Genomic DNA, 57671 nt, shown 5'->3' on the forward strand with positions numbered 1-57671 from the left:
TTAAAATCAAATATTTTTTTGATAGTGTCCTGTGAGTGCCCACACAGATTGTCTGATAAATTGTTAAAGAGCGTTGCGACTGAATCTTTCGATTTTTGAACCGGATTCCGTGAATCACGGTCGTTGTCGCGAGGTGTCGTATAATACGTTTTTTATTTAGAAAGTCAAGCGTTTATTTTCAACTTTTTCTTTCTCACCTCTGTTATCACTGGGTTATGAAGCTTTCTTCTAACCGGTTTGTCGTGACAACGGATGCGCATTATAGGGAGTCGAAAAATTCTCGCAAGTGTTTTTTTGATTTATTTTACCAAGCGATGATTTATTAAACAAAAAACATAAAATAACTACATTTTGTTGAAATTACGACCTACAAACTATCAAATTCAGTTGCGAATTCGGCTACCTTTTCCCAATTAGTATATTCAACTTCTGTTTTTGGGTCGGTTGGGCCATCTGTCATTTTCATAATTAGGCGGATCATCATTCTATCAAACCATGTATAACGAGGGTAAAACAGTGCTCCGGCAAAAACAGATTTCAATGTTGGCTTCCAAGGGCACGCTTCTAAAAACTTCCGCGTATATGCGTTAGTTTCTACTGTATTCTTACCTTCTTTTCTTGCCGTCAAATTTACAGCAAAAAAACCTGTTTTCATTGAGTTCAATTGATTTTGATGGGAGGTCACAAAACGTTGTAGTTTTTTATTGAAATGCCCATAACGAATGGATGCTCCTACCAATACTTTATCGTAACCTGATAAATTAAGCTGTTGGTCAGTATTTAAATCACGAATATCGCATTCACGACCTGAATTCCTCAGTTGTTCTGCTATTTTTAAAATAATTTTTTTAGTTTGCCCATCCGTACTGGAATGTAAAAGTAAATAGCTCATTATTGTTCCTAGATTATTATCATTTCTATATAGGTAATATTATTTATTAGTTGCGCTCGACTATTCACGCCAAAAAGTGGGAGTCAGTAACACTAATAAAGTGAAAACCTCTAAGCGCCCAAATAACATAGTCACCACTAGAATCCATTTCCCAGTTGGATTCATTGATGTGAAGTTATCTGCGACAGTCCCAAGACCTGGTCCCAAGTTATTGAGTGTGGTCGCTATTGCTGAGAACGCAGAAAACTCATCAACACCTGTTGCGATCAGCAATAATAAGCTAACAACAAAAACAAGTGCATAGGCAGAAAAGAACCCCCAAACGGCTTCAATTATTCTTTCTGGTAATGCTCTTTGCCCCAGTTTGATTGTGTAGACTGCATTAGGATGAACTAAGCGTTTTAACTCACGCGAACCTTGTAAGAAAAGTAACAAGATACGAATAACTTTTAACCCACCACCTGTCGAGCCTGCACACCCCCCAACAAATGCAGCACATAATAGAAGCATTGGTAAGAAAAGAGGCCATCCCGAAAAGCTATCCGTTGTAAAACCAGCCGTCGTTGCCATTGAAACAACTTGGAAGAAGGCTTGGTCAAGCGTTTGACCAAAACTACTATAAACAGAATGAAACATAAGCACTAAAGTACAAATGACCACTAAGACAAATTGGAAACTTATGAACATTCTAAATTCAGGATCGCGCCAATAAATTCCCAAACTACGTCCGGTTAATACAGCAAAGTGCAAACCGAAGTTACAACCAGAGATAATCAGGAAAATACCAATAATAGTGTTAATCGCAGGGCTGTTGAAATAACCAATACTGGCATCATGAGTTGAAAACCCACCGATAGCAATGGTTGAAAAGCTGTGAGAAATGGCATCAAAAACATCCATTCCGGCTATCCATAAAGCCACCGCACAAGCAATTGTGAGTAGTACATATATAAGCCATAATGTTTTTGCCGTCTCTGCAATACGAGGGCGCATTTTATTGTCTTTCAAAGGACCCGGCATTTCTGCGCGGTATAGCTGCATTCCCCCAACGCCCAAAAGCGGTAAGATTGCAACAGCGAGTACAATTATCCCCATCCCCCCAAGCCATTGAAGCATTTGCCGATAAAACAAAATAGCTTTGGGCAAGGAATCAAGCCCTGTTAGCGTTGTCGCACCAGTTGTAGTCAAGCCTGAAAACGATTCAAAAAAAGCATCAGTTACCGAAAGATTGGGTCTTTCCGAAAAAATAAACGGCAATGCCCCAACGCTTCCCAGCACAGTCCAAAATAAAACAACAATAAGAAAACCTTCTTTTGCTTTAAGTTCGTGCCGGCTATTACGGGTTGGTAGCCACAAAAAAAGGCCAATTAGCAAAGCAGTGACAAAAGTCTGGCTAAAAGCTCGCCCTGCACCATCTCGATAAATTAGCGCAACAATACCAGGAATAACCATGGTAAAAGAAAAGATGATGACAAGCAGCCCGACTATACGGGTTATTGCACGAAAATGCATTCGGCAGGTTCCTTGATAAAACTGTTTACTATTCCGATTCTGGCGTGAGCGTTAAGGCTCCACGACTTACATCGCGTAATTTATCATTGACCTCCTGCTCAAGAGTAGCAGGAATTGCAATTTGTAAAGAGACAGTTTCATTATAATCACTGTGCAAAACCGTGCCATTCACTTGAACAAGCAGTTGTTCAATTGCATTAATCAATGAATAGTCACACTCTAAGTTAAAGATTTTTTGTGGTACTTTTGTCTTTGTGGGTAATATTTTTAATGCTTGCTGGGCACCATTTCCATAGGCTTTAACGAGCCCCCCCGTCCCTAGCTTTATTCCACCAAAATAACGCACGACGACACAGGTAACCTCCCCTAGGTTGCTACCTAATAGTTGCGCCATAATGGGCTTTCCTGCTGTTCCTGTCGGTTCCCCGTCATCAGAGAACCCTAACTTTTGTGAATCATCAGGCCGGCCAGCAACAAATGCCCAGCAATGGTGCCGGGCATCTGGGTATTGAGTTTTAATTGATTGAATATAATCTTTTGCCGCTTCAATACCATCTGTATGAGCTAAATACGTAATAAATTGGCTTTTTTTGATCTCTTCTGTAAAAGAAATAGTTTCAGCCGGTATTAAATAAGGTTTCATTAACGTAAATGTAAGTCTCGAGTCATATTTTCAATACGATTTGCGTGGATCACAATATTATCTTCAATACGAATACCACCGTAAGGTTTGAAGAACTCGATTTTATCCCAATTAAAGTGCTGGCTAAACTCCCCATTTCTCCATTCAGATAATAGAGATTCAATGAAGTAGAGCCCAGGCTCGATAGTTAACACCATTTTAGGTTCTAAAACACGAGTACAACGCAAGAATGGATACATTTTAGGAGCCGCGAGATATGTACCACTGTCATCTTGCATAAAACCAGCAGCATCATGGACTTGTAAACCAAGCGGATGTCCTAAACCGTGAGGCAAAAATGGCGTTGTTAAACCACTTTCCACCATTGACTCTTCACTAATACCTTTAATAATATCATGTTTAGTCAGTATCTTAGCAATTCTATGATGCATATCTACATGATAGTCTGTGTAGCGTACACCCGCCTTGATTGTATCAATTAAAGCGAGCTGTTCCGTATTGACATCCGCAACTAATTCAGCAAATTCATCTTTCCCTTTTGCAGCATAAGTTCTCGTAATATCAGCAGCATAACCGTTATATTCAGCACCTGCATCAATAAGAAAGCTGCGTAATTCGTTCGGTACCGTTTGCTGTAGTTTAGTGTAATGCAATACAGCTGCATTTTCATTCAGTGCAACAATGTTACCATAAGGGACATTGGTATCTCGATGCCCGGTTGATTGTAAATAACTGATATTAATATCAAACTCACTCATTCCTGCGCGAAATGCTTCAAGAGCAGCGAGGTGCCCATTTACAGCCATTTTTTGCGCTTCACGCATGCAGTAAAGTTCATAATCTGTTTTATAAGAACGATGATAATGATAGTAATCTAAAACAGGTTTGGGATTGATATTATGTAGCGAAATCCCTAATGACTCAGCCCTTGCAGTTGCAGAACCAATATAAGCCACATTTTCTTTCGGTAGACTTGCTAGGAAGGTTTTAATGTCATCTGCATTTTTTAAATGGATTAACTCAATATCTTTGGTCCAAAAACTGTTCGGCAGTGGTTCAACACTATGCCAATAATCAACAGGTGAATAAAACCATAGCTTAGGCTTATTTACGCCATCAACTAATAACCATGAGTGTGGAACATCAGTGACAGGTACCCACGCTTTGAAATGAGGATTAACTTTAAAAGGATAGTCGCTATCGTCAAGAAAGATGCGTAGGGGTTCACCCGAATGAATCAATATGGCATCTAATTTGCTGCGCTGTAAAACTTGCTGAGTTCTGTTTTGTAACGTTTTAATGTGTTCAGCGTAGAGTGCAGTCAGTTTTTCCATTTCTTTCAACCTTTCAGCATTAATTAGAAAAATCAAGCTTACCACGTTCTGTTATTAACGGATATGCACTCTGTTGCAAACCATCATTAATTAATTGATATATAATACCTTTATCATTTAAATCATTAATTATTTCGCTTAATTGCTGTGACCAACCTTCCATTTTTGTTATTAAAAGTTTGCAATTAATTAACATTCTAGTCACACTCACCTCATCTGGTCGTACCAGATAACACTACCACGTAGAGGAGAGCAGAATGCTTTATCAAAGTGACACTATCTATATTCAATGGTTGAAACAAGGGATTGCAGAACTGGTTTTTAACTCACCAGGGCCAATTAATAAATTGGATACCCACACCGTTGCTTCACTTGATGAAGCCGTGTCTGTTCTTGAGCAACAAACCGAGCTGCAAGGTGTAATTTTCCGTTCTGATAAACCCGCTTTTATTGTTGGCGCTGATATCAAAGAATTTCTTTCACTCTTTGAAGCGTCAAAAGAAACACTAAGCGATTGGTTGCACTACGCTAATAGTATTTTTAATCGCATTGAAGACCTACCTGTTCCAACGATTTGTGCCATTAATGGCTATGCATTAGGTGGTGGCTGTGAATGCATTTTATCCACTGATTTTCGCATCGCTTCACCTGATGCTCGAATTGGGCTTCCTGAAACAAAACTTGGGATCATGCCTGGCTTTGGTGGGTCCGTTCGGCTTCCTCGATTAATTGGTTTGGATAGCGCATTAGAAATTATTACTGCGGGTAAAGATGTCGATGCCTCGCAAGCTTTAAAACTAGGCCTTGTTGACGCGGTTGTTAATACAGAAGCTCTCGCACAGTCAGCGCTGCAAGTCATTGAATCTGCAATTGCTGGGGCCTTCAATTGGCATAAAAAACGTCAACCTAAGCTTAGCCCTCTACAATTGAAACCTATTGAGCAAACGATGAGTTTCAATGTCGCTAAGGGGATGGTGTACAAGGTTGCAGGCAAACACTATCCAGCGCCTATGACTGCTGTAAATACGATTGAAAAGGCAGCAAATTGCACTCGTGATGAAGCCTTGAAGCATGAAACAGCTGCATTTGTTCCTCTAGCGCATAGTGATGTTGCACGTGCGTTAGTGAATATTTTTCTAAATGACCAACAAGTTAAGTCAAACATTAAAAAAATCGCACAACATGTTGATATTCCAACGCATGCTACCGTATTAGGTGCAGGGATTATGGGCGGAGGCATTGCATATCAATCTGCCAGTAAAGGCGTACCTGTCTTAATGAAGGATATTAATGTTAAGTCATTAGACTTAGGAATTGAAGAAGCACAAAAGCTATTAAATAATCAATTTGAGCGTGGAAAAATCACCGCAGCGAAAATGGCGGCAACCTTATCATCTATTCATCCCTCATTATCTTACAACGGGGTGGAAAATAGCCAAATCGTCGTTGAAGCCGTTGTTGAGAACCCGAAAGTCAAAGCCGCTGTATTATCTGAAGTTGAGTCCTTAGTAACAAGTGAAACTATACTGGCTTCAAATACATCAACTATTCCAATTTCAACCCTCGCAAAATCACTAAAACGCCCAGAAAATTTCTGCGGTATGCACTTTTTTAACCCAGTGCATCGGATGCCATTAGTTGAAATTATCCGAGGAGAACAAACTTCTGATAACACTGTTGCCAAGGTTGTTGCCTACGCCAATAAAATGGGGAAAACCCCTATTGTTGTCAATGACTGCCCTGGCTTCTTTGTTAACCGGGTACTTTTTCCTTATTTTGCGGGCTTTAACTTACTGCTACAAGATGGAGCTGACTTTAGAGAAATAGACAAAGTCATGGAAAAAGAGTTTGGCTGGCCAATGGGGCCTGCTTATCTTCTTGATGTTGTTGGTATTGATACTGCTTTTCATGCAGAGCAAGTTATGGCTCAAGGTTTTCCTGAACGAATGGGGAAAAAAGGCAAAAATGCCATCGATGTGATGTATGAACAACAACGCTTTGGTCAAAAGAATGGCCAAGGGTTTTATCAATATGAAAAAGATAAAAAAGGGAAACCGAAAAAAATTAATGACCCTAGGACTGATGAATTACTTGCTACTATTTGCCCAACAAAGCGCACTTTCACCAAAGAAGAAATTATTGCTCGAATGATGGCTCCTATGATTAACGAAGTTGTTCGTTGCTTAGAAGAAGGTATTATTCAGAGCCCTTCAGATGCAGATATTGCTTTAGTTTATGGTTTAGGCTTTCCACCATTCAGAGGAGGGGTGTTCTGCTATTTAGATACCTTAGGCAGCCAGTCTTACTTAAAAACGACGGAATCTTTACAGCATTTAAGTCCTCTATATCATGCGCCTAATGGCTTAAAAGAAAAAGCGGCTACCAATGCAAGATATTACCCACAGCCACCTGTAGTGGCGATTGATGTCAAAAAAGTTGCGAGAGGTTAATTTTATGGAAAATGTCGTCATTATTGATGGAATACGTACACCAATGGGCCGTTCAAAAGGTGGGGTATTTCGCCATGTTAGAGCTGAAGACCTTTCTGCACACCTCATGAATGCGATTTTTGAACGTAATCCAAACGCAAGTAACAAAGAATTGGATGACATCATCTGGGGTTGTGTTCAGCAAACACTGGAGCAAGGGTTTAATATTGCTAAAAACGCAGCATTACTCACGGATATACTTCATACGGTTCCTGCCGTTACAGTAAATCGCCTTTGTGGTTCATCAATGCAAGCAATACATGATGCGAGCCGGTTAATTATGACGGGTGATGCAAAATCAGTACTCATTGGTGGAGTGGAGCATATGGGTCACGTACCAATGACTCATGGTATAGATTTCAACCCTAAACTGACTTTACGAGTTGCTAAAGCCGCAGGCGCTATGGGACTGACCGCTGAAATGCTGGCCAAAATGTATAAAATTAGCCGAGAAGAGCAAGATGCATTTGCATTAAGGTCTCACCAGCTTGCAGCCCTAGCAACGGAAAAAGGGAAGTTCAATAACGAGATCGTTCCAATTAATGGCCATGATGCCACAGGTAACCTCATTTCAGTAAATTATGATGAAGTGATTCGCTTTGATGCAAGCTTGCAAGGTTTAGCGGCTCTTCGCCCTGCCTTCGACCCTGTTAGTGGGACGGTGACCGCAGGTAATTCATCTGCTCTATCTGACGGTGCGTCTGCGATGTTACTGACCAGCGAAAGTTATGCCACTCAGCAAGGAATTAAACCACGAGCTAAAATACGCGCAATGGCCGTTGTTGGCTGTGACCCATCAATCATGGGATTTGGGCCTGTGCCAGCAAGTGAGCTCGCTTTAAAGCGAGCAGGACTAACTTTAAATGATATTGATATTATTGAATTAAATGAAGCTTTTGCGGCACAATCTATTGCATGTCTAAAAGGCTTGAAGCTATCAGAAAACCAATTAGATGATAAAGTAAATCTCAGCGGAGGGGCTATTGCACTTGGCCACCCTTTGGGATGCTCAGGAGCAAGAATTTCAACAGCTTTACTTAATCATTTAGAACAAAACGATAAACAGTTTGGTTTAGCCACTATGTGTATCGGGTTCGGCCAAGGTATAGCCACCATTATCGAACGAGTTTAACAATTTATTTTTAGTTTTCGCAAACATTGTATTTTGTCGATGTTCCCGCCTAGTCAGGGGCGGGTTTTTTTTGCCTCTTTCTAGCCAAATATCCACAACAAGTTTAATCCTCATAGTTCGGGTTGTAGGTAGGCGACAAATGAATGAGACCCTACGAGCATACAAAAGTATGTGACTAGGGCGAATGAATGAAGCCAACACCCCTACAATTCGAACTAGGACGGGTTAAATGAATTCATAAGCATCACCGAATAACTGCTCCGGTTTACCTCCGCGCTCATTACAAAACCGTTCTCTAGCTATTTTCGCCATTTCAAAACGGCCTGCAATATAGATATCATGGCCTGATAAGTCACCGAAATCTTCTAGCACTGCACTCAGAACCGTTCCTGTTCTGCCTCGCCATAGTTCATCTGGTTGCTCTACAACTGGTGTGATCTTTAAATTAGGATAGTTTTCACTAAGGGCCTGTAATTCGCCAAGATCGTATAAGTGTTCCAATTGACGACCACCCCAATAGAAAGTGATATCACGATTCGGGTTTTCAGCTAAAGCCGCAAGCAATACTGAGTGGGTATAGGAAAAACCTGTCCCACCAGCAATTAAGATCATGGCATTACTGCTATTTTCTCGAAACCAAGCTTTACCATGTGGGATGTCGATATCAATACGTTTTTGATCCAAAATTCTATCCATTACTGCCATTGCATATAGATTGATTTCAGAAGCACCGATATGTAACTCAATAGTTTCTTTATTGTGAGGAGTTGAAGCCATTGAAAATGGTCGTTTGTCACGCTCATCCATCACGACCATTAAATATTGGCCTGCTTTAAAATGAAAAGGACCATCTGGCAACAAAATCACCCGATAAACCGTATCCGTGATAGATTCAACAGATGTTACTTTACAGCTTAAAGTTGCCATGGTTTCCCTCTTATTTTTTGTCAAAAATATTTAATTGTTCCCAAATATCATCAATGCGAGATTTAACGCTCTCTGTCATTACGATAGGACGCCCCCATTCACGATCTGTCTCACCCGGCCATTTATTGGTGGCATCAAGCCCCATTTTTGAACCCAGCCCAGACACAGGGGAAGCGAAGTCGAGATAATCTATTGGTGTGTTTTCCATCATCACGGTGTCACGGGCAGGATCCATCCGAGTTGTAATTGCCCAGATAACATCTTTCCAGTCCCGTGCATTAATATCGTCATCACAAACAATAACAAACTTAGTGTACATGAATTGGCGCAGGTATGACCAGACTCCCATCATGACTCTTTTAGCATGTCCTGCATATTGTTTTTTCATTGTTACGACGGCAAGACGATACGAGCACCCTTCAGGAGGAAGATAAAAATCAACAATTTCAGGAAATTGTTTTTGAAGAATGGGAACAAGGACTTCGTTTAACGCTTCCCCTAATACTGCGGGCTCATCTGGTGGCCTTCCCGTATAAGTTGAATGATAAATTGCATCACGACGCTGAGTCACATGAGTCACAGTAAATACCGGGAAACTGTCTATTTCATTATAATAACCGGTATGGTCACCATAAGGACCTTCGGGAGCCATTTCACCTGGCTCAATATACCCTTCTAAAATAATTTCAGCGCCAGCGGGAACTTCAAGGTCATTCGATATGCATTTAACAACCTCGGTTTTATTACCACGTAATAACCCCGCAAAAGCATATTCTGACAATGTGTCAGGGACTGGTGTTACCGCGCCTAAAATGGTTGCTGGGTCTGCACCCAGGGCGACTGCAACAGGAAATTTTTCACCGGGATGCGCTTGGCACCATTCTTGAAAATCCAGAGCGCCACCGCGATGAGACAACCAACGCATAATAACTTTGTTTTTTCCAAGAACTTGCTGACGATAAATACCTAAGTTTTGCCTTTCTTTATGTGGGCCTTTAGTCACTGTCAGCCCCCATGTAATTAAAGGAGCGGCATCTTCAGGCCAACAATGCATAACTGGGATTTTTGTAAGGTCAACGTCTTCACCGGCCCAAATTTGTTCCTGGCAAGGCGCAGAGCTTAGCCGTTTTGCAGGCATATTTAGCACTTGCTTGAATTTTGGTAGTTTATCGAAAAGGTCACGAAAGCCTTTCGGAGGATCGGGCTCTTTCAGAAAAGCGAGTAATTTGCCTACATCATGTAATGCTTTTATGTCTTCTTGCCCCATCCCCATTGCAACACGTTTAGTTGTTCCGAAAAGATTACACAAGACTGGCATGTTATAGCCTTTGGGATTTTCAAATAATAGGGCCGGTCCCCCTGCTCTTAGTGTGCGATCTGCAATTTCAGTCATTTCCAAATAGGGGTCGACTTCCATTGTAATGCGTTTTAGCTCGCCTTGTTTCTCAAGTTGCGAGATGAAATCTCTAAGGTCACGGTATTTCATTATCTTCTTTTACTGTTACAGGGGGAGTCCCATTATAAGACGTCCGGCCAAGGTTACAAGTTGCTGTCTAAAGCACTTAAAAATCAATCTTTTTCTGGTTTAGTATACCATTTTACTGGCAATCAAAAGGGACTAATTTTTCTAATAGTAAAGTATCAAATTGTTCTGAGAATGTTTTATTATGCTGAAATAGTTTAAAACCTTCATCTTTTCCGCTGAAATAATGAAGTTCATTACCTTTAATTTGTAACCCACTTCCTTCCCTGAGCGCAACAACAACTTCATGAGGATTAATCACACAAAATTCTTGTAATCGTTCATCACGAGTTTCGCCCATATGACCAGAAATATGAGCATCAATATAATGAGGGTTAATTTGTAATGGAAATAGCCCCAGAGATGGCATAATTGCAGCATTACTAACAGGCATATCATTCGTAGTACGGATACTTGGAGTCGCTACATTGCATCCTGCACTCCAGCCGATATATGGCACACCACGCTCACGAACCGCACGTTGAATCGCAACTATCAACCCGTTCTCATGTAGGCATTTATTCAACCACCAAGTGTTACCACCACTCACAAGAATACATTCTGCCTGCTCAATCGCTTCCACAGGACTAGAAAAGTGCTCAATAGACGTAACTTTTATTCCCAACGCATCTGAAAGCTGTTCTGCTCTTTCGTCATGTGAACCGCGAAGAACTGCATACGGAACCAAAACTGCTGACTTTATGTTCTTACGAACAATCATTTCTTTGATTCGAGGTAAGGCGTAGCTGAGCCATACCGGGTTGCCTGGTAGCTTACCGTTACTCAACAAAAAGATATCCATTATGTCTCCTACTGATTTGGTTTTTGCATTACAGTTATCATAAGACTATATTCGGTTAATATAGACCTAAGCATATCAATAATATGGTTCTGTTCTTCATTAGTCACATTGTTATGTCGTAATTTGTTATCATAAACATAGTTTTGTCAGATGGAATTCAAAAAAATGGAAAAATGGTATTTGCTTTATTGCAAACGCGGCCAAATTGAACGGGCTATGGAGCATTTAAACCGACAGAATGTTGTTTGTATGACGCCCATGACTGAAATGGAAAAGGTGGTTAGAGGGAAAAGGGTGACAGTGCAAGAAGCCCTGTTTCCAAACTACTTATTTGTGAAATTTGATCATAATGAAATTCATACGACAACCATCCAATCAACAAGAGGGGTTAGCCATTTTATTCGTTTTGGCCAGTTTCCGACGGAAGTCCCCGAAGAAATTATTGAGCTATTACAACAAACCCCCGTTAGTTATTCCGTCGCACCAGATATACCAAAACATGGCGACCAAGTGACAATTACCGAAGGTATTTTCGCGGGAGTACAAGCTATTTTTGATGAGCCTAATGGAGAGTATCGTTCTATTCTTTTACTGAATATTTTAAATAAAAGTGTACCTAAAGTGGTTGATAATACGCAATTTAAAAAAAATACAGATTGAACGCTTTAAGCAATCAAAAGCCCTTCTTAAAGGGCTTTTCACCTTTTTGCATTGCAAATTAAAGATAATTTAATGCAAATCAAGACTCTTCTTTTTCTTCTTCCTCTGCCTCTTCTTGCCGGTTTCTACCTTTACCAACATAGAAATTGGATAGTAAAACTCCGAGCTCGAAAAGCAAATACATTGGAACAGCAAGCAAAGTTTGAGAGAGTACATCTGGCGGCGTTAAAAACATCCCAACGATAAATGCCCCAACTAAAATATAAGGACGTTTACGTTTCAGGGATTCCGGTGTAGTCACGCCTGTCCAACACAGTAAAATAATTGCAATAGGTACTTCAAATGCCGCACCAAAAGCCATGAATAATGTCATGACGAAACTAAGATATTTACTGATATCGGGAATAAAGTTAACGCTATCTGGGGTCGTTTTAACAAAGAAACCAAATGCGAGGGGAAAAACAACGAAGTAGGCAAATGCCATTCCCAAATAAAACAAGAAACTACTTGAAACAAGCAAAGGCAACATGAGTTTGCGTTCATGCTTGTATAAGGCAGGTGCAATAAAAGCCCAAATTTGATAGAGAATAACCGGTATCGATACAAAAACCGAAACCATCATTGTCAATTTAATTGGGGTAAAGAATGTTGACGCCACATCTGTCGCACTCATTTGCGAACCTACTGGTAGCTTATCAATCAAAGGGGCTGCTACCAGCCGATAGATATCATTTGAAAAATAAGCAAGCGCAGCAAAAACAATTAAAACTGTAATTAAACAGTTTAACAGCCGTTTGCGAAGTTCAATGAGGTGGCTAATAAGTGGTTGTGTATCATTTACAGCCATGTGTTATTTTTCACTTTCAGTTTGATTAGAGTTTTTTACTTTAGCATCGAGTGATTCTACTGTTTTCACGGCGACTGAATCTTCTGGCTTTTCATCCTCAACAACAGCCGCCATTTTAGCAGCATGCTCAGGGTTTGGATCAGACTCTTCAGGTGGCTGCTGAGTATTATCTTTCGCTTCCTTTACAGCACTATCGTAACTGTCAGTGATCTCTTTTGCTTTGTTTAACTCTGTTTCAATATCATTGGTTGTCGCTTGGTAATCGCTTTTAAGCGATTGTGCCGCTGTACGCAGTTCTTCCATTGACTGCTTAAGTTCAGGAGAAAGCGCTTCTAAATTAGCTTTTTCTTCCACCTTTTTCAGCGTTTCTTGCAGCTCCTGCAGCTTTAACTCTTGCGATAACTCGTTTTGTACATTTGCAGCCATAGAGCGCATCGCACGGATCCACCCAGCGACAGTTCTCACTGCCACTGGTAACCGCTCAGGGCCTAATACAACGAGACCAATAACTGCAATAAGCAACAGTTCACTAAAACCTATGTCAAACACGGTTTAACCCTGCTCTTTGTTTTTGCTCTCAACTGGGCTTTCTTTCTTTTCAGCAGCCTGTTGTTCAGTTATATTTTTAGGTGCGAAGTCAGCATCTTGCTTTTCTTGTTCTGCTTTTGCTTTTTCGTCATCGTTCATTGCTTTTTTAAAGCCTTTGAGTGACTCACCCAAATCTGAGCCTAAAGAACGCAATTTTTTGGTGCCGAAAATTAAAATAATAAGTAAGGCAATGATAATGAGCTGCCAAGGACTACCGAAAGCAGCCATTGCAATAGTTGATTCCATTGTTAATACCTCTATATAGTTTTGGGATCAATTGTTATTAGATCTATTATATACAACCAACACAAAATACGGAAATGTTCACAGCCTTATAAACTTGTCGCAAAACAAAGTTTACTTAATTTCCGCCGGTTTTACACCAACCAAACAACCAAGACAGTGCACCTGCCACCATAAATACAATTCCAAACGGTGTGAGATTAGAAATGAGGAATAGAGTCCCACAGAGAATAAATGTAGCACCGATACCTAAAAGGTACTGAGATTTACGCTGCTTATTACGCTGACTTTTCAGTTGTTGAGTTAGTTGATCGATATTTGATTGTAAGTACTTATGCTGCCGTAATGCACCATAAATTAAATCCGGTATTTCAGGCATTTTTTCTGCCCAATAAGGTGCTTTTTCTTTTAATGCCTGAGTAATTGCAGGTATCCCTACTTGGCTATGAACCCAGTCCTCTAGAAATGGTTTTGCGGTTTTCCAGAGATCAAGCTGTGGGTAAAGCTGCCGTCCTAGGCCTTCTACATACAATAATGTTTTTTGTAATAATACCAACTGTGGTTGAACTTCCATGTTGAAACGACGTGCTGTATTAAATAAATTCAATAATACTTGCCCAAACGAAATTTCAGCTAATGGTTTTTCAAAAATAGGCTCACATACGGTACGGATAGCAAACTCAAAGTCTTCCACATTTGTGTCTGAAGGAACCCAGCCGGAGTCAACGTGCAGTTCTGCTACCTTACGATAATCACGATTAAAAAAAGCAATGAAGTTTTCTGCCAAATAACGCTTATCTTCTTTGTTTAATGAGCCGACTATCCCACAGTCTATCCCTATGTATTTAGGGTCCTCTGGATGATCGTAACTAACAAAGATATTTCCTGGATGCATGTCAGCATGGAAAAAGCTGTCGCGGAAAACCTGTGTAAAGAAGACTTTAACACCACGCTCTGCCAGCAGTTTCATATTCGTTCCCTGCGCTTTAAGCGCAGTAATATCGGAAACTGGGATCCCGTAGATACGCTCCATCACCATCACGTTTTCACGGCAATAATCTGGATATACCTCTGGTATATACAGCATGGCGCTATTTTCAAAGTTACGACGAAGCTGAATGGCATTTGCCGATTCACGGAGCAAATTCAGCTCATCGATCAAGGTTTTTTCGTATTCACGCACGACTTCTTTGGGTCTTAATCGCCGCCCATCTGGCAGCAAAGGAACCCAATTTGCAATACGATACATTAACTTAATATCAGCTTTAATAATTGGCAGAATATCAGGGCGAATAACCTTGATGACAACATCTTTACCATTTTCTTTTAACGTTGCGGTATGCACCTGAGCAATAGACGCAGAAGCTAAAGCTTGTTCATCGAAGTCATCAAACCACTGTTCTAAAGGCCCTTCGAGAGATTCCTCAATATAGCCTCGTGCCAGTTTGCCATCAAAACTTGCCACTTTGTCTTGTAATAATGACAATTGATCTGCGATTGCAGGTGGGAAAAGATCTCGGCGAGTCGATAGCATTTGGCCAAATTTGATCCAAACTGGCCCGAGTTCTTGAAGGGCGAGACGAAGCCTTTCGCCCAATGTTTTGTCTTTATGCTTATTTTTAATCCAAAAGAAACCTAAGCGACCTATTCTTAATGGTAACGTTAGTTTAGTTTTGGGGATTAACTCATCTAATCCGTAAGAGAGAAAAACCCGAATAATGAAGTAAAGTCGTTTTATTTCACCGGGTGTCATTCTTCTCCTCCAACTGGCTTAAACGTAGCTCAAGTGCACTCATTGAATTTTCTACTTGCTCAACTTCATCACTAAAATGAGCAAGTTCAAGCTGGCTAGGCGCCATCTTCCATTCTTCAATTATTGCGTCTTTGATATACGTTTCTTGCCGTTTTACTAAATGAGATGCAAGACAAGCACCTTTATTCAAGAACTTGCTAAGACCTTCGGCTGCAACATCACCAATGTAAGGTGATAGATAATGAGCAGGATTCCAAATTGCTAAGTCAAGTAAAGAAGACCAGTGCTGTACAATTTGCATATCCCCTTCAATCACGATATCACCACGATTGATAAGTTGAGATAATTGCTGTTTGTCTTTCAATTTAACTAGCGTAAAGATGGATGTTTTAATGGTACAGTCCGCAGGCTCAACCCACTGGCTTAACACATCAACATGATTTTCAGCAAAAACGAGTGTTAACGTTTTATTCAGTTCTTTAAGTTCAATAGCCATAACCTTGCCGGCCAAGCGCATTCTAGCTGGCTGTAGAACTTTTTCTTTAAACAACATGTGGTTAAGAGTGGTTTCCATCAATGCTGTTATCAAAGAATACAAAACTGTATTTTGATTTTCGGTATGTGTTGATGGTGCTTCCATCTTAGAATTTAAACCCTTTATGCAATGCGACAATTCCACCTGTCATATTAGTGTACGTCACCTGTTCAAACCCTGCATTTTCCATCATACCTTTTAGTGTTTCTTGGTTTGGATGCATACGGATTGACTCGGCTAAATAGCGATAGCTATCGGGATCATTAACGATCGCCTGACCAATACGAGGGAGTATATGGAATGAATAGGCATCATAAGCTTTATTCAGTGGCTCAATAATTGGCTTAGAGAACTCTAACACCAATAAGCGCCCACCCGGCTTTAACACTCGGAACATAGAGCGTAGCGCTTTGTCTTTATCGGTGACATTACGCAAACCAAAAGAGATAGTAATGCAATCAAAATAGTTATCAGGGAATGGCAGTTCTTCTGCATTGGCTTGTACATAATTAACATTACCAACAATGCCTAGGTCACGTAATTTCTCACGCCCCATTTTTAGCATTGAATCATTAATATCTGCGAGTATGACCTCACCTTTTTCACCGACTAAACGTGAAAATTTAGCGGTTAAGTCACCCGTTCCACCTGCAAGGTCAAGTACTCGTTGATTACGACGTACCCCACTCGCTTCAATGGTAAAACGCTTCCAAATACGATGGATACCGAATGACATCAAATCATTCATTAAGTCATATTTTGATGCTACTGAGTGAAAAACATTCGCTACTAGGCCAGCTTTATCTTCTTTGCCGACAGTACGGAAACCGAAATCAATGGTTTCTTTAGTTGGTTCAGTCATTTCTCTTATGCCTGCTTATCATTCAAACTTTTGTAGGAAGTGTAACAGTCTTTGGGCCAAAACCCTATCAGAAGTCTAAGATTCCGCACAATTAGACGTATCTGATCGCTCAACCAATTGGGGCTGGATAGGTTGTTTAATTTCGACCCCAAGCTCTTTAAAACTTTCCGCCTGGCTAATTAAATTTCCACGCCCTTCGGCAAGGCGTTTCATTGCCGATAGGTAAGTATTATTTGCTTTATCAAGACTGGTGCCTAAAACCTGCATATCATCCACAAACAAGCGCAGCTTGTCATACATTTTCGCTGCTCTATTTGCTATCTCCTGGGCATTTTGCCCTTGGCGTTCATACCGCCAAATATTATTAATTGTCCTCACCGCCACTAACAATGTCGAAGGACAAACTAACATAATATTCTGTTTAATTCCTTCATCAAGTAACTCGGGAGCTTCTTTCAAAGCCAGTAAATACGCAGGTTCAATAGGGATAAACATTAAAACGTAATCTAATGAACGAATTCCCGGTAACTGATGGTAATCCTTGCGGCTTAGCATACGCATGTGATTGCGGATAGATGCCACATGGTTTTTTAACGCCTGTTGCTGTTCATGTGGCTCTTCGCTATTGAAGTACTGTTCATAGGAAACCAACGACATTTTGGCATCAACAACCACATCTTTCCCTTCAGGAAGATGGATAATCACATCCGGTTGATAACGGTTATTATAACTTGTATTGATGCTAACTTGGGTTTCAAACTCACTTCCTTCACGTAAACCTGAGACTTCGAGGATCCTGGTAAGAATAGTTTCCCCCCAGTTTCCTTGAATTTTGTTATCCCCTTTCAAGGCTCGTGTCAGGTTAACCGCTTCTTTGGTCATTTGATTATTGAGCTGCTGTAATTGCCGAATTTCATAGGCTAAAGTGTGGCGTTCTTTCGCTTCTTCACCAAAACTTTGCTGAACTTGCTGACGAAAACCTTCTAATTGCTCACGAAAAGGTGACAGCATCGCCAATAGGCTTTTTTGTTGTTGCTCTGATGCACGACGCTCATTTTGTTCAAAAATACGATTTGCTAAGTTTTCGAATTGTGCTGTCAGCCGTTGTTCGCTATTTTGTAAAATTCGCTGTTTTTCTTCGTTGGCTAGCTGGTTCTGTTCAAAACGGGTTATTACCTCACGAAGCTCAGCTTCTTGTTCTCGGTTAATATCCCTTTGAGTGCGCAATTCTTGATCTAGCCTGTCATACTCTTCTTTCCATTGCGCAAGGTGGATGTTTTTTTCGTCACTTGCAGCAAGTTGGCGGTTGAGTTGTTGTAGTTCCTGATCTTTTTGCGCAATTTTTTGGGCAATAGAGAACCAAGAGGCTAAACCACCAACTAAAACGCCACTCAACGCACCAATAACAGCATATAAAAGAGAGGTATCCACGGTTAAATCCTTACTTTACAAAGTCTAGTGTAAGGTAATGGGATACTGTATAAGTGTCCAGAGGTAATTTAGCCATCGAAGAAAATTTTGCGAAGCACTTCGCAAGCTTAGCCTATCCAACTTGCGAACCATTTCAGGCCGAGCGCTCCCGGCGCTAAAATACCAAATGCCCAAATCATCGCAGAAGCAATATTCGCAAGTTGGAAATGCCGTTGTGGCATGGCGCAAATCCCTGCAACCAAGGGAACAATGGCTCGTAACGGCCCGAAGAAGCGCCCAAAGAAAATTCCCCAAATACCCCATCGGTCAAAGAAACGCTGCCCTTTATCAATCATTTGTGGGTTACGAGAAATCGGCCACATATGGCGTACATTTTCTTTGTAATGATAACCAATCCAATAAGAGAGCCAGTCCCCAAAGAAAGCACCGAGAGCTGCTGCTAACCATATTGGCCAGAAAGTAATATTACTTTCACCAATCAAAGCGCCAAGCGCGAGTAAAATAACCGTTGCTGGTAACAGGAGTGACAAAAATGCCAAAGATTCCCCAAACGCCAAAAAGAAAATAATAGGAAGCGCCCATACTTCATGTTCGCGTGTAAAATCCGTCACTATGGTGACAATTTCATTGAGTGTCACGGTCAGTTCCTTTCATTAGGGAATAATCAGAATACTGTAGCGAAAAAGTGGTAAATCAAGATTAAACAAAGCAGAAACATTTTTAGAAAAACTAAGTTGTGGATACGGAAAAATGGATTATCCACAACTCATCTTACTGTAAGTGAAACTTAGTCCAAAAACTGACTCTGCAGTGCTTCTCGTTGTTGCCTTCCTAAGCCAAAATCTTTTTCTAGCCATTGGTCAACATTGCCATAATGGCTTTCAATACTGTTTAGAGCCGTTCTTAAAAAGTCTTCACGTACCGAATAGACATACTCAAATTTTTTCACAATGCTTTCGTCCATCGTTTTTGCATGTTCTTCGAGTAAATGCTTGCGGTATGGTGCAAGTGTTTCATTAGTCAGTAAGTAATCTTCCATTACAGTGTCTAAATCTGCACCTAAAGCAAATAATACTAATGCGGACCCGACGCCTGTACGGTCTTTTCCTACCGCACAGTGTTGTACGATACCACCTTTTTCTGGCTGTTTGAGTAAATTGACCAATTGGTGATAAGCAGGATTGTTCAGTGGTAATAATTCATATAAACGGAACATAAAAGCTTGCGGGTCAAATTGTTCCAATATTTCTGGCGTAAGTTTATCTAAATTTGCTGTGACCTCTTTTGCTAACGGATTTGCTGGTGCATGCACATAATGCGCGCCTTGCCAAATGACATCAGGCTTATCTAAGATTTCAGCTTCATCACGATAATCAATGATTTGGAAAAGATTTTGTGAACGTAGAACAGCTTCGTCCTCTTGAGTTAATCGGTCTAACGCACCGGAACGAAACAGGACTCCAGGCTTGATCTTCCCACCATTAGCGAGTTTTTTACCACCAAGATCGCGGAAGTTAATACCGCCTTTTAAAGGCAAAACAGAAGGATGAAGATAAGGTGTTGTTGACATAATAATTCCTTTTCGCCCTACAGCTTTCATTCCAGTTAGCAATAAAACAAATGTAACCTGAACAATTTAAGGGCACATAATATTGATAATTGTTTTTATGACAATAACAGATCTAGCGAATAAGAGGATCAGAATATTTCCTGTAAATTGATTAACAATTGTAACATTTATAAAGGAAATGAAGAGAAATAAGAGGTATGTAAAAGGACTAAGCCCGCTTACTTTTTGTCCACAACCGAGTGAAAGTCAAGTAAACGGGCCAGTAAATCACGGACTACAGTAAGCGGCGTGCAGCTTCAACCACAATACTTAATACGTTACCTTCAGTTTTCTTCAGTAACGCTTCATTTGGAATTTCTTGTTGGGTACGATTTACGATAACACCCGCAACCATACCAGCACGTAACCCTTTACTACTAGAACACATAGTCAGCAATGTGGCTGATTCCATTTCGTAGTTCATCACGCCCATGTCTTGCCACTCTTTCATCGAACCTCTGAAATGACGCATCACACGGCCAGTATAGGTATCATAACGCTCTTGACCTGGGTAGAAGGTATCAGATGATGCAGTTACACCAACATGAACGGTTGCACCTGCATCTTTCGCTGCGGCATAAAGCGCATTGGTACAATCAAAATCGGCAACTGCTGGGTATTCTAATGGCGCGAAGTGTTGGCTAGCACCGTCTAAGCGTACTGCTCCAGTTGTCACTAAAACATCACCGACATTGATATCTTCTTGGATTGCACCTGTTGTACCAATACGTAAGAAAGTGCGAATACCAAGCTGCGCAAGTTCTTCGACTGCAATAGACGTTGATGGGCCACCGATACCGGTTGAACAAACAATGACGGCTTTTCCGTCAACCTCACCACGCCAAGAGGTGTATTCACGCAATGACGCAAGGTGTACAGGGTTATCCATCAGACGTGCAATTTTTTCAACACGGTTAGGATCCCCAGGAACAATCGCTACGGTCGCACCCTGTAAGTCACTTTTCTTTAAACCTAAGTGGAAAACGTCAGACATTTCAAACTCCTTTACACAATGGCATCATTAAATCAGTCAATACTGATTAATCGTTATTTATAATATAGCGATAAAGCCATAATTTTTTAGTGATGAATGTCACTTTTAATGAAAACAATAAAAGTTTGATTTCATCATTAAGTGATTTACATCACATTTATTCATTGGTTTTATTTCTCTTTAAAATCCATTGTCATCAGTATAGATGAAAGTTTGACATAACGACAAAAGCGCCCCTGATTGCTGGGCGCTTTGATTATTTGGCAGAACTAAAAGTAGTAACGCTATATTAGAGAATTACATCAAGAACGAGGACACCAACTAGACCTATTGCCCACGCAATGGTGGTCGGAATAGACCAAACAATGATTTGCTGTTTAACGTCCTTAATTCCCATCATTCTGTTCACAACCCAATACAGGCTGTCGTTAAAGTAACCGAAGAACAGAGACCCCATGGTTGCCGCTTGCGCTGCGACCAATAAGTTAATATCAGGTATTTGGCTAATGATTGGTGCAGAAATAGATGCTGCGGTAATCATTGCTACTGTACCCGAACCTTGAATCAAACGAACCAACGTCGCGATGATAAACGGAATCAATACAGGTGTAATTGGCAGATTTGCTACATGCTCAGCAAGAATGTTTCCTGTGCCACTATCGCGAAGTACCGCGCCTAATGCACCACCAGCCCCCGTAACAAGCAGAATAATACCGGCTGCTTGTAAGCCTTCTTCCATACGGTCGATGACTTCTTCTTTCGTTGCTTTTGGCATTAATGTGTAAACAGAGATCAACACACTAATTGATAATGCAATAATGGGTGCGCCTAAAAATTCAAATGTTTGGAAATACCAATTGCTTTCCATACCTTGGAAAGATTCTGTTTTAAGAATTAATCCATTAATTGCATTTATGAAAATTAACAAAATAGGCGTAATAATCGGTAAAAGCGATAAGAACAGGCTTGGTAATGGTTTATTCGCTTTTTCTTCCATATAACGAGCGTGAACTTCTTTCAGGTCTTCACTACCCGTTTCATCTGGCATAAATTCAGGGTATTTAGTCCCTAACCATTTTGCGTAAAGAACAATACCGATAACACAAGGAATAGCGAGGCTCATTCCTGCCAGGATCATTGCGCCAACATCGACACCAAAGATCCCTGCCACGCCTAAAGGCCCAGGTGTTGGTGGAACGGTGTGGTGTGTCACCACTAACCCACCAGCGAGTGCAACGCCTAAAGTTAGTATGCTACGTTTACCATTTTTGGCTAATGCTTTTGCCAATGGGTATAAAATCACAAAAGCGGAATCAACGAAGATAGGAATACTGACAATATAGCCGGTAATTGCCAACGCCCATTCTTCACGCTTTTTTCCTAACCATTTGATAAAGCTATAAGCGATCTGTTCAGCAGCACCTGAAACTTCCAGCACCCTTCCCATCATTACCCCGAGTCCGATAACAATACCGATGCTACCGAGTGTTGACCCAAAGCCTTTTGTAATGACTGTCACTGTCTCTGCTGCGGTCAAACCACCGGATATACCCGCGATTGCTGCGGCAATTAGCATTGCTAATAACGCATGAACACGCGTTCGTAATACTAAGAAGATCAGGACAAATATGGCCACTGCGAGGCCAATAATAGGAATATAGGACATAGGCTATCTCCTACTTAGACGAACCGTGGTGGGTGATAAACGAACGGATCGCATCACCAAACGAACCATCTGCACGAAAACCGAGATCCAATGCTCGGCTGATATCAAATTTGCCCGGCCAGCTCGCCACAATACGGTTAATGGCTTCATCAGGCTCAAAGCGAATAAGATCCACAGCTTCTTGGCCTGCAACATCACGCAGAGCATCGATCATACCTTGGACGGTAACAGTGATACCTGGCAGGTTCACAGTGCGTGATTTACCAAATTTTTCAGCAGGGATACTGACCGCATGAATAAAGTTGTTAATCACAGTTTCAGGGCTAGATAACCATAACGCGAGGTCAGGGGAGACAGGACAAACACTTTCAACCCCATTTAATGGCTCGCGAATAATGCCACTTGCGAATGAAGAGGCTGCTTTATTGGGTACACCAGGGCGAATGCTAATAGTCGGTAAACGCATCACTCGACCATCAACAAAGCCTTTACGTGAATAGTCATTCACCATCAATTCACACATGGCTTTTTGAGCACCATAGGACGATTGTGGGTTAACGACACACAAGTCTGTGATGACATCAGGTAGCTCACCACCAAACACAGCGAGGGAGCTGGTGAACATAAATTTGATTGCAGGGTTCTTGGCACGAGCGACTTCCAATAATTGGCGAGTGGCTTCGAAGTTAACCTTCATACCCAAGTCAAAATCACTTTCAGCATGGCTACTTACGATAGCTGCAAGGTGGAAAACCACGTCGGTTTGTGCATCAATCAGTTTATCAGCCGCGCCTGCTTGCGTTAAATCTAACGCGACGCAACTGACTCTGGCATCTTCAACCGGTGATGTAGGGCATTGAATATCGGCTAAAACAAGGTGGTCAAATTTTAAACCCTGGCTATTTTTAAGCAAAGCAGCGGCTAGCTGCTGGCCCAGAAAGCCTGCGCCACCAGTAATAATAACTTTCATTGTAATTCTCCTTGCTATAGCCTTTTAACTGGCTATGCAGTTTTAGGTAAGATTATTTATGTTTTATGTCTTGATTAAATGAAGTTTTATGTTTTGTTCTGTTATCCGCTGCACCACATCAGTTGGCAACTGATCATCACAAATGATGTCGTGCAATTGATTCAATGGGCAAACACGAAACATGCCATATTTGCCGAACTTACTACTGTCTGAAACCAGCACACAGCGGCGAGCAACATCCAATAGCGTTTGTTTTATCTGAACCTTTTCCTCATGCGGGGTAGAAACCCCGTGCTGCAAATCCCATGAACTGGTGCTGATAAAAGCAATATCAACATTGAGGGTTTTCAGCATCATCGCAGCCGTATTTCCTACACTAGAATGGTTACGTTTATCCACCAATCCCCCGGTGTGGTATAGGTTTAGCTGCGACTTATTCATTAAGTACTGCATAATCGAAAAATCATTAGTGACAATCGTTAAGTTGAAACGCTCGCCGAGTACGCGTGCTATCTCAAAGGTAGTTGTTCCCGCATCGAGATAAACCACTTGCCCATCTTCAACTAGTGAGCTGGCAAACTGGCCAATTTCACGCTTATGGCGATGATGTAACCGCGCTTTTTCACTCCAAGGTAACTCTTGGCGCAGCACATCATTTAACTTAACGCCACCACTAATACTGAGTACCTTCCCTTCTTCTTCTAACATCCGAATATCACGTCGCACTGTCATATGAGAGACATTCATTAGCTCAACCAAGTCACTGATCGATACGGTTTGATGTTCATGCACGTAACGGTAAATAAAATCACGACGCTCAGAAGGGAGCATAGGTTCTCCTAATTATGAATTTGCTTGTTTAAGCCAGCCTAATCCATCTTCGGTGCGGCCTGCAGGATGGTATTCACATCCTAACCAGCCTTCATACCCCATTTCATCCAACTGCTTAAAAATCCATGGGTAATTGACTTCACCGCTATCCGGTTCATGACGATAAGGAACTGACGCTATCTGAATGTGACTAAATTTACCCCATAAACGTTCAATTGTTTTCAATAAATCACCTTCCATAATTTGGCAGTGATATAAATCCAACTGGATAAATACATTTTCACGAGCAATTTCAGGTAGTAATGCTTCAGCTTGTTTTTGTGTCGTCAAAAAGTATCCAGACATATCGCGGGTATTGATGGGTTCGATAAGCACACGAATACCGTGCTCAGCCATCACATCCGCCGCATATTGAATATTTTTGATATAGCATGCAGTTTGCTGTTCAAGTGTATAGTTTTCATTCACTTTCCCCGCCATCGCATGAACTTGTTTACAGCCTAAGGCTTTTGCGTATTTCAAGGCCGTTTGTACGCCTTCGGCAAATTCTTTCTCACGACCTGGGATCGAAGCCATACCACGCTCCCCTTGTGCCCAATTTCCCGCTGGCATATTAAACAGAGCTTGTGTTAAATGGTGTTTACTCAGCTCACCCGCAATGACATCGGCATCTTCTTCATAAGGGAAGAGGTATTCGACACCTTTGAACCCCGCATTTGCAGCACGTTCAAAGCGCTGTATAAAAGGCACTTCGGTAAACATCATGCTTAAATTTGCAGCAAATTTAGCCATTTTCGCCTCGCTACTTTTGTGGATAACGACTTTCGAGCTGTTCAACTTGCTCTTGCGTTAATGTTGTAAAGCCATGTGGGCGTAATGTGATATATAAGCGAGCTGTATCTTCTAACTCTTCTGCATTGAAGAAAGCTTGTCTTAACGTTTTGCCACCCACGACCGGACCATGATTTGATAGCAATACCGCATTATGTGTCGGTGCTAATTTTGCAATTTCCTCACCAATTCGGTCATCCCCCGGTGGCAAGTATTCAATCAATGGTAATTTCCCCACTCGCATCACATAATAAGGTGTGATGGGAGGTAAACAATTTGTTGTATCTAACCCCGGTAAGCAAGACAACGCCGTTAACCAAGGTGAGTGAAGGTGAACAACTGCTTGGCAATCAGGGCGTTGCAAATACATCGCCATATGCATAGAAACTTCTTTTGTCGGCTTATCACCCCCAATCCAATTGCCTTGTGCATCGAGTTTACTCAGTTTGTTAGGGTCTAAATCACCAAAACTGGAGTTTGTCGGTGTCACAATAATCGAACCATCAGGTAACCGAGCACTAATATTTCCTGCACCACCACTACTGTATCCGCGGTTAAACATTGATTTAGCCCAATCGACTAACTCTTGGCGCAGCGCCTTTTCATCACTCATTAAACATCTCCTGTGCAAACTGGAAGAAATTTTCTTGGCCGAAATTACCTGATTTCAGCGCCAACCAGTTACCGCTTGCTAAATCCTGTACCCATGGCACACCAGGGGCAATTGGTGAACCAATACTTAATTGTTCTGTTCCAAGGCTTTGAACCACTTTTCCTGAGGTTTCGCCACCCGCAATAATAAAGGTGTCATACCCTTTCGCTTGCAACAGTGCGACAACTTCACCAAATACCTTCTCGACCGCGAAACTTGATTCCGCTGCGCCATATTTTTCTTGTGTCTGTTTCAATAATTCAGGTGATTGAGTGGCATAAAGCATTGGCGCTAAACCGGTTAGTTGCTGTGCTTGCACCCAATCAGCTAATGTTTTGGCATACTCTGAGTTATTTAAACATTCACCCACATCCAACATTTTTGCAGGAGCAACTTGCTGATAAGCCTGCACTTGTTTGTTGGTCATTACCGAGCAACTCCCCGATAAAACAACCGTTTTTCTGTTTTTACCTGTTGGTTTTTCGCCACGTTGTGTTGTGCCGCCCCATGGGCATTGGCTATCCACATTCGCTAATGCAGCGCCGAGGCCGGAGCCCCCAGTTAACAGTGGCATGGCTTTAACCGCTTGTGCGATAGGAAGCAAATCATCCATCGTTAAGCTATCAACGACCGCGTAACTCACACCTTGTTGAGCTAACTCGGCAAGCTTTTGGCTAACAACGTCACTGCCTTTTTGAATATCTTCAAGTTTGACTAAACCTGCTTTACCTTTTGATTGTTTTTCCATCACACGCAATAAATTTGCGTCGGTCATTGGGGTTACAGGGTGATGCTGCATGCCACTTTCATTAAGTAGCTGGCCATTCACAAATAAATGACCGTGAATAACCGTTCTGCCGTTCACAGGTAACGCTGGGCAAACTAATGCTAAATCTGTTCCCAGTTGTGCCATTAATGCATCTGTAACGGGGCCAATATTGCCTTTTTCGGTTGAATCAAACGTTGAGCAATATTTAAAGAAAATTTGCTGACAATTTGCTTTCTGATTCAGCCACTTGCACGCATTGGTCGATGCACTAACAGCTTCATCGACAGGACAAGAGCGGCTTTTCAAACTGATCACTATCGCATCAACATCTTCTGGTACTGGTGTATTTTCATCAGGTTCATTCAATAGCTGAACAACCTTCCAACCGTTTTGCACCATAAAGCCTGCAATATCTGTCGCACCGGTAAAATCATCCGCTATTACGCCTAACTTCACTGTCATGCTTTTTTCTCCGGTAAAGTAATACCTTTAAATGTTTTGATCACCGCGCTGTCATCCTGCTGACCAAAGCCTTCATTGCTCGCTGAAATAAACATTTGATGGGCTGTTGAAGCAAGTGGCAGCGGGAAATTTAATGCTTTCCCTGTTTCCATCACTAGCCCTAAATCTTTGACAAAAATATCTACTGAGGATTTTGGCGTATAATCACCGTCTAAGACATGTTGCATACGGTTTTCAAACATCCATGAATTTCCAGCTGCATGGGTAACAATGTCGTACATTACGTCAAGGTCAATACCCGCCTTGGCGGCTAAAGCCATGCTTTCTGCGGCAACAGCTATATGCACCCCAGCTAATAACTGGTGAATCGTTTTGACGGTTGAACCTAAGCCGACTTCATCCCCTACGCGATATAAGCGCTCAGAAATAGCGTTAAATACAGGTGAAAGCTGCTCAAATAGAGCTGGTTCACCTGAAGCCATTACAGTCAATTTCCCTTCAGCGGCTTTAATTGAGCCACCTGAAATAGGCGCATCTACAAGCGGTAATTGATATGAGGCAAGGCGCCGAGCGATATTTTTAGTTTGTTCCGCAGCCAAGGTACTGTGCAACACAATAACCGTACCGGGGCGTAGTTGTTCAACTAAAGGCTGTTCACCCGAAAATAAAATGGCTTCAACTTGACGACCATTAACCACCACCAGCAACAAAGCATCAATTTCATGGGCAAATTCCGCTGCATTTTGCCCCACTGCAATTGCGCCTGCGTTAAGTAGGCTTTTGCATGCACCTTGGTTTAAATCAAATCCATAGGTAGGAATGTTATTTTTTATAAGAGATTGTGCGATCCCCATCCCCATAGAACCTAGGCCAATCACGCCAATTTTATTAACGAAATTTCCCATAATGACCCCTGATGTTGTTAATCTTCGTGACTGTTGTGAATTTTCACACAATAAAATTCACAAACACATGACTAATATCACATTTGAGATAATATAAAAAACAAACAATAAAAGCATAACTAATTGAATTAAAACAAAATAAATAGAAATCCACCTTAAACATGCTTTCACAGAATAATGTGATAGAAAATGTGACGCTCGTTATGTTTATTCACGTTTAATTCACAAATGAAAAATCTTTGTTTCTCTACTGGGCTATATTCAATGCATCATTTCTATTGACCTAAAACTCAAATTGCTGAAAATAGCCGACTACAATTTTTTGAATAATGCTCCATACTATGGATGAGAGCATAAATTGGCGGATTGCCTAGGAGATAACATGGGGTTATTTGAGCAAATGATGGGTATGGTTGCAGGCGATAAAATGCAACAATTTCAATCAGTAATAAACTGGGTTGAGGAGCAAGGTGGCCTTCAAGGTGTTATCGAAAAATTTAACGAGCAAGGCTTAGGCGGTGTTATTGCATCGTGGATCAGTGAAGGAAATAATTTACCTATCGATGCCAGCCAATTAATGCAAGTTTTTGGAAATGCAAATATCCAAGAATTAGCTCAACAGGTTGGCTTAGAGCCTCAAGCAACCTCAGAAATGATTGCTAAATATCTTCCTCAGTTGGTTGATAGCGCCACACCAAATGGCGAAGTCCCAGAAAACCTCGATTTGGCTTCTATCGGTATGAACTTACTGAAATCTAAATTATTTGGTTAATACTTTCTAAAAAGGCAGGGAAAACCTGCCTTTTTGACACACTAACTAATCGCCATTTTACTGATCATTTCTGAGCTGTTTCGCTGCTTCAACCATGTTAGCTAATGCTTGGCGAGTTTCTGGCCAGCCACGAGTTTTCAAGCCGCAATCTGGGTTTACCCATAAGCGCTCAACCGGAACACGCTTCGCTGCCTTTCTTAATAGCGCAACAATCCATTCCACATTAGGTACATTTGGTGAGTGAATATCGTACACTCCTGGACCAATTTCATTTGGATAATCAAAATCTTCGAATGCATCTAACAAATCCATATCTGAACGTGATGTTTCAATCGTGATCACGTCGGCATCCAATGCCGCAATGGAATCCATGATGTCATTGAATTCGCAATAGCACATATGGGTGTGAATTTGTGTGTCGTCATCCGCAATCGCAGCACTGAGTTTGAAAGCATCAACCGCCCATTTGAGGTAAGCTGCCCACTCGTCTCGACGCAATGGTAACCCTTCACGCAGTGCAGGCTCATCGATTTGAATAATACCGATACCCGCTTTTTGTAAGTCGTCCACTTCATCACGTAACGCTAGCGCAATTTGTTTCGCTATCGTTTCACGGCTAACATCTTCACGTGGGAATGACCAACATAGAATAGTGACAGGGCCAGTTAACATCCCTTTGACAGGTTTCTTCGTTAAGGATTGAGCATATTTTGCCCACTCCACCGTAATGGCTTCTGGCCGACTAATATCACCAATAATCACTGGCGGTTTAACGCAACGTGAACCATAGCTTTGAACCCAACCATTTTGGGTAAATACATAGCCATCAAAGTGCTCACCAAAGTATTCCACCATGTCATTACGTTCAGCTTCACCATGCACAAGGACATCGATATCTAAAATTTCTTGTTCTTTAATGGCTTGCTTAATATGTTCACTAATATTGGTGCGATAGTAGGTTTTATCCACATTCCCTTTTTTGAAGTCTAAACGTAATGTTCTGATTTCACTTGTTTGAGGAAATGAGCCAATCGTGGTTGTTGGCCATAATGGTAAGTTAAAGCGTTGACGTTGGCGCGCTGCTCGCTGTGGATAGGGGCTATAACGTTCTGTATCCCCTTCGCTGATTGCCGCCAAACGCTGAGCCACTGATGCATTATTTACACGAGCTGATGTTTTACGCGCTCGAATAGGTGCGCTGTATGTATCTAATTCAGCAATATGGCTGTCTGTTGGCTGATTTAACGCTTTTGTTAACAGAGCAAGTTCTTCGCATTTTTGGATAGCGAAAGCAAACCAGCTTTTCACTTCAGCATCTAAACGTGTCTCATCATTTAAGTCAATTGGGCTGTGCAGTAATGAACATGACGTTCCTACCCATATATCACGCTGACCTAAGAGCGGCTTCACCTGTAAGAATTTTTCCCCTAAGTCAGCCTTCCATACGTTACGACCATTAATAATTCCTAGTGATAATACCCAGTCTGCTGGCAGTATTTGGTGTAGTTTTTCAATATTATCAGCACCTGCAACCACATCAACATGTAGACCTTGCACAGGGAGTTGCTTAATCAAGTCTACATGGTGACTAATACCATCGAAATAGGTGGTTAGCAGTATTTTTATTTGGCCTGATAGCGCTTGGTAAGCCTGCTGATAAGCTTGCTGCCATTGCTCTGGTAAATCTAACACTAATGCGGGCTCATCGATTTGCACCCACTCAAGACCTTTTTCTGCTAAGCGCGACAAGATCTCCTGATAAACAGGTAATAATTCATTCAATAATGATAAGCGGTCAAATGGTTCCCCTTTCACTTTACCTAACCAAAGGTAGGTTATAGGGCCAATGATAACCGGTTTCACATTATGGCCTAATGCTAATGCCTCATCGACTTCATCAAGCAGCTGTGTCCAAGACAGGGAAAATTGTTGCCCTTTTTGAAATTCAGGCACGATGTAGTGGTAGTTAGTATTGAACCACTTCGTCATCTCACCTGCTGGAGCGGGTTTGCCCGTTGGTGCGCGACCGCGGGCTACTCGAAATAAGGTATCTAAATCAATCGAACCATCATCATTTTGATGGCGTGGCGGCACATTGCCTAATAACAAACTGGTTGTCAGCACTTGGTCATACCAAGCGAAATCACCAACGGGTAATAGCTCAACACCTGCCTCTTTTTGTTGCTGCCAATGGCGTACACGTAGTTGATAACCAGTTTCTAATAGAGCGGCTTGGTCAATCTTGCCTGCCCAATAATCTTCTTGTGCACGTTTTAGCTCTCTTTTTAGACCGACACGTGGAAAACCAAGTGTATGATTTATAACAGACATATTGACCCCTTAAAATATTTAGCCGTCTAGATGTTTACACATCCATAATCAACAGGTACTGTATAAAGCACAAGCGCAAATTTTTCATTGTCACCGTGAAGGTTTCTCATGATCGAACTAAAACATTTAAAAACATTGCAAGCGCTCAGCCAATACGGTTCATTAGCGGCAACAGCAACTCACTTGCACCAGACACAATCTGCTTTATCACATCAGTTTAGTGATTTAGAGCATCGGCTAGGTTTCCGGTTATTTGTTCGTAAAAGCCAGCCATTGCGCTTTACGCCACAAGGGGAAGTCTTATTACAATTAGCACAACAAGTCCTGCCATTGGTAAAAGATGCCATTCGGGTATGTAATGAGCCTGGGGTTTGTGCATTACGCATCGCGATTGAATGCCATAGCTGCATTCAGTGGTTGACCCCTGCATTACAACAATTCAGACAAACTTGGCCACAAGTCAGCGTAGATTTTAAGTCAGGGGTGACGTTCGACCCTCAACCTGAATTGCTGTCAAGGGAATTGGATATTGTGATGACCTCTGACATTTTGCCAGATCAAGGTATCCACTATACGCCAATGTTTGATTATGAAGTGAAATTGATTGTAGCGAATGACCACCCGTTAGCCAAAAGGCCGCATATTGAACCCCATGATTTGGCAGATGAAACGTTGCTTATCTACCCTGTACAACGGGATCGCTTCGATGTTTGGCGCCATTTTCTGCAACCTGCGGGCGTGTCTCCTAATGTGAAAAATGTCGATAACACATTAATTTTAATCCAAATGGTTGCAGCCAAAATGGGCATTGCCGCACTACCTCACTGGGCGGTTGATTCATTTGAAAAACAAGGGCTAGTAAAAACCAAAACCTTGGGTAGCGGTTTATGGAGCCGGCTGTATGCAGCTTGCCGTGAAGGAGAACAGCGCCAGCCAGCTATTGAAGCGTTTACTGAGACGACGACGGACCACGCCGTGGAGAACTTGTCTTATGTGAAGGCCGCGAAAGGATCCAACGCTTATGCACCCAAAGAGAAGCAACTATCAGGCTCGATCCTATGGTAAAACTCAGCCAATCCGGATGTTGTTGCCAGATAGCAAAATTCACTAATAACCCCGCTGGGACCATCATGTTATTCATAATAGCAAGGGTTCCAGCATCCACTTTGGTTGCGCCATAATTCCACATAAAGTAGCCAATGCCTGAAGCTGCAATACCCAACCACAGTAAGACGCCCCACTGGAGAGTCGTTGTCGGCATCATCGATTTATTACCAAATAGCAGCCATCCAAGTAATGCAATTAGCGTTGCACCAAGGTAAAACCATGAGAAAGCCTGATGTTGAGGGATTGGATGCACCTCCATCAGACGTTTATACCCCACCTGCCCAATCGCAAAAAAGATATTTGCTAACTGCACAAAAAGTAAACCTAACCAAAAAGATTCACTCAAGTGGTCATAACGAATAATTGCAGCGCCGATTACCGCTAATAGTGAGCTAAACAAATAGCCTTTACGCAGCTTTTGCCGTTCTAATAAGTCATAAATTAACGTGACATATAGCGGCGTTAATACCGTAAAAAGCAAAAATTCAGCAACAGTAAGGTATTGATAAGCATGGAAGACAAACAGGTACATGATACCTAGTTGGCAAGCGCCCACTAGCATATAGAGCGCAATCACTTTAGCGCTAAATTGGCGCCAACGTAGGAAAGGTAAAAAAACCAGCGAAGCCAGTGCAACCCGCACTAATACTGAAAACCAACTATCTACTTGACCCGCAAGGTATTCGCCGATAAGACTAAACGACGCTGCCCAAAGCAGCGTCGTGATAACAAGTAACCACATAATGCTGTATTTCGCCCCAAACTTAAGAATGTTGGCTAGAATACTCGCTTTTTGGTTTTAATGCTCTTTTTCGATCAAGACGGCTTCTAATAAATCCAAGTCAACCAGTAACGTTTGTAGCGTTTCATTACTGATTTTCTTGGTTGCGCGCAAGTGATAAAGCTCACCACGTTCTGCGCGTAATGCCGTTAAACGGAAACGCCGTTCAAGGTCTTCAACCAGCAAATTATGGTCAATTTCATCTTGTCCTGCGGTACGTCGCCTTAAATAACCCGTCACGCGGGAAGCGACTTCACTGATATCTTCTGAATCGAGTTTTTCATCAACGTCAGCAGATAAACGTTCCTGCATTTTATTTAAACTGACAATCGCCACTTCCGCCATCGCGGCTTTTGCCATGCGAATTTCATTGGCATCCGCTTCTTTATCTCCCACTTTAAAATTACGCAGCAGAAGCGGTAAAGCGACCACACCTGCAAAAATGGAAAATAAGATAACTCCCGCGGCAATAAACACGAGCTGGTAACGAGCAGGGAATGGCGAGCCATCCGTTAAAAATAACGGAATAGAGAGCACACCCGCTAAGGTAATAGCCCCACGTACCCCTGCAAAAGAGGCTAGCCAAAGCTCACGTACGGTATAGTTCGCAAATTGTAGTGGCTTTTTCTTTAAGAATAAACGGCTAAACCTTTTCATCAGCCATAGCCAACAAAAACGCAATAACAGTAAAGCAAAATAGATAATTGCCACCGCGGCAAATAGCATCCACGTTTCTACGCTTGGGTCGAGATCTGCTTGGATAACAGACGTTTCCCAGATACCGGGCAATTGAAGCCCTAACATGATGAAAACCAACCCGTTAAAGACAAATTCAAGCATCGACCAAACGCTATCAGCACGTAGCCTCATCGCTAATGGAGCGTTACGGATAACCCCCGATTTTGTGATGGTCATACCCGCCGCTACGGCGGCTAAAATACCTGAAAACCCAATATGTTCCGCAATCATGTATGATGCAAATGGCAGCAATAGCATAAATACAATTTGGGTTGCTGGGTCATCACCACTCCAACGGCTCATTAAACGTAACGATTTGCTGTACAGCCAAGTCACGATAATACCTGCGAGTAGCCCGCCAACCGCAACTTTGAAAAATTCAATGGTAACGCCAGAAGCACTAAACACCATAGTTCCCATGGCAATTGCTACCGCAAATTTTAATGCAACCAGACCAGAGGCATCATTCATCAATGCCTCCCCTTCTAGCACACTCATCATCCGTTTAGGGATACGCCCTTTTCCAACAATTGAAGATAACGCAACGGCATCAGTTGGAGATAGCACAGCCGCTAGAGCAAACGCAGCAATCAATGGAATACCTGGCATCAACCAGTAAATTAAATAACCAATCCCAATCACTGTAACCAGCACGAGAACCAACACTAAAATAAAAATTTCTCGACCATTTTGAAAGAACTCGCGTGTTGGGGTTTTCCACCCATCAACAAACAACAAAGGTGGGATTAACAGAACCATAAAAAGTTCTGGGTCAAAGGTGACATGCAGGCCGAATTGAGGCCAAGCCAACAGCGCACCGATAGCAATTTGAATGAGAGGAAGAGGAATACGAATAGGAAGAATTTTAGCGGCTACCCCTGAAACAGAGACAGCTAAAATCAAAATAAGAATAGTAAAGAAAATTTCCATGTTGCCCTTACTGAATTAACCTAGCGACTAGAACCTAAAATTTTGCCTGCCGCCGCATAGTAAGAGATAGCACCGTCCAGACCATGATAATTAAGACTAAGCCAGTAACCAGTGGAAATCATGCACATCCACTTGATTAACCGCCTTCTCTCTATTTTATCCCTAGCCATCCATTTTCGGGGAAAAAATTGAGACTTTACGATTAATTAATACAATAAGTTAAAAAGGTGGCAACACTAGCCACCTTTTTGAAATAATCCACTTTAGATTGCCAGACCTGAAGCGTAAAACACCACTAAAAGTACAGCAATAATCACAGTACCAATATTCAATTTGCGCCATTCGCCTGCGCAAATGCGGCCGATAACCAAAGCAGCAAAGCCTAACATGATCCCCGTGACGATATTACAAGTCAGAACAATGAATACGGCACACAATAAGCCAGACATTGAATCCACAAAATCATCGAAATCAAGCTTAGAGACATTACTTAACATTAAAAGCCCAACATACATCAATGCTGGAGCTGTTGCATAGGCAGGCACCAAATAAGATAGCGGCGATAAAAAGAGAATAAGTAAGAACAGTACGCCGACAACCACGGCGGTTAAACCTGTGCGACCACCAGCGGCGGTACCTGCTGCAGATTCAATATATACCGCCGCAGGAGATGCACCAATCGCACCCGCAAAGATACTGCTTACAGAGTCTGCGGTTAACGCTTTACCGCCATCAATAATTTGACCGTCTTTATCCAATAAATTCGCTTGCCCCGCCACCGCACGAATAGTGCCTGTCGCATCAAAAACCGCCGTCATGACTAATGCAAGTAAGCTTGGCAATACCATTGGCTGTAATGCGCCCATGATATCCATATTGAAAACCAATGAAAGCCCATCATCACCCAATGAAGGCAACTTGAAAAAACCTTGATATTTCACTGCGGGATCAAAAATTAAACCAATAATTGAAATTGCAATAATAACGAGGAGTACACCACCCGGAACACGACGTTTTTCTAAACCAAAAATAACCGCTAAACCAATGAGTGACATCAAAACAGGGAAAGACGTAAATTCACCAAGAGCAACAGGCAGGCCTGCATTTGGGTTTTTGATCACTAAACCCACTCCATTAGCAGCGATTAACAGTAAAAATAAACCGATACCAATACCTGTACCATGTGCAATACCCATTGGCATATTGCGTAATATCCAACTACGAATACCTGTAACAGAAATGATGGTGAACAAACACCCCATTAAAAATACGGCACCTAATGCCACAGGAATACTAATTTGCTGCCCTAATACCAAACTAAATGCGGTAAATGCAGTCAGTGAAATAGCACAGCCAATCGCCATTGGTAGATTGGCCCATAACCCCATCAATAAAGAACCAAAACCAGCCACTAAGCAGGTTGCAATAAAGACCGCAGTTGGAGGGAACCCTGCTTGCCCTAACATGCCAGGTACAACGATGACAGAATAAACCATCGCTAAGAATGTGGTTAATCCTGCAATGATTTCACGGCGAACTGAAGAGCCGCGCGCTGTTATCTTGAAAAATGAATCCAATTTGCAACTGGATGAAGCCTGTTGGCCTGACATGGTATACCTCTGCTGTTAATGGAAAACGAAGATTCTCAAATACTGCTAACAACTAACCTATACGTTGACGTAAACGATTACGTTTTTAAGAAAAAATAAACTAACTGAGAAAAAAAAACCAATAAAAACAGTTGCGCAATCGTTTGGCTTTTAAAATAGAATAAAACGTATCGTGAGGGGGGTAATTATCATTCTAAACAGGGGGAATGATCAAGTATTTTTAGCATTTCTTACCCATTTGCTGTTTTTAGCACCCAAATATGCAGATTCTTATGCAATAAAGATTATTTTCAAATAATGATTCTTTTTAGTTACATTTACTTTACGTAAAAATAGCTAAATACCTTTCATATAGTGTCTGTTTAAAGAGGGGGATCATTTTTTTGATACAATCCCAGAATATTTGCTTACAAAACCAATAGCTAAAAACTTATTTACTGGTGGTAATATGCGTCTTCTAAAAATAGAGCTAAAAAAACAGTTCCTATTGTTTTTTATTAAAAAATAAATATCACTTGCTGAGTAAATATATATTTAAGTATATAACCTGAATTATTATCAACTGCAGTTATAGTTTCAATTTAATCAAGTAAAAAACACATAAAACATATTAAAAATGTCAAATAAGAATGCACCATTAATCATATTACAGCGGAGTATTTTACTACTTTTCATTAGTTTTCTTGCTATGTATTTATTACCGGGAATATATAGCCACAGCCCTTGGAAACAAGATGAAAATTATAGTTTTGGTATTATTCAAACTATGTATGAGACTGGTAAATGGTTAGTACCTACAAATGCGGGTGAGCCATTTATGGAAAAACCCCCGCTTTATTATTGGGTTGCAGCTATTACCTCTCATTTATTTTCAAGCTTCATGCCACTTTATGATGCAGCTCGTAGTGCAAGCTTATTTTTTTCGGTGATCAATTTTTCATTTTTTATTCTTTTGGCACGTCGTTTTTTCCAAGCCACAGACTTCACTGATACTCGCATTTGGGTCGCTTTTGCACTGTATGCCTGTGCCCCCGGTATTATCAGGCATAGTCATGATATGTTTACCGATGTTGCACTGATGGCAGGCGCAACCATTGGTCTGTATGGGTTATTGGGGCTGATACAACAACAAAAAATGCGCATGTCTGCACTTTGGTTATCTCTTGGAACCATCGTCACCATGTTGTCAAAAGGCGTTTTCATCCCCGGAGTTCTCTGGATTTGCCTATTTTTATCTCCCATTTTTCTTGCTCAGTGCCGGACTAAGCAATTTTGGTTGCACAGCTTAACCGCAGGCTTAATCGCCCTTATCGCTATTTTACCTTGGCCTATCCAACTCTACCTTCAGCATCCTGATTTATTTATAGTGTGGTTTTGGGAAAATAATATCGGCCGTTTCTTTGGTTTTTCTGTTGAGAAATTAGGCGCAAAAGCTAACCTAACGCGGATCCCTGCAGCGGTTTCCTTATTTGCCTTTCCTTCCGGTTTACTAGCTGTCGCTTATTTTCTAAGGCACCCAATTAAGCGTTTATTTAATTCAAACGAATTTCTGTTAGCACTATTTCCTTTATTAGGCGTTGTTTTCCTACAGATATCAGCTTCTGGTCGCGCACTATATTTATTGCCTTTTATTGCCCCAATGGCCGTTTTAGGAACCCAAACACTACTTAGTTTCCCTGAAAAAATCCTTAATGGAATTGCCCGATTTGCGGCTATTTTATGGTCTGTACTCATTCTTTTTTTATGGACTTGCTATTTCATCGCCTTGACTGGTCATCAACAAGAATGGTTAGCTCCATTTAGCCGCTGGCTCCCCATGAGCTACCAAATGCCATTTTCTCCCATTGCATTTATCTGCGCTTTGTTAATTACATTGGTATGGTTTTTACGCAATAAAATTATTCCAAACCCTATACCACCTGCTTTTCATATGATGAAAAACTGGTTATTAGGCTTATGTGCTGTTTGGGGGGTAATTTTAACCTTGTTTTTGGGGTGGATAGACTACGCAAAAGGTTTCGAAGGGGTTTTTGTCGATTTAAACCAGCATTTATCTGGCCAATTTACAGAAAATGATTGTATGGCTTCTGATAATATTGGCGAATCTGAAGCGCCAATGCTCTACTATTACACTGGCGTATTACACCAACGCCAAGACCGGTTTGAAAAACCTGAACAATGCCGCTGGCTAATTGTACTCTCAAAAACGATTAAACCTGCACCACAAGGCATGGAGTTATTCTGGCACAATCACCGCCCAGATGAATTCCGAGAAAATCTAGTTGTGTATAAAGTTATTGAATAATTTATATGCGGTGCTCGCTAATTTGAGTAAAGCACCGCAAATCAACTTATTGGGTAACTTGTTCAACCGTTTGGGCGCTGTATTTTTCTCGTGTGAACCATAAAAATACTGTTACAGACAGAACCAATAACACCGGTAAACCTACAGGTGAGATTGAAGTCGCAACCCCAGCAAGTAATGGCCCTGATAAATTGCCAATTCCCCACAGCATAGCGGCAGCTGCATTAGCGATGATCAACTCATTCCCTTTGAAATATTGGCCGATTTGAACCAAAGCAATGGTATAAATTGCCCCTGCAGTCGCCCCTAAAACAAACAACAATACCCAAATTAGATAAGGTTGAGTAATAAGGAAGGGCAATAATAGACTGGCTGCAAGTGTGATAATGCCACAAATTCGGTATAGTTTTTCTCTATTCATATGGTCTGCTAGCCAGCCAAAAGGTAACTGCATAATGGCATCCCCAGCAAGAATGGCGCTAATCATTAATGCAGCAACCGCCTCTGTGTGCCCCATTCCCATACCATAAATCGGGAACATCGATAAAATAGTTCCATCAAAGAAGGCAAAAAATAAAATTCCACCACAAATACCCGGTGCGATTTTTACAAATTGAATAATTGAAAAATTAGATTTCGCGGCATTTTCAGCTAAACGGTCACCGACTTTTTGATCCATTAAAATAAATAGCACCACAGAGATTAAATGGATCAACGTACAAATCAATAAAGGTGATTTATCTTCCACACCATAATAAGCAATAAATGAAGGCCCAAGTAGCTGGCTTACTGTGAAGACTGTAGTGTAAATTGCCAAAATACGGCCCCGTTTATTTTCAGGCGATAATTCGTTAATCCACGTTTCCCCCAAGCAAATCATCACACCACTCGCTAAGCCCGTTACTAACCGTAACGGAAATAATAACCAAAGAGGTAACGTACTCAATAATGGTAATAAGCTAATGGCAGAAACAATCGTTGCCAATAGCATTGCTTTTCGCTTACCTGACCAACGCACAATACGTTGAACCACTGGTGCAATTAAAAACATGCCTAATGCAGGTGCCGCCGAAATAATGCCGATATACAACTCATTGAAACCATAGTTATTTAGCCTAAGCGCAACCATTGGAATACTTAGCCCAATAACGATACCAATGACCGCAATACTCATAGTGATAGTAAAAATAGCAAAAGATGGGGAACGACGAAAATTTTGTAAACGCTGATTATCAGAGCTCATGTTGAAATTAACCCGTTTCTTTTTTACAAAAGAACAGATTTTAACTCCATAAAATAGATGATTATGAAAAATAAAAAACCACATCATTACTAGTGAAACTAATAATGTTTGCGGTGATTGTAACACGACTTATATATTCTGCTATTTATCTTTATGAAACTATTTTTGACGTTCTAAATACTTAAAGGACGAAAAAATACCGATAAAGCAGCACAACACCTGATAATAAAATGATGACATTAATAACTTTTAAAAAGCTTTCACGTGAAATTCTTAATGTTATATGCCGTCCAGCCCACGTACCAATTAACATGGCGGGAGAAAATGCTAAAGCAATCAATAAAATATCTAGATTGAGATACACCCCCATCACTAAAAATATCACGACTCGAGTTAGTGTGCTAAACCCAATTAATGTCATTTGAGTGATACGAAAACGCTGTTTATCTTCAATTCGGCTAGATAAATACATGGCATAAATAAAGCCACCACTACCAAATAAAGCACTAAAAACACCACCCACTAAACTAAATGGAACAACTAATGCTTTTGAAAAGGGTGATTTTGCTTTTTTAGAAAAGAAAGCGTGGAGTACATAACCTACAACGAATAACCCAAGTAATAATACGAGTATATCGGGGCGGGTTTTTAATAAAATCGCAGCACCGACTAAACTCCCCACTATCATTAGTGGAATTATCCATTTAATTTCCTGATAATCCGCATTTTTACCATCTTTAAATAAATTTAAAATCGCGGCGGTTAAATCAATTAACGCCAAAATTGGAACAATCATATTTAACGGCAAATACATGGCTAATACTGGTGTTGCAATCAGGGCTGAACCAAAGCCCGCCATGCCAAAAACCAAATAAGCAAAAAGCAGTGTTGAGAAACAAATCGCCATTTCTGGTGATAATAATTCAAACGGCATGACCTAAACTCCAGACGTTTTTTAACATCCTCACTATAGTTTCTTTCAAATACAGAAAATAGTTTTATTTTTGTAGGGTTTTAAATTTCAAATCTATATCAAAAAACAAAATAGCCGCTTTAAATACAATATACAATTAAGCGTGTATAATTTGCTTCTCTGAGTAATACAGAATTAGCACAATAAATTAAAATTCAGGTAAAGACACATTGTGGATAAAAAAATTAATATAAAAATCGGGCAAAAAATTCGCTTACTGAGGCAAGCAAGAGACCTTTCGCTAAACGAACTATCGCGTATATCTGGAATATCGAAAGCGGCTTTATCCAAGCTGGAGTCCGGTGACTCAAACCCACGTATTGATACATTAGAGTCGATTGCTATTGCCCTACGCTTTCCACTTAGCGACCTGTTTACTCGGCAACATGAGGCTTATCCCTATTTCCTCAAAGCCACTCCCAGCGAAAAAGAGTATTCACAACAGTTTAAATTTCGCATTAGCATGGGAAATATCTCTGAAATTTGGCAATTAACCATGAAGAGAGGCGCTATCATCAATAGCCCCGCCCATATGAGTGGAACCCATGAACACATTATGGTGAATTCTGGCTCCCTCATGTTACGACTGCATAACGACCAAAATATCGTCTTAGAGGCGGGGGACTTTTATGCTTTCAGTGGTGATTTCCCACATAGTTATCTCTGTATGGAAGGAGAACTTCAAGCAACTGTTGTTATGACCTACTCCCATCTTAGTGATAGCGTTTAAATTACGGCATGTTGTGCATCATAACTAATGCGCAGTGTCCCCTTTTTAAATTTCATCGACTTAATTGAAAAATGCTGAATATTATCTAGCGAAGAAACATGTGTTCCACCACAAGGCATTTCTTCAGTTTGGTCGATATAACTGATCCGTAAATCATCCTTTTGCTTTATTGCAACGGAGCGTCCACTACGAATGCTTTGGTTAACAATATCTTCAATATATTGGCTATCGAGTTCATCAAAAGGAGTAACATCCCCTTCCATCATGCTAAATTCCACTCGAGATTCATCAGGAAAATGATGGCCTTTTTGTGCAAGCCAGCCAAAACGACGCAATTCCCAATTCAACAAATGACCGGCGGTATGAAGAGCAGCGTAGCGCTGACGTTTTTCTTTGTCTACCCTTGCAACCACATTATTTTCTTGGCTAAAAGTAACACCTTCAGGTATGTATCCTACAATTAGCCCACTAGACTGTTTCTTAATACGAACAGACATATCATTCACCCATGCTGTATCCATAGGTTGCCCGCCGCCTTGTGGGTGGAAAATGTTATCCTTTAAAGCTATCCAATACCCCTCATCATCATGCCCTTGTGCCAGTAAGGAGGTTTCAATTTCGTACTGATAAGTGTCCGACAAATAAATATTGTTTTGCATAATTTTATACCTGTTTACTATTCATATTGCCAAATACAAACCTGCAATACATTCGGTGAATCATTATCCGGTAGCTGATTTTATATCATCTTTGTTCGCTTTAAGAAACCCTAAATTATCACTATAATTAAATATAAAAGAAAATAGCCCATGCAATTGAATGGGCTATTTCAGTCATAAAATTTAATATCAGAATTACTGCAAATAATTTTCCATTGTTTCGAAAAGACGCAAATCATCACTAAAGCGTACTTCCCGAACATCTTCTAATTTTTCAACTTGGTTAATCATTTGCGACAAGCGCTCATCTTTTTGTACTAATAGCCATATACGGCTCTCATCTTTATCTTTAATCGGCATACATAGAATGCCATCAACGTTAAATGCTCTACGGGCAAATAAACCACAAATATGTGACATAACACCTGGGTGGTTACGAACAATTAGCTCTAAAGCAATCGGATGATGTTCAAATACCATAATTACGCTCCAATCATATCAATGTTAGCTGCACCCGGCGGAACCATTGGATATACCTTTTGATTAACATCGATCAAGGCATGGATCAAACATGGACCTTTGGTATTCATTATCGCTTCTAATGCCATCTCTGGGTCTGCTTCATTATTTAAATCGCAAGTTTGCAGACCAAACCCTTCCGCAATCTTGATAAAATCCGTTTGATACGGATAAGCTGCAGCAAATATGCGGTTTTCAAAAAATAAATCTTGCTGTTGATGTACCATTCCTAACGCTTGGTTATTCATTAAGATGATTTTGATATTCAGTTGATGCTCCGCTGCGGTTGCCAACTCTTGAATATTCATCATCAAACTGCCATCACCGGAAAAACACACAATGGTTTTTTCGGGCTTTGCCAGTGCAGCACCAATGGCGGCAGGCAGACCAAAACCCATGGTACCTAACCCACCTGATGTCAGCCATTGACGTGGGCGAGACAGAGGATAAGCTTGGGCTGCCCACATTTGGTGCTGACCAACATCCGTTGTCACAATCGCATCTTCGCCTGCTGCACGTGCCGTAGACAGAACTAAACCATAATGGTTTAACGGGTTATCAGCCTCGCTAAAATTCAATGGATATTTCTCTTTTAATTGATTAACTTGCGCCATCCATTCTGTGCGCTCATTACGTTCAACTAAAGGCAATAACAATTCCAATATTTGCCCCGCATCTGCATGAATTGCGATATCTGGGCGCTTAATTTTGCTGATTTCTGCTTTATCGATATCCACATGGATGATTTTCGCGTTAGGGCAAAATTTCTCAGCTTTCCCTATCGCCCTATCATCAAAACGCGCGCCAATCACAATTAATAAATCTGATTCTTCCATAATCATGTTAGTACTTGCGGCAGCATGCATACCTAACATCCCTAAATATAAGGGGTTTCGCATCGGGATAGTACCAAGTGCCATTAGTGTCATGGTTGTCGGTAATGATGCTTTTTCCGCAAATGCAATCGCCGTTTCTGTAGAATCGGAACTAATTACTCCACCACCAAAATACAGTACTGGACGTTTCGCGTTATTAATCATTTCAGCCGCTTGTAGCACTTTTTCCATGTCAAATGCAGGGGCTTTATCTTTCGGTAATACTTCTGGTATTTCAGTTAGTTCAATTGTGGCTGTTTGAACATCTTTTGGAATATCAATCCAAACAGGTCCAGGGCGGCCTGACTCTGCAATACGAAAAGCATCACATATCACTTGTGGCAATTCATTGATATTACGAACCAAATAGTTATGTTTCGTTACTGGAATCGAAATACCATAGGTATCAACTTCTTGGAAAGCATCTGTACCAATCATTGATGAAGAAACTTGAGCAGTAATACAAACCAGCGGGATAGAGTCCAGCTTTGCATCTGCGATAGCGGTCACTAAGTTTGTCGCACCAGGGCCACTTGAAGAGATACAAACCGCGGCTTTTCCCGTGGTACGAGCAATTCCCTGAGCTATAAAACCCGCACCTTGCTCATGACGTGCCAGTATGTGGCGGATTTTCTGGCTTTGACCTAATGCGTCATAAAAAGGTAAAGCCGCTCCACCTGGAATGCCTGAAACGATAGTAATACCGTGCTTTTCCAGTAAATGTACGATTAATTCCGCACCCGTAAAGCGGGTTTTATGTGGTGTTGTGGTGCCCGATTCGCTCATCATAATTATCCTTTGCTAGCCTGCGGATCCGAGCGAGAGGTGATAAAAAACCCCGCTCGGTTTGCGCCGGCGGGGTTTCTAAATCTGCGTTGATTTGTACCCGTTACGGCGCTAAGCCCACGACCACCACCACACGCACGACCACCGCGGCACATGGCGCGGTTAGTAGTAGGTTTGAGTGATTAGTAATCATGTTCACGGGATTTTCCTGTTTAGTCTGTCTAATTTATTGATTATTGTTTTTCAATTTCTTTTCTTAAGAAAACATAAATTTCTCAGGATGACAATCATTTTTTCTTGTTTTATTCCAAAGGAATGATAATTGCGACATTCATCACACACCACTCTAATGGAGATATTATCTACAAAAATAAAAAAATACAGCATTAATCGCTATTTTAAATCACCCAAAAAACCTTGACTTAAAGTCAACTTCAAGTTGTATCCTTTGCTCCAATCAAGGGGATTGCGCCCTTGATGGAAATATTAACTAATTGATTTTTAATTAATAAAAAGAGGGATATATGCCAAAATCCGTTTGGTGGTTAGCCATCACACTTGCATTATTTATCACAGGAAATGCTATTGTCCTTTCTGTAGCAGTGGTTATTGGCGAAAAACTGGCTACCAACCCAACTTATGCAACAATTCCACTGGTAAGCCAGTACGTTGGCTTAATCCTAGCAACTATTCCGATCGCGTTTTTAATGCAAAAGTATTCGAGAAGAGTAGGCTTTATTATTGGTAACATCGGTGGGTTAATCGGCGCAGGCTTTTCTATTCTGGGCGTGATAGAAAGCCATTTAATTTATTTTTCTATTGGACTGTTTTTTACTGGGATTGCTATTGGTACTGCACAACAATTCCGTTTTGCCGCAATTGAAGAAGCCCCCATTTCTTTACGAGCAAAAGCCATTGGCCTAGTTATGAGTGGAGGCATTGCCGCAGCCTTAATCGGCCCAACATTAGCTATTACCACCCAACGATTTTTTACAGAATACCCGTTTGCAGGGCCGTTCATCACGTTAGCCGCCATTTATGTAATCGCATTTATTCTATTATTAATTGTGCCATTAAAGAAAATAGTGAAAACGCCATCGGATGAAGTGTTAGTCAAACGCGACTACAGTGCATTGTATTCACAACCTATTTTAAAATTAATCGCCATTGTTAGCGCGGTTGGATATGCCATTGTGGTTTTCACCTTTGCCTCGATACCGTTATCTATGAAACAACATGATTTCGCCTTTTCCTCTATTGCAATTGTATTTCAATTCCATGTATTAGGTATGTTTGCACCGTCATTTTTCACTGGAACATTAATTCATCATTTAGGGACAAAACGCATTATTTTCTGCGGTATCATATTGTTAATTTTATCAGCGACTATGAACCTGCTAGGTAACCATTTTTACAATTATTTGTTGGCGGGTATTTTTGTCGGTGTCGCCTGGAATTTAATTTTAATCAGCACTACTAACCTATTACCACATACCTATGAAGCTCATGAACGCGCTAAAGTGCAGGGAATGACCGATTTTCTTATCTATTTCTTCGGTGGAATAGGTAGCTTAGGAGCAGGGGTTCTTTTCTTCACATTCGGTTGGCAGACGATGAATACCCTATCTGTCGTCATCTCAGCCATAATTTTAATTAGTTTCTGGAAGCTAAAGAAATATATCCCCAGCAACCAATGAAGAACTTTACCATAGTACCGTGTTTTTATATTCAAAGGGCGTAATAGTTTCATCTGTTGCTAATCGATATCATTATGAATATATCTCCTTAAGATAAACTCTACTGGCTATAAACTAATTAAAAATCGGTGTTTTGTCTATTTTACAAATTAACAAACTGTATTCGGTTTTGTTTACCATTTATTTATTGGCTATTGACTTAATGACGGATAAAATTAAAAAGTAACTAATAGGAAGATATTATGTATAAAGAAATCCCTGTTCCCTGTAATGGAAAATACACAGAATTTCAATCTACAGTTGTTAATGAAATATTAGTTTGGATTGAAATGAACTTAACCAGTCGTTTATTACTCGATGATATCGCACTCAGATCAGGATATACAAAATGGCATTTACAAAGAGTATTTAGAAAAGTCGTAGGTATGCCTTTAGGTGAATATATTCGCCGAAGGAGAATTTGTGAAGCCGCTAAAGACCTATGTTCCACCGAGCTTCAAGTTATTGATATTGCATTAAAATACCAATTCGACTCCCAACAATCTTTTGCAAAGCGATTTAGAGCTTATTTAGGTACGTCACCGTCAATCTATCGCCTATCGGGTGAAAGTCAAAATGACCCATTACTACTGGAACCTAAAGTAGCTTGATACGCTAATATGAAAATAAAATTTATATTTCCTTTTTTAATAACACTACCAATACAAAGCCCCATGTAAGTTAACTACTGGGGCTTTATTATTTCCCATTTAGTTAAGAAAACCTTAATTTAAAATTAATAAAACCTTAAGGTTTCAGTTTTATATTTACTTTACTATCTTAATAAAAAAATAATAATTTTTGGGGTATATAATTTTATACATTTATCTTTATTAAAAAATAAAGGCTTCACGAGGAAGCCTTTATTTTTTGTGCATTCTAATCAGCAAATAAATTAGAACGGAATATCGTCATCGAAATCCATTGGTGGTTCATTAGTCTGTGGAGCAGGCGCTGATGAGCGTGCGGCTGGAGCTCCGCCACCACTAAATTGCTGTGCTGCTTGCGGCTGTTGAGGTTGGCCCCAACCGCCTTGGCCGCCTTGACCTTGTGATGCTGCATCACCGCCACGGCCACCTAGCATTTGCATTGAGCCGCCGATATTCACAACAACTTCTGTCGTGTAACGGTCTTGACCACTTTGATCTTGCCATTTACGTGTTTGCAAAGAACCTTCTATATAGACTTGTGAACCTTTTTTCAGGTATTCACCCGCCACTTCCGCTAATTTGCCGAAAATAACCACGCGGTGCCATTCGGTTTTTTCACGCATCTCACCGGTTTGCTTGTCACGCCAACTTTCAGAAGTTGCCAGAGTCAGGTTTGCCACAGCTCCGCCGTTAGGCATATAACGGATTTCTGGATCTTGTCCTAGGTTACCGATAAGAATTACTTTATTTACGCCTCTGCTGGCCATTTATTACTCCTGATGCATTGAATTTTAATCTCTGGATTAGCCGTGAAGTTTACCACGACAGAGCTGATTTGCACCAATATTTGAAATTAAGCTTGTTAATTTGCGAAACGCTTTCCAGCTTTTAGTGAAATTCCATAGTGCTTTTGTCAGTATAGACACAAAATAATACACACCGCATCTATCTTTTCGATAAATTCAGATCGCTGTTTTTCTGTTTTTCTGTTTTTCTGTTTTTCTGTTTTTCTGTTTTTCTGTTTTTCTGTTTCACCATTAAAATCTTACTCTAAATAGTTCAAGCAGTGGCTAGGCGGCAAGCGAAGGTATCGTAGGGAGAATACAAAAGTATGTGACCTGCGTAGCTGAGAGCAGCCAACAACACCACGGTTTGAAATATGATGAACAGGACCTATTCTAAATAGTTCAAGCTGTGGCTAGGCGGCAAGCGAAGGTATCGCGGGGAGCATACAAAAGTATGTGACCTGCGTAGCTGAGAGCAGCCAACAACGCCACAGTTTGAAATATGACGAATAGGAAATACTGTATATCCATTCAGCCATAAATATGTGATAATAGTCTCTTGCGATTGTTCAATATCAAATCATCCGGGAAGTGGTAAATGGATAATATCGAAGTCCGCGGCGCACGCACGCATAATCTGAAAAACATCAATCTCATCATCCCTCGCGACAAACTCATTGTTATTACTGGGTTATCTGGTTCAGGGAAATCATCTTTAGCTTTTGATACCCTGTATGCAGAGGGTCAGCGCCGTTATGTTGAATCTTTATCTGCTTATGCTCGCCAGTTTCTTTCTTTAATGGAGAAACCGGATGTCGATCATATTGAAGGGTTATCCCCTGCAATTTCGATTGAACAAAAATCCACTTCACATAACCCACGTTCGACGGTCGGAACCATCACAGAAATTCATGACTATCTGCGGCTATTATTTGCACGTGTTGGTGAACCTCGCTGCCCTGATCACGACATACCGCTTGCGGCTCAAACTGTTAGCCAGATGGTCGATAATGTTCTGGCTCAACCCACCGATCGCCGAATGATGCTACTTGCTCCTGTCGTTAAAGAACGTAAAGGGGAGCACGTTAAGTTACTCGATAACTTAGCCAGCCAAGGCTATATCCGTGCCCGAATTGATGGGGAAGTTTGCGATCTATCCGATCCACCAAAGCTCGAATTACAGAAAAAACATACGATTGAAGTCATTGTCGATCGTTTTAAAATTCGTGATGACATCGCTCAGCGTTTAGCCGAATCCTTTGAAACCGCACTAGAACTCTCTGGCGGTACCGCAATTGTCGCGGATATGGATGATGCGAATGCAGAAGAACTGGTTTTTTCTGCCAATTTTGCCTGCTCTGTTTGCGGCTACAGTATGGTGGAACTTGAACCTCGCCTATTTTCTTTTAACAACCCTGCAGGGGCCTGTCCAAGCTGTGATGGCTTAGGTGTTCAGCAGTTTTTTGATCCCGAAAGAGTCATTCAAAATACTGAAATCTCACTCGCGGGTGGTGCAATTCGGGGTTGGGATCGCCGTAATTTTTACTATTTCCAAATGCTGATGTCATTAGCTGAGCATTATAAATTTGATGTAGAAGCGCCTTATGACACTCTGAGCCCTGCCATTCAAAAAATTATTTTATATGGTTCAGGCAAAGAAACGATTGAGTTTAAATACCGTAATGACCGTGGCGACATCACTGTGCGCCGGCACCCTTTTGAAGGCGTGCTCAATAATATGGAACGCCGTTATAAAGAAACAGAATCAACGGCTGTCCGTGAAGAATTAGCGAAATATATCAGCAACCGTCCATGTGTCTCTTGCAATGGGACGCGCTTACGTAAAGAGGCGCGCTTTGTATTTGTTGAAAATACAACATTGCCTGAAATTGCAGATTACAGCATTGGCCACGCAATGGAGTTTTTCCAAAACCTAAAACTTACAGGCCAGCGCGCTCAAATCGCAGAAAAAGTTTTAAAAGAAATTGGCGATCGCCTGAAATTTCTCGTCAATGTTGGGCTTAATTATCTGACACTTTCACGCTCTGCTGACACCTTGTCTGGTGGCGAAGCACAACGCATTCGTTTAGCAAGCCAAATTGGTGCTGGTTTAGTGGGAGTGATGTATGTCCTTGATGAACCTTCAATTGGCTTACACCAACGTGATAATGACCGCTTACTTGAAACCTTGATCCACCTGCGTGATCTGGGGAATACCGTGATCGTCGTTGAACATGACGAAGACGCGATCCGCGCTGCTGACCATGTGATTGATATCGGCCCGGGTGCCGGTGTACATGGTGGGCAAATTGTTGCCCAAGGAACGCTGGAAGATATTGTCGCAAACCCTGACTCACTCACTGGTAAATTTTTAAGTGGTGAGCGCAGAATTGATATCCCACAGAAACGCGTTCCAATAAATAAAGATAAAATGCTGACGGTGTTTGGGGCAAAGGGCAACAACCTGAAAAATGTGACGTTAAAAGTCCCTGTTGGGTTATTTACCTGCATCACTGGCGTGTCTGGTTCAGGCAAATCAACACTGATAAACGATACGCTATTCCCTATTGCTCAACGCCAATTAAATGGGGCGACTACCATCACCCCTGCCCCTTATTTAGATGTAGAAGGTTTAGAGCACTTTGACAAAGTCATTGATATTGACCAGAGCCCAATAGGCCGTACACCACGTTCGAACCCTGCCACCTATACTGGTGTGTTTACACCTGTACGTGAACTATTTGCTGGTGTGCCTGAGTCTCGGACTCGTGGTTATAACCCAGGGCGTTTTAGCTTTAACGTTAAAGGCGGTCGTTGTGAAGCTTGCCAAGGTGATGGGGTTATTAAGGTTGAAATGCACTTTTTGCCTGATGTGTATGTCCCTTGTGACCAATGTAAAGGCAAACGCTATAACCGCGAAACGCTAGAAATTAAATATAAAGGTAAAAATATCCATGAAGTGCTGGATATGACCATCGAAGAGTCCCGTGCATTTTTTGATGCCGTACCTGCCCTTGCCCGCAAGTTACAAACGCTGATGGACGTTGGTTTATCCTATATCCGCCTCGGTCAATCAGCGACGACGCTCTCTGGTGGTGAAGCACAGCGTGTGAAATTAGCTAAAGAGTTATCTAAACGCGGTACAGGGCAAACTATCTATATTTTGGATGAACCAACAACTGGCCTGCACTTTGCTGATATTCAACAGCTCTTAGTCGTTTTACATCAGCTTCGTGACCAAGGAAACACCATTGTGGTGATTGAGCACAACCTTGATGTCATCAAGACAGCGGACTGGATTGTCGATTTAGGCCCTGAAGGGGGTAGTGGCGGCGGTGAAATCTTAATTGCAGGCACACCAGAAGAAGTGGCTGAGTGTGAAAAATCTCACACCGCACGGTTCTTAAAAACGATTTTAGAACGCGGCTACTAAGTAAAAAGGCCATTAAAAAATAAGTAAGAAGATTATCAGGGAGCATTTTGTTCCCTGATAATTATTACGATAGCTAAGAATTATTGGCTAACGGCAGCAAATGCTTCAACAATGCGTTTAACATTATGGTGATTGACACCTGCCATACAAACACGGCCAGTTCCAACCAAGTAGACCGCAAATTCGTCTTTCAGGCGAGCCACTTGCTCTTTAGAAAAACCAGTGTAGCTGAACATACCGCGCTGCTTTAATAAGTGATCGAAATTTTGGTTTGGTAATGCTTTTTTTAGCTCATCCACCAATACCGTACGCATGTCTAAAATACGTAAGCGCATCTCTTCCACTTCCGCTAACCATTTGGCTTTTTCTGCGCTGTTGGTTAATACCGCAGCAACAATTTTTGCACCATTAGATGGCGGGCTAGAATATAAACGGCGAACACCCGCTTTTAACTGGCCTAACACACGGTCACGTTCATCTTGGTTTTCACAGATCACAGAAAGGCCACCTGCACGTTCACCGTAGATACCAAAGATTTTAGAAAATGAGTTACTGACAAACACGGGTAAGCCAGCTTTAACCATCGCTCGGATAGCATAAGCATCTTCATTAATGCCTTCTGCAAAACCTTGATAAGCAATATCTAAAAATGGGATCAATTTGCGTTCTAATGCTACCTTAGTGACTTCATCCCATTGTGCAGGAGTCAGGTCGGAGCCTGTTGGGTTATGACAGCACGGGTGCATTAGGATGATGCTATTAGCAGGCAATTGTTTGAATGTCGCTAGCATCTCATCAAATTTAACGCCTTTGGTTTTTTCATCAAAGTACGGGTAGTAATGCACTTTTGTTCCCGCACCTGAAAAAATAGAGGCATGGTTTTCCCAAGTTGGGTCACTGCACCACACTTCGGAATCGGGATAATATTGATGTAAAAAATCAGCACCAATTTTTAACGCACCAGAACCACCAATCGTTTGGACGGTAGCGATACGTTCCTGTGCAATTAGCGGGCAATCCTCACCAAATACTAATTTTTGTAATTCAGTACGGTAATCTTTCAAACCTTCCATAGGCAAATACAGTGATGCGCTTGCTGGCAGTTTATTTAACGCCGCTTTTGCCGTACCGACTGTCGCCAGTTCAGGGGTTTTCCCGTCACCATCATAGTAAAGACCGATACTCAAATTAATTTTATTTTCACGAGAGTCTTTATTAAATTCATCCATTAACGACAGAATTGGGTCGCCCGGATAAGCATCAACATGTTCGAACACAGGACATCTCCTAATCATTATTTTACGCTAAATAAACCAAGCGATGATTTGCCATATTTAGCGCCATTTTTACGTTGTTATCTGAAAATAACCCTTTGCTGGCTATTCGTCTACATATTCCATTGCAACTCTAGAGGTTAACTTCGTCAGTAACTCATAGTTGATAATGCCTGTTTGTGTGGCAATTTCTTCAACCGGTAGTTGATTTCCCCACAAAATAACGTCATCCCCCACTTTATCATCGGCATTTAGTCCCAAATCCACCACTGTCATATCCATGGAAATTCGCCCAACAATAGGCACTTTTCGCCCATTAATTAACACAGGTGTGCCTGAAGGTACGTTACGTGGATAACCATCACCATAGCCGATTGCAACAACACCAAGCAGTGTGTCTTTGTCACTACACCATGTTTCACCATAACCTACACATTGTCCTGCCGCATGTTCCCTAACCGCAATTAATGTTGATTTTAGTGTCATCACCGGAAGTAAGCCGAAGTCTTTTGCGCTTTTCCCTTCTTGTGGTGAAGCGCCATACATCATTATCCCTGGGCGAACCCAGTCATAGTGAGCTTCCGGCCAAAGTAAAATTCCTGCGGAGGCGGCAATGGATTTCTCCCCCTCTTTACCGTCAATAAATTGTTTAAAGCAGGCAATTTGTTTTTCAGTTGTCGGTAAATGGGGGGCATCCGCTTGGCAAAAATGACTAACAATATTGATAGGAAGCTGAACTTGCTGGCAGCGTTGTAAACGTTGATAAAAGCCTTTGGCATCTTTAGGAAGTATGCCAAGGCGGTGCATACCTGTATCCAGTTTCATCCAAACTTTAAGAGGATAGGGTAATTTGGTGGCTTCTAGCATTTCAAGCTGTTCTATACAGTGGATCACGGTGTCAATCTGGTGTTCTGCCATTAACAACAAGTCAGATTGTTCAAAAAAACCCTCCAGTAAAACAATCGGTTTTATCACACCGTGCTGCCGTAATAGTAGCGCCTCATTGAGTCTTGCCACACCAAAGCCATCCACCAGCTCTTCTACTGCCTGACCAACCCCTACTAACCCATGACCATAAGCGTTTGCTTTGACAACTGCAATCATCTGGCTATTTGGTGCAATTTCTTTCACCCGTTGCAAGTTGTGTCGCAGAGCGCGGCGGTTTATCAATGCGGTTGCCGCTTTCATTGTTTCCTCGTTCTTTTTCTCTAAACCCGCTAAAAATTAAGCTGCCCTTTGGCAGCCCAATATATTCTCTATTTGTTATACGCTAAAAAATATCAATTTCCATTCGATCTTGTTTCTGTATAAAGAAAAAATTATTCAAACTAGTTTAACTTTAATACTCTAAATAGTTTGCATTGTCGCTAGGCGGCGATTGAGCTAATCCAAGAAGCATACATAAGTATATGACTCGCGTAGCCGAGTGCAGCCAACACCGTGACAGCGCAAAATATGACGAGTATTTATGATGAGGATTTAGTCCTCATCATTATAAGCTGGCCCTGCATAATTATCGAAGCGCGACCACTGCCCATTAAACGTCAACCGCACCGTACCAATCGGCCCGTTACGCTGTTTACCGAGAATGATTTCCGCAACCCCTTTGAGCTCACTATTATCGTGATAAACCTCATCACGGTAGATAAACATGATTAAGTCCGCATCCTGCTCGATAGACCCTGATTCACGTAAATCCGAGTTAACAGGGCGCTTATCGGCACGTTGCTCAAGACTACGGTTTAACTGCGACAGAGCCACCACAGGTACATTTAATTCTTTCGCTAGCGCCTTAAGTGAACGTGAAATTTCGGCAATTTCTAACGTACGGTTGTCAGAAAGAGCAGGAACTCGCATCAATTGGAGGTAGTCAATCATGATCAAACTTAAACCACCATGTTCACGATAAATACGCCTCGCACGTGAACGAACCTCTGTGGGAGTCAGGCCCGAAGAGTCATCGATGTACATATTGCGCTTTTCCATCAAAATACCCATCGTGCTTGAAATTCGCGCCCAATCCTCATCATCAAGTTGCCCAGTACGAATACGGGTTTGGTCAACACGGGATAATGATGCCAACATACGCATCATGATTTGGTTTCCTGGCATCTCTAAACTGAAGATTAAAACAGGTTTTTCTTCCGTCATCGCCGCGTTTTCGCACAAGTTCATTGCAAAAGTGGTTTTCCCCATCGATGGACGCGCGGCCACAATAATTAAATCAGAACCTTGTAAACCTGCGGTTTTTTTATCGAGGTCTTGGTAACCTGTTGAAACCCCAGTAACACCGTCGTGCGGTTGTTGGTAAAGTTGCTCAATTTTTTCAACAGTTTCAGACAAAATGGCTTCAATACCTTTTGGCCCTTCGTCTTTATTCGCTCTTGACTCAGCGATTTGGAATACTTTGGTTTCGGCTAAATCGAGGAGATCTTCACTGCTTCGCCCTTGTGGATCATAACCTGCATCTGCAATTTCATTAGCGACTGAAATCATATCGCGAACAATCGCACGTTCGCGGACGATGTCTGCATAAGCATTAATATTCGCCGCACTTGGCGTATTTTTAGATAGCTCAGCCAAATAAGCAAAACCACCGACGCTATCCAACTCACCCTGCTGTTCTAGTGATTCTGATAAGGTGATAAGGTCAATAGGTTTGCCTTGCTCAAGCAAAAATTGCATCTGTGAGAAAATGGTACGGTGGGGGCGGCTAAAGAAATCAGCGTGAGTCACACGTTCAGAAACGGTATCCCAACGCTCGTTATCTAACATTAACCCCCCTAAAACAGACTGCTCCGCTTCGAGAGAATGTGGTGGAAGTTTTAACCCTTCCATTTGGTGGTCTCGTGGGGCATCCGTTTTGAAATTTGATGAGGGTTTTTTAGCCATACATTAATATCCAAGTCTATAATTAACGATCTGCGCTTAGTATACGCCAATCTTATTTTTTTGTGGTTTTCTTTGCGTCTTTGCGCAAAGTAATCACAAGATAAAATACATCACTGAAAGCACAAACCTATAATTCTTCTGATTGAAACATGGCGTTATGATAAAACGATTGTTATTGTAATTAAAATGAATAGTCCTTATTGGAGATTGTCATGGCAAAACGTATTGAATTCGCGCAACATGGCGGCGCTGATGTACTTAACTTAGTAGATTATTCCCCAGCAAACCCAGCAGATAATGAAATTCAAATAGAAAACCGTGCTATCGGGATTAACTTTATCGACACCTATGTTCGCAGCGGTTTATACCCTGTTGCTAAGCTACCAAGTGGCCTTGGTACAGAGGCGGCAGGTGTTGTTGTGAAAACTGGTGCCCATGTCACAGGTTTCAAGCCCGGTGACCGTGTCGTTTATGCGCAAGGCCCTCTAGGTGCTTATAGCGAAGTCCATAATGTCCCTGAAAGTGCCGTGGCACACCTTCCTGATGGCATTACGTTTGAACAAGCCGCAGCCAGCTCATTAAAAGGCATGACGGTTTATTATTTATTCCATCAGACATATCAACTGAAACGTGACGAAGTCTTTCTGTTCCACGCCGCTGCAGGTGGCGTTGGGTTGATAGCTTGCCAATGGGCAAACGCGCTAGGCGCCAAGATGATAGGCACGGTGGGTTCTGCAGATAAAGCATTAAGAGCAAAAGATGCCGGAGCATGGGAAGTCATCAATTACCAAACAGAAGACATTGCAGCTCGCGTGAAAGAAATCACTAATGGCGAGAAAGTGAATGTGGCGTATGACTCAGTGGGCCAATCCACATGGATTGCTTCTTTAGACTCGCTCAAGCGTCGCGGCTTAATGGTGAGTTTTGGTAACGCTTCTGGTCCTGTTACCGGTGTAAACTTAGGAATTTTAAACCAAAAAGGCGGATTATACGTCACTCGCCCATCACTTGGTGTCTATGTGACTAACCGTGCTGAGCTAGACCAAGCTAGTAATGCCTTATTTGATATGATTTTAAGCGGAAAAGTGAATGTAGATGTGCCGCAATCACAAATTTTTGCTTTAAAAGATGCACAGAAAGCTCACCTCACTATCGAATCAAGAAAAACCCAAGGTTCGAGTTTGCTTATTCCGTGATAAATAACCCCCTTAATTAGCCAGTCATTTTTGCTAGTTAAGGGGCTTTATCTATTTTTAAGATTTAATTCTAGAGCTTAAACAGAGGAAGCTATGTGCCGATAAACATAGACGCCAGATATAAAAGAAATCATTACTGCTACTGACATAAAATAATAAATAACAGTTGTTGAATCGCCAAAAAAGTATATAACCATTCCAATAAAAGGGAGCACAGACTGATTAAGCAATACAATAATAGATGAGACTCCAGCAAAATAATTTGACGGAATACATTCTATACGTACCATTCGACAAATATTTCCTGTAAAGACTTTACCAATAATAGAAATTGCGTAGAAACAAACGAATATTATAAATGATGAAGGATATGATATTAAAAAAATCGAACTCCCCGTAATAATCAGAACCGCGCTAAGTAGAAGTTTTTTCCGCTGAATAAAGTGAGTTAATGAACTATAGAGATAGGTTCCAGTGACACCACAAAGGCCAGCCGCAACATCAATAAAACCGAAATACTTCGCAGGAAGCCCCATTTCTTTGTCAATCAATGCCGTACCACTCGATTCAATAATGCTATCAAACATATTATTACCAATGGCGAGTAATACGGTTAAAAACAATATTGGTATAGAAAAAATATAGATAAAATGGTGTTTGAACAGCCCATTTTCCTGACCTGAAACATTCTGATTATCTTCATGCTTCATATTGCTCAATTCTTTTTTCTTTAAAATAAAAAAAAGAGCATTAATAATATAAAGTAAAAGTGGAATGATAAGTACTGTACGAATCCCATAGTCGATAATTATCATGCCAATCAATGGACCTACTATCATTCCAGAAAAGTCCATTCTTGATATTAAATTAACATGATATTCCTTTTTGTAACTTATTAATGAGATAATTTTCTCATAAGAAATAATAGTTTGAGAGTTTCCTATTGATATTAGGCTACCCACAATACCAAATGCGACTGCAATTATTAGGTCTGAAGAAAAATCATTGAAAGCTAAAAATAGACATCCTATTGATTTGATAACATCAGATAAAATAGAAAGTGGGCGTACTCCAAGTCTATCAATGTATTTACCAATAAGTGGAATAATTAATATTCTTGGTAACCACCATAGAGCATAGGATAAACCTGAATATTCAATACTACCTGTTAACTGGTAAACTAGAACTGGCGTGAGAAAGACCATAAGGCCATCCGCAGTAAGTACGCAAAAAAGCATTAAAAAGAATAGGTTGCTCATAACTTATATTTTTATACCTTCTCCTTCAATAACACTTTAACATATCGACCTAACTTATCATCAAATACCACTACTGATTTAGGTGTGTTGTGCGTGGGTGCCTCTCTGACTATTTCCTTCTGCTTCTCAATCAGAAACTCATAGTATTTTTTATCTGCTTTGATATTATTTGTCTTATAACTCATATAATTTAGATTTTTTATTGGCCAGTCTATTACATCATGAC

General features: G+C 41.2%; 52 protein-coding genes (1 of these 52 running past the window's edge). 11 read left to right on the plus strand and 41 right to left on the minus strand.

Annotation, left to right across the window (positions count from 1 at the left end):
- Positions 1-367: 367 nt before the first annotated feature.
- The 5 genes from hemG to SJ312_RS15515 are packed head-to-tail and all read right to left on the minus strand — an operon-like array spanning position 368 to position 4586.
- On the minus strand, positions 368-892 hold the full coding sequence (gene hemG / locus SJ312_RS15495) for a menaquinone-dependent protoporphyrinogen IX dehydrogenase (protein ID WP_004260786.1): 525 nt from the start codon (positions 890-892) through the stop codon (positions 368-370).
- A gap of 60 nt (positions 893-952) precedes the next feature.
- A complete protein-coding gene (gene trkH / locus SJ312_RS15500; protein ID WP_004260787.1) occupies positions 953-2404 on the minus strand; it encodes a Trk system potassium transporter TrkH in 1452 nt (483 codons plus the stop codon).
- A gap of 28 nt (positions 2405-2432) precedes the next feature.
- Positions 2433-3047: an IMPACT family protein gene (locus SJ312_RS15505; protein ID WP_094961383.1), complete on the minus strand. Its 615-nt coding sequence runs from the start codon at positions 3045-3047 to the stop codon at positions 2433-2435.
- On the minus strand, positions 3047-4381 hold the full coding sequence (gene pepQ / locus SJ312_RS15510; RefSeq protein ID WP_319868066.1) for a Xaa-Pro dipeptidase: 1335 nt from the start codon (positions 4379-4381) through the stop codon (positions 3047-3049). The genes SJ312_RS15505 and pepQ overlap by 1 nt, the downstream gene beginning before the upstream one ends.
- 19 nt (positions 4382-4400) lie before the next feature.
- A complete protein-coding gene (locus tag SJ312_RS15515) occupies positions 4401-4586 on the minus strand; it encodes a hypothetical protein (RefSeq protein WP_141240669.1) in 186 nt (61 codons plus the stop codon).
- Between the two features lie 52 nt (positions 4587-4638).
- On the opposite strand from SJ312_RS15515, the gene fadB reads away from it, so the two are divergent.
- Together fadB and fadA are read left to right on the plus strand one after the other, a co-directional pair.
- Positions 4639-6831 carry a fatty acid oxidation complex subunit alpha FadB gene (gene fadB, locus SJ312_RS15520; RefSeq protein ID WP_319868067.1) on the plus strand — a complete coding sequence of 731 codons (2193 nt, stop codon included), beginning with the start codon at positions 4639-4641 and terminating at the stop codon, positions 6829-6831.
- Between the two features lie 4 nt (positions 6832-6835).
- On the plus strand, positions 6836-8002 hold the full coding sequence (gene fadA, locus SJ312_RS15525; protein WP_319868068.1) for an acetyl-CoA C-acyltransferase FadA: 1167 nt from the start codon (positions 6836-6838) through the stop codon (positions 8000-8002).
- A gap of 225 nt (positions 8003-8227) precedes the next feature.
- Here fadA and fre read toward each other — a convergent pair whose 3' ends face one another.
- The 3 genes from fre to pepE form a co-directional block, all read right to left on the minus strand.
- Positions 8228-8929, minus strand: coding sequence for an NAD(P)H-flavin reductase (gene fre, locus SJ312_RS15530; protein ID WP_036958308.1), 702 nt, complete (start codon positions 8927-8929; stop codon positions 8228-8230).
- A gap of 10 nt (positions 8930-8939) precedes the next feature.
- Complete coding sequence (ubiD, locus tag SJ312_RS15535; RefSeq protein WP_004260801.1) at positions 8940-10415, minus strand: 4-hydroxy-3-polyprenylbenzoate decarboxylase; 1476 nt, start codon at positions 10413-10415, stop codon at positions 8940-8942.
- A 112-nt stretch (positions 10416-10527) separates the two neighbouring features.
- A complete protein-coding gene (gene pepE, locus SJ312_RS15540; RefSeq protein WP_004260803.1) occupies positions 10528-11253 on the minus strand; it encodes a dipeptidase PepE in 726 nt (241 codons plus the stop codon).
- A gap of 165 nt (positions 11254-11418) precedes the next feature.
- Here pepE and rfaH point away from each other — a divergent pair, with 165 nt between their 5' ends.
- Positions 11419-11913 (plus strand): transcription/translation regulatory transformer protein RfaH, encoded by a 495-nt coding sequence (gene rfaH, locus SJ312_RS15545; RefSeq protein WP_036958310.1) that lies wholly within the window; start codon positions 11419-11421, stop codon positions 11911-11913.
- Between the two features lie 79 nt (positions 11914-11992).
- Here the strand turns inward: rfaH and tatC are convergent, their stop codons facing one another.
- From tatC to ltnD, 17 genes are all read right to left on the minus strand, one after another.
- Complete coding sequence (tatC, locus tag SJ312_RS15550) at positions 11993-12760, minus strand: Sec-independent protein translocase subunit TatC (RefSeq protein WP_110592461.1); 768 nt, start codon at positions 12758-12760, stop codon at positions 11993-11995.
- Between the two features lie 3 nt (positions 12761-12763).
- Entirely contained in the window at positions 12764-13309 is a 546-nt protein-coding gene (tatB, locus tag SJ312_RS15555) for a Sec-independent protein translocase protein TatB (RefSeq protein WP_004260808.1), read from the minus strand.
- A 3-nt stretch (positions 13310-13312) separates the two neighbouring features.
- The gene (gene tatA / locus SJ312_RS15560) at positions 13313-13594 is read right to left on the minus strand and encodes a twin-arginine translocase TatA/TatE family subunit (protein ID WP_004260812.1); all 282 of its coding nucleotides are present in this window, start codon (positions 13592-13594) and stop codon (positions 13313-13315) included.
- 115 nt (positions 13595-13709) lie between these two features.
- A complete protein-coding gene (ubiB, locus tag SJ312_RS15565; protein WP_004260814.1) occupies positions 13710-15344 on the minus strand; it encodes a ubiquinone biosynthesis regulatory protein kinase UbiB in 1635 nt (544 codons plus the stop codon).
- Entirely contained in the window at positions 15331-15984 is a 654-nt protein-coding gene (locus tag SJ312_RS15570) for an SCP2 domain-containing protein (protein ID WP_319868069.1), read from the minus strand. Before SJ312_RS15570 ends, ubiB begins: the two co-directional genes overlap by 14 nt.
- A gap of 1 nt (position 15985) precedes the next feature.
- Positions 15986-16741 carry a bifunctional demethylmenaquinone methyltransferase/2-methoxy-6-polyprenyl-1,4-benzoquinol methylase UbiE gene (gene ubiE / locus SJ312_RS15575; RefSeq protein WP_004260818.1) on the minus strand — a complete coding sequence of 252 codons (756 nt, stop codon included), beginning with the start codon at positions 16739-16741 and terminating at the stop codon, positions 15986-15988.
- Between the two features lie 75 nt (positions 16742-16816).
- The gene (gene rmuC, locus SJ312_RS15580) at positions 16817-18172 is read right to left on the minus strand and encodes a DNA recombination protein RmuC (RefSeq protein ID WP_110592463.1); all 1356 of its coding nucleotides are present in this window, start codon (positions 18170-18172) and stop codon (positions 16817-16819) included.
- 107 nt (positions 18173-18279) lie between these two features.
- Positions 18280-18810: a DedA family protein gene (locus SJ312_RS15585; RefSeq protein ID WP_004260821.1), complete on the minus strand. Its 531-nt coding sequence runs from the start codon at positions 18808-18810 to the stop codon at positions 18280-18282.
- Positions 18811-18959: 149 nt separating this feature from the next.
- Complete coding sequence (locus SJ312_RS15590; protein ID WP_096865127.1) at positions 18960-19742, minus strand: tyrosine-protein phosphatase; 783 nt, start codon at positions 19740-19742, stop codon at positions 18960-18962.
- A gap of 274 nt (positions 19743-20016) precedes the next feature.
- Positions 20017-20775 carry a uridine phosphorylase gene (gene udp / locus SJ312_RS15595; RefSeq protein ID WP_004260826.1) on the minus strand — a complete coding sequence of 253 codons (759 nt, stop codon included), beginning with the start codon at positions 20773-20775 and terminating at the stop codon, positions 20017-20019.
- A 289-nt stretch (positions 20776-21064) separates the two neighbouring features.
- Entirely contained in the window at positions 21065-22441 is a 1377-nt protein-coding gene (locus SJ312_RS15600) for a GntP family permease (RefSeq protein WP_094961394.1), read from the minus strand.
- Between the two features lie 10 nt (positions 22442-22451).
- A complete protein-coding gene (denD, locus tag SJ312_RS15605) occupies positions 22452-23411 on the minus strand; it encodes a D-erythronate dehydrogenase (RefSeq protein ID WP_004260834.1) in 960 nt (319 codons plus the stop codon).
- Positions 23412-23474: 63 nt separating this feature from the next.
- Positions 23475-24242 (minus strand): DeoR/GlpR family DNA-binding transcription regulator, encoded by a 768-nt coding sequence (locus tag SJ312_RS15610; protein WP_004260836.1) that lies wholly within the window; start codon positions 24240-24242, stop codon positions 23475-23477.
- 12 nt (positions 24243-24254) lie between these two features.
- Positions 24255-25034, minus strand: coding sequence for a 2-oxo-tetronate isomerase (otnI, locus tag SJ312_RS15615; protein WP_319868070.1), 780 nt, complete (start codon positions 25032-25034; stop codon positions 24255-24257).
- A gap of 10 nt (positions 25035-25044) precedes the next feature.
- Positions 25045-25686: an aldolase gene (locus SJ312_RS15620; RefSeq protein ID WP_110592465.1), complete on the minus strand. Its 642-nt coding sequence runs from the start codon at positions 25684-25686 to the stop codon at positions 25045-25047.
- Positions 25679-26956, minus strand: coding sequence for a 3-oxo-tetronate kinase (otnK, locus tag SJ312_RS15625; RefSeq protein WP_110592466.1), 1278 nt, complete (start codon positions 26954-26956; stop codon positions 25679-25681). Before otnK ends, SJ312_RS15620 begins: the two co-directional genes overlap by 8 nt.
- Positions 26953-27861, minus strand: a complete 909-nt coding sequence (ltnD, locus tag SJ312_RS15630) for an L-threonate dehydrogenase (protein WP_110592467.1) — start codon at positions 27859-27861, stop codon at positions 26953-26955. Before ltnD ends, otnK begins: the two co-directional genes overlap by 4 nt.
- A gap of 382 nt (positions 27862-28243) precedes the next feature.
- On the opposite strand from ltnD, the gene SJ312_RS15635 reads away from it, so the two are divergent.
- The gene (locus tag SJ312_RS15635) at positions 28244-28633 is read left to right on the plus strand and encodes a YidB family protein (protein ID WP_004260854.1); all 390 of its coding nucleotides are present in this window, start codon (positions 28244-28246) and stop codon (positions 28631-28633) included.
- A 57-nt stretch (positions 28634-28690) separates the two neighbouring features.
- Here the strand turns inward: SJ312_RS15635 and metE are convergent, their stop codons facing one another.
- Positions 28691-30964 carry a 5-methyltetrahydropteroyltriglutamate--homocysteine S-methyltransferase gene (metE, locus tag SJ312_RS15640; protein ID WP_110592468.1) on the minus strand — a complete coding sequence of 758 codons (2274 nt, stop codon included), beginning with the start codon at positions 30962-30964 and terminating at the stop codon, positions 28691-28693.
- A gap of 108 nt (positions 30965-31072) precedes the next feature.
- Between metE and metR the strand changes: the two genes are divergently transcribed.
- Entirely contained in the window at positions 31073-32029 is a 957-nt protein-coding gene (gene metR / locus SJ312_RS15645; protein ID WP_004260859.1) for an HTH-type transcriptional regulator MetR, read from the plus strand.
- Here the strand turns inward: metR and SJ312_RS15650 are convergent.
- The 3 genes from SJ312_RS15650 to SJ312_RS15660 all read right to left on the minus strand — a co-directional run bounded on the left by SJ312_RS15650 (position 31914) and on the right by SJ312_RS15660 (position 36130).
- Positions 31914-32813 (minus strand): carboxylate/amino acid/amine transporter, encoded by a 900-nt coding sequence (locus tag SJ312_RS15650; protein ID WP_004260860.1) that lies wholly within the window; start codon positions 32811-32813, stop codon positions 31914-31916. The genes metR and SJ312_RS15650 overlap by 116 nt on opposite strands.
- A 57-nt stretch (positions 32814-32870) precedes the next feature.
- Entirely contained in the window at positions 32871-34520 is a 1650-nt protein-coding gene (locus tag SJ312_RS15655; RefSeq protein WP_110592469.1) for a Na+/H+ antiporter, read from the minus strand.
- 263 nt (positions 34521-34783) lie between these two features.
- The gene (locus SJ312_RS15660) at positions 34784-36130 is read right to left on the minus strand and encodes an NCS2 family permease (protein ID WP_004260863.1); all 1347 of its coding nucleotides are present in this window, start codon (positions 36128-36130) and stop codon (positions 34784-34786) included.
- A 616-nt stretch (positions 36131-36746) separates the two neighbouring features.
- Here SJ312_RS15660 and SJ312_RS15665 point away from each other — a divergent pair.
- Complete coding sequence (locus SJ312_RS15665) at positions 36747-38435, plus strand: hypothetical protein (RefSeq protein ID WP_319868071.1); 1689 nt, start codon at positions 36747-36749, stop codon at positions 38433-38435.
- Positions 38436-38481: 46 nt separating this feature from the next.
- On the opposite strand, the gene SJ312_RS15670 is transcribed toward SJ312_RS15665, so the two are convergent.
- On the minus strand, positions 38482-39765 hold the full coding sequence (locus tag SJ312_RS15670) for an MFS transporter (RefSeq protein WP_272574932.1): 1284 nt from the start codon (positions 39763-39765) through the stop codon (positions 38482-38484).
- A gap of 94 nt (positions 39766-39859) precedes the next feature.
- Positions 39860-40612 carry a sulfite exporter TauE/SafE family protein gene (locus tag SJ312_RS15675; protein ID WP_094961400.1) on the minus strand — a complete coding sequence of 251 codons (753 nt, stop codon included), beginning with the start codon at positions 40610-40612 and terminating at the stop codon, positions 39860-39862.
- A gap of 211 nt (positions 40613-40823) precedes the next feature.
- Here SJ312_RS15675 and SJ312_RS15680 point away from each other — a divergent pair, with 211 nt between their 5' ends.
- Positions 40824-41381 (plus strand): helix-turn-helix domain-containing protein, encoded by a 558-nt coding sequence (locus SJ312_RS15680; protein ID WP_004260872.1) that lies wholly within the window; start codon positions 40824-40826, stop codon positions 41379-41381.
- Here SJ312_RS15680 and SJ312_RS15685 read toward each other — a convergent pair.
- The 4 genes from SJ312_RS15685 to ivbL form a co-directional block, all read right to left on the minus strand.
- Complete coding sequence (locus SJ312_RS15685; RefSeq protein WP_165880093.1) at positions 41378-42040, minus strand: hypothetical protein; 663 nt, start codon at positions 42038-42040, stop codon at positions 41378-41380. The two genes, SJ312_RS15680 and SJ312_RS15685, sit on opposite strands and share 4 nt — an antisense overlap.
- Before the next feature lie 195 nt (positions 42041-42235).
- Positions 42236-42520, minus strand: coding sequence for an acetolactate synthase small subunit (ilvN, locus tag SJ312_RS15690; RefSeq protein WP_004260877.1), 285 nt, complete (start codon positions 42518-42520; stop codon positions 42236-42238).
- Between the two features lie 2 nt (positions 42521-42522).
- The gene (gene ilvB / locus SJ312_RS15695; RefSeq protein ID WP_110592472.1) at positions 42523-44220 is read right to left on the minus strand and encodes an acetolactate synthase large subunit; all 1698 of its coding nucleotides are present in this window, start codon (positions 44218-44220) and stop codon (positions 42523-42525) included.
- A 103-nt stretch (positions 44221-44323) separates the two neighbouring features.
- The gene (gene ivbL, locus SJ312_RS15700) at positions 44324-44413 is read right to left on the minus strand and encodes an ilvB operon leader peptide IvbL (protein WP_099975407.1); all 90 of its coding nucleotides are present in this window, start codon (positions 44411-44413) and stop codon (positions 44324-44326) included.
- Positions 44414-44744: 331 nt separating this feature from the next.
- Between ivbL and SJ312_RS15705 the strand changes: the two genes are divergently transcribed.
- Together SJ312_RS15705 and SJ312_RS15710 are read left to right on the plus strand one after the other, a co-directional pair.
- Positions 44745-45917 (plus strand): MFS transporter, encoded by a 1173-nt coding sequence (locus SJ312_RS15705; protein ID WP_004260887.1) that lies wholly within the window; start codon positions 44745-44747, stop codon positions 45915-45917.
- A gap of 242 nt (positions 45918-46159) precedes the next feature.
- Positions 46160-46567 carry a helix-turn-helix domain-containing protein gene (locus tag SJ312_RS15710; protein ID WP_004260890.1) on the plus strand — a complete coding sequence of 136 codons (408 nt, stop codon included), beginning with the start codon at positions 46160-46162 and terminating at the stop codon, positions 46565-46567.
- Between the two features lie 284 nt (positions 46568-46851).
- On the opposite strand, the gene SJ312_RS15715 is transcribed toward SJ312_RS15710, so the two are convergent.
- A complete protein-coding gene (locus SJ312_RS15715; protein WP_094961402.1) occupies positions 46852-47373 on the minus strand; it encodes a single-stranded DNA-binding protein in 522 nt (173 codons plus the stop codon).
- 616 nt (positions 47374-47989) lie between these two features.
- On the opposite strand from SJ312_RS15715, the gene uvrA reads away from it, so the two are divergent.
- A complete protein-coding gene (uvrA, locus tag SJ312_RS15720; RefSeq protein ID WP_165880091.1) occupies positions 47990-50824 on the plus strand; it encodes an excinuclease ABC subunit UvrA in 2835 nt (944 codons plus the stop codon).
- Between the two features lie 80 nt (positions 50825-50904).
- Here the strand turns inward: uvrA and SJ312_RS15725 are convergent, their stop codons facing one another.
- From SJ312_RS15725 to dnaB, 3 genes are all read right to left on the minus strand, one after another.
- Positions 50905-52101, minus strand: coding sequence for an aromatic amino acid transaminase (locus SJ312_RS15725; protein ID WP_165880089.1), 1197 nt, complete (start codon positions 52099-52101; stop codon positions 50905-50907).
- 102 nt (positions 52102-52203) lie between these two features.
- On the minus strand, positions 52204-53286 hold the full coding sequence (gene alr / locus SJ312_RS15730; RefSeq protein WP_319868072.1) for an alanine racemase: 1083 nt from the start codon (positions 53284-53286) through the stop codon (positions 52204-52206).
- Between the two features lie 291 nt (positions 53287-53577).
- Entirely contained in the window at positions 53578-54990 is a 1413-nt protein-coding gene (gene dnaB / locus SJ312_RS15735) for a replicative DNA helicase (RefSeq protein ID WP_004260904.1), read from the minus strand.
- Positions 54991-55202: 212 nt separating this feature from the next.
- Between dnaB and SJ312_RS15740 the strand changes: the two genes are divergently transcribed.
- Positions 55203-56186 (plus strand): quinone oxidoreductase, encoded by a 984-nt coding sequence (locus SJ312_RS15740; protein ID WP_096864665.1) that lies wholly within the window; start codon positions 55203-55205, stop codon positions 56184-56186.
- 77 nt (positions 56187-56263) lie between these two features.
- Here SJ312_RS15740 and SJ312_RS15745 read toward each other — a convergent pair whose 3' ends face one another.
- Both SJ312_RS15745 and SJ312_RS15750 read right to left on the minus strand, forming a co-directional pair.
- Positions 56264-57445 (minus strand): MFS transporter, encoded by a 1182-nt coding sequence (locus tag SJ312_RS15745; RefSeq protein WP_036958321.1) that lies wholly within the window; start codon positions 57443-57445, stop codon positions 56264-56266.
- Between the two features lie 11 nt (positions 57446-57456).
- Positions 57457-57671 carry the end of a dTDP-4-dehydrorhamnose 3,5-epimerase family protein gene (locus tag SJ312_RS15750; RefSeq protein ID WP_232062761.1) on the minus strand. Its footprint extends 1078 nt past the window's final position, so 215 of the gene's 1293 nt are visible here — the last part of the coding sequence; its start codon lies off the right edge, out of view; the stop codon is at positions 57457-57459.

Source organism: Providencia sp. CIM-Carb-044, assembly GCF_033901115.1.
In the GTDB taxonomy this organism is placed as follows: domain Bacteria; phylum Pseudomonadota; class Gammaproteobacteria; order Enterobacterales; family Enterobacteriaceae; genus Providencia; species Providencia hangzhouensis.

What these genes read in the sequence shown, in the direction of transcription:
- metE (WP_110592468.1), bottom strand. Translation starts at nt 30,964, where the DNA reads ATGTCTGTTATAAATCATACACTTGGTTTTCCACGTGTCGGTCTAAAA.
- SJ312_RS15740 (WP_096864665.1), top strand. Translation starts at nt 55,203, where the DNA reads ATGGCAAAACGTATTGAATTCGCGCAACATGGCGGCGCTGATGTACTT.
- tatA (WP_004260812.1), bottom strand. Translation starts at nt 13,594, where the DNA reads ATGGAATCAACTATTGCAATGGCTGCTTTCGGTAGTCCTTGGCAGCTC.
- SJ312_RS15600 (WP_094961394.1), bottom strand. Translation starts at nt 22,441, where the DNA reads ATGTCCTATATTCCTATTATTGGCCTCGCAGTGGCCATATTTGTCCTG.
- SJ312_RS15745 (WP_036958321.1), bottom strand. Translation starts at nt 57,445, where the DNA reads ATGAGCAACCTATTCTTTTTAATGCTTTTTTGCGTACTTACTGCGGAT.
- hemG (WP_004260786.1), bottom strand. Translation starts at nt 892, where the DNA reads ATGAGCTATTTACTTTTACATTCCAGTACGGATGGGCAAACTAAAAAA.
- ubiB (WP_004260814.1), bottom strand. Translation starts at nt 15,344, where the DNA reads ATGACACCCGGTGAAATAAAACGACTTTACTTCATTATTCGGGTTTTT.
- otnK (WP_110592466.1), bottom strand. Translation starts at nt 26,956, where the DNA reads ATGACAGTGAAGTTAGGCGTAATAGCGGATGATTTTACCGGTGCGACA.
- ltnD (WP_110592467.1), bottom strand. Translation starts at nt 27,861, where the DNA reads ATGGGAAATTTCGTTAATAAAATTGGCGTGATTGGCCTAGGTTCTATG.
- uvrA (WP_165880091.1), top strand. Translation starts at nt 47,990, where the DNA reads ATGGATAATATCGAAGTCCGCGGCGCACGCACGCATAATCTGAAAAAC.
- ivbL (WP_099975407.1), bottom strand. Translation starts at nt 44,413, where the DNA reads ATGATTACTAATCACTCAAACCTACTACTAACCGCGCCATGTGCCGCG.
- SJ312_RS15705 (WP_004260887.1), top strand. Translation starts at nt 44,745, where the DNA reads ATGCCAAAATCCGTTTGGTGGTTAGCCATCACACTTGCATTATTTATC.
- pepQ (WP_319868066.1), bottom strand. Translation starts at nt 4,381, where the DNA reads ATGGAAAAACTGACTGCACTCTACGCTGAACACATTAAAACGTTACAA.
- SJ312_RS15635 (WP_004260854.1), top strand. Translation starts at nt 28,244, where the DNA reads ATGGGGTTATTTGAGCAAATGATGGGTATGGTTGCAGGCGATAAAATG.
- SJ312_RS15660 (WP_004260863.1), bottom strand. Translation starts at nt 36,130, where the DNA reads ATGTCAGGCCAACAGGCTTCATCCAGTTGCAAATTGGATTCATTTTTC.
- fadA (WP_319868068.1), top strand. Translation starts at nt 6,836, where the DNA reads ATGGAAAATGTCGTCATTATTGATGGAATACGTACACCAATGGGCCGT.
- trkH (WP_004260787.1), bottom strand. Translation starts at nt 2,404, where the DNA reads ATGCATTTTCGTGCAATAACCCGTATAGTCGGGCTGCTTGTCATCATC.
- SJ312_RS15675 (WP_094961400.1), bottom strand. Translation starts at nt 40,612, where the DNA reads ATGCCGTTTGAATTATTATCACCAGAAATGGCGATTTGTTTCTCAACA.
- SJ312_RS15610 (WP_004260836.1), bottom strand. Translation starts at nt 24,242, where the DNA reads ATGCTCCCTTCTGAGCGTCGTGATTTTATTTACCGTTACGTGCATGAA.
- SJ312_RS15665 (WP_319868071.1), top strand. Translation starts at nt 36,747, where the DNA reads ATGTCAAATAAGAATGCACCATTAATCATATTACAGCGGAGTATTTTA.
- alr (WP_319868072.1), bottom strand. Translation starts at nt 53,286, where the DNA reads ATGAAAGCGGCAACCGCATTGATAAACCGCCGCGCTCTGCGACACAAC.
- rfaH (WP_036958310.1), top strand. Translation starts at nt 11,419, where the DNA reads ATGGAAAAATGGTATTTGCTTTATTGCAAACGCGGCCAAATTGAACGG.
- SJ312_RS15715 (WP_094961402.1), bottom strand. Translation starts at nt 47,373, where the DNA reads ATGGCCAGCAGAGGCGTAAATAAAGTAATTCTTATCGGTAACCTAGGA.
- SJ312_RS15620 (WP_110592465.1), bottom strand. Translation starts at nt 25,686, where the DNA reads ATGAGTGATGAAAAGGCGCTGCGCCAAGAGTTAGTCGATTGGGCTAAA.
- pepE (WP_004260803.1), bottom strand. Translation starts at nt 11,253, where the DNA reads ATGGATATCTTTTTGTTGAGTAACGGTAAGCTACCAGGCAACCCGGTA.
- dnaB (WP_004260904.1), bottom strand. Translation starts at nt 54,990, where the DNA reads ATGGCTAAAAAACCCTCATCAAATTTCAAAACGGATGCCCCACGAGAC.
- SJ312_RS15710 (WP_004260890.1), top strand. Translation starts at nt 46,160, where the DNA reads ATGTATAAAGAAATCCCTGTTCCCTGTAATGGAAAATACACAGAATTT.
- fadB (WP_319868067.1), top strand. Translation starts at nt 4,639, where the DNA reads ATGCTTTATCAAAGTGACACTATCTATATTCAATGGTTGAAACAAGGG.
- ilvB (WP_110592472.1), bottom strand. Translation starts at nt 44,220, where the DNA reads ATGAGCGAATCGGGCACCACAACACCACATAAAACCCGCTTTACGGGT.
- fre (WP_036958308.1), bottom strand. Translation starts at nt 8,929, where the DNA reads ATGGCAACTTTAAGCTGTAAAGTAACATCTGTTGAATCTATCACGGAT.
- SJ312_RS15505 (WP_094961383.1), bottom strand. Translation starts at nt 3,047, where the DNA reads ATGAAACCTTATTTAATACCGGCTGAAACTATTTCTTTTACAGAAGAG.
- denD (WP_004260834.1), bottom strand. Translation starts at nt 23,411, where the DNA reads ATGAAAGTTATTATTACTGGTGGCGCAGGCTTTCTGGGCCAGCAGCTA.
- metR (WP_004260859.1), top strand. Translation starts at nt 31,073, where the DNA reads ATGATCGAACTAAAACATTTAAAAACATTGCAAGCGCTCAGCCAATAC.
- otnI (WP_319868070.1), bottom strand. Translation starts at nt 25,034, where the DNA reads ATGGCTAAATTTGCTGCAAATTTAAGCATGATGTTTACCGAAGTGCCT.
- udp (WP_004260826.1), bottom strand. Translation starts at nt 20,775, where the DNA reads ATGTCTGACGTTTTCCACTTAGGTTTAAAGAAAAGTGACTTACAGGGT.
- SJ312_RS15655 (WP_110592469.1), bottom strand. Translation starts at nt 34,520, where the DNA reads ATGGAAATTTTCTTTACTATTCTTATTTTGATTTTAGCTGTCTCTGTT.
- SJ312_RS15685 (WP_165880093.1), bottom strand. Translation starts at nt 42,040, where the DNA reads ATGCAAAACAATATTTATTTGTCGGACACTTATCAGTACGAAATTGAA.
- tatC (WP_110592461.1), bottom strand. Translation starts at nt 12,760, where the DNA reads ATGGCTGTAAATGATACACAACCACTTATTAGCCACCTCATTGAACTT.
- SJ312_RS15570 (WP_319868069.1), bottom strand. Translation starts at nt 15,984, where the DNA reads ATGGAAGCACCATCAACACATACCGAAAATCAAAATACAGTTTTGTAT.
- ubiD (WP_004260801.1), bottom strand. Translation starts at nt 10,415, where the DNA reads ATGAAATACCGTGACCTTAGAGATTTCATCTCGCAACTTGAGAAACAA.
- ubiE (WP_004260818.1), bottom strand. Translation starts at nt 16,741, where the DNA reads ATGACTGAACCAACTAAAGAAACCATTGATTTCGGTTTCCGTACTGTC.
- SJ312_RS15590 (WP_096865127.1), bottom strand. Translation starts at nt 19,742, where the DNA reads ATGTCAACAACACCTTATCTTCATCCTTCTGTTTTGCCTTTAAAAGGC.
- SJ312_RS15650 (WP_004260860.1), bottom strand. Translation starts at nt 32,813, where the DNA reads ATGTGGTTACTTGTTATCACGACGCTGCTTTGGGCAGCGTCGTTTAGT.
- ilvN (WP_004260877.1), bottom strand. Translation starts at nt 42,520, where the DNA reads ATGGTATTTGAACATCATCCGATTGCTTTAGAGCTAATTGTTCGTAAC.
- SJ312_RS15670 (WP_272574932.1), bottom strand. Translation starts at nt 39,765, where the DNA reads ATGATGTGGTTTTTTATTTTTCATAATCATCTATTTTATGGAGTTAAA.